The sequence below is a fragment of the Streptomyces radicis genome (assembly GCF_003626575.1).
Classification (GTDB): Bacteria; Actinomycetota; Actinomycetes; order Streptomycetales; family Streptomycetaceae; genus Streptomyces; species Streptomyces radicis.
In genome coordinates, this window is record NZ_RBDY01000003.1 from 282601 (window position 1) to 338581 (window position 55981).

The 55981-nt window shown below is 73.6% G+C and carries 52 protein-coding genes and 1 pseudogene (2 of these 53 running past the window's edge); 25 read left to right on the plus strand and 28 right to left on the minus strand.

The features are described from left to right. Positions 1-358: the 5' portion of a TetR/AcrR family transcriptional regulator gene (locus D7318_RS06870; protein ID WP_120695957.1), read on the minus strand. It extends 341 nt beyond the left edge of the window; 358 of the gene's 699 nt are visible here — the first part of the coding sequence; the start codon lies at positions 356-358; its stop codon lies beyond the left edge, outside the window. A gap of 214 nt (positions 359-572) precedes the next feature. Between D7318_RS06870 and D7318_RS32695 the strand changes: the two genes are divergently transcribed. Next, positions 573-1346 (plus strand): hypothetical protein, encoded by a 774-nt coding sequence (locus D7318_RS32695; RefSeq protein ID WP_183091271.1) that lies wholly within the window; start codon positions 573-575, stop codon positions 1344-1346. Between the two features lie 105 nt (positions 1347-1451). Here D7318_RS32695 and D7318_RS06880 read toward each other — a convergent pair whose 3' ends face one another. Both D7318_RS06880 and D7318_RS06885 read right to left on the minus strand, forming a co-directional pair. Further along, on the minus strand, positions 1452-1937 hold the full coding sequence (locus tag D7318_RS06880; protein ID WP_120695959.1) for an SLATT domain-containing protein: 486 nt from the start codon (positions 1935-1937) through the stop codon (positions 1452-1454). After that, a complete protein-coding gene (locus tag D7318_RS06885; protein ID WP_120695960.1) occupies positions 1927-2460 on the minus strand; it encodes a GNAT family N-acetyltransferase in 534 nt (177 codons plus the stop codon). The genes D7318_RS06880 and D7318_RS06885 overlap by 11 nt, the downstream gene beginning before the upstream one ends. An 82-nt stretch (positions 2461-2542) precedes the next feature. Here D7318_RS06885 and D7318_RS06890 point away from each other — a divergent pair, with 82 nt between their 5' ends. Genes D7318_RS06890 through D7318_RS06900 form a run of 3 tightly spaced genes read left to right on the plus strand, consistent with a single transcriptional unit; the run spans position 2543 to position 4101 of the window. Continuing rightward, positions 2543-3079, plus strand: coding sequence for an NUDIX hydrolase (locus D7318_RS06890; protein ID WP_120696102.1), 537 nt, complete (start codon positions 2543-2545; stop codon positions 3077-3079). A 58-nt stretch (positions 3080-3137) separates the two neighbouring features. Further along, entirely contained in the window at positions 3138-3488 is a 351-nt protein-coding gene (locus D7318_RS06895; RefSeq protein WP_120695961.1) for an ArsR/SmtB family transcription factor, read from the plus strand. After that, on the plus strand, positions 3481-4101 hold the full coding sequence (locus D7318_RS06900; protein ID WP_120695962.1) for an SRPBCC family protein: 621 nt from the start codon (positions 3481-3483) through the stop codon (positions 4099-4101). Before D7318_RS06895 ends, D7318_RS06900 begins: the two co-directional genes overlap by 8 nt. Positions 4102-4213: 112 nt before the next feature. On the opposite strand, the gene D7318_RS06905 is transcribed toward D7318_RS06900, so the two are convergent. The 5 genes from D7318_RS06905 to D7318_RS06925 form a co-directional block, all read right to left on the minus strand. Continuing rightward, complete coding sequence (locus tag D7318_RS06905) at positions 4214-5476, minus strand: NAD(P)/FAD-dependent oxidoreductase (RefSeq protein WP_120695963.1); 1263 nt, start codon at positions 5474-5476, stop codon at positions 4214-4216. Positions 5477-5589: 113 nt separating this feature from the next. Beyond that, positions 5590-6834: a deoxyguanosinetriphosphate triphosphohydrolase gene (locus D7318_RS06910; RefSeq protein WP_120695964.1), complete on the minus strand. Its 1245-nt coding sequence runs from the start codon at positions 6832-6834 to the stop codon at positions 5590-5592. Between the two features lie 258 nt (positions 6835-7092). Continuing rightward, positions 7093-7746: a class I SAM-dependent methyltransferase gene (locus tag D7318_RS06915; protein ID WP_120695965.1), complete on the minus strand. Its 654-nt coding sequence runs from the start codon at positions 7744-7746 to the stop codon at positions 7093-7095. Between the two features lie 30 nt (positions 7747-7776). Further along, on the minus strand, positions 7777-8373 hold the full coding sequence (locus tag D7318_RS06920; RefSeq protein WP_147437635.1) for a hypothetical protein: 597 nt from the start codon (positions 8371-8373) through the stop codon (positions 7777-7779). A gap of 109 nt (positions 8374-8482) precedes the next feature. After that, entirely contained in the window at positions 8483-9220 is a 738-nt protein-coding gene (locus D7318_RS06925) for a sirohydrochlorin chelatase (protein ID WP_120695967.1), read from the minus strand. Positions 9221-9535: 315 nt separating this feature from the next. On the opposite strand from D7318_RS06925, the gene D7318_RS06930 reads away from it, so the two are divergent. From D7318_RS06930 to D7318_RS06940, 3 genes are all read left to right on the plus strand, one after another. Continuing rightward, positions 9536-11743, plus strand: a complete 2208-nt coding sequence (locus D7318_RS06930) for a molybdopterin oxidoreductase family protein (protein WP_230423491.1) — start codon at positions 9536-9538, stop codon at positions 11741-11743. Between the two features lie 39 nt (positions 11744-11782). Next, the gene (locus tag D7318_RS06935) at positions 11783-12190 is read left to right on the plus strand and encodes a cupin domain-containing protein (protein ID WP_230423453.1); all 408 of its coding nucleotides are present in this window, start codon (positions 11783-11785) and stop codon (positions 12188-12190) included. 271 nt (positions 12191-12461) lie between these two features. Continuing rightward, the gene (locus tag D7318_RS06940; RefSeq protein WP_120695969.1) at positions 12462-14000 is read left to right on the plus strand and encodes a bifunctional phosphatase PAP2/diacylglycerol kinase family protein; all 1539 of its coding nucleotides are present in this window, start codon (positions 12462-12464) and stop codon (positions 13998-14000) included. Here D7318_RS06940 and D7318_RS06945 read toward each other — a convergent pair. Further along, entirely contained in the window at positions 13940-14938 is a 999-nt protein-coding gene (locus tag D7318_RS06945; protein WP_120695970.1) for an AraC family transcriptional regulator, read from the minus strand. The genes D7318_RS06940 and D7318_RS06945 overlap by 61 nt on opposite strands. 152 nt (positions 14939-15090) lie before the next feature. Between D7318_RS06945 and D7318_RS06950 the strand changes: the two genes are divergently transcribed. Beyond that, the gene (locus D7318_RS06950; protein ID WP_230423455.1) at positions 15091-16164 is read left to right on the plus strand and encodes a Rossmann-fold NAD(P)-binding domain-containing protein; all 1074 of its coding nucleotides are present in this window, start codon (positions 15091-15093) and stop codon (positions 16162-16164) included. 18 nt (positions 16165-16182) lie between these two features. Here the strand turns inward: D7318_RS06950 and D7318_RS06955 are convergent, their stop codons facing one another. Both D7318_RS06955 and D7318_RS32700 read right to left on the minus strand, forming a co-directional pair. Continuing rightward, positions 16183-16725, minus strand: a complete 543-nt coding sequence (locus tag D7318_RS06955; RefSeq protein WP_408055453.1) for a GNAT family N-acetyltransferase — start codon at positions 16723-16725, stop codon at positions 16183-16185. Continuing rightward, positions 16722-17183 (minus strand): hypothetical protein, encoded by a 462-nt coding sequence (locus D7318_RS32700; protein WP_183091270.1) that lies wholly within the window; start codon positions 17181-17183, stop codon positions 16722-16724. The genes D7318_RS06955 and D7318_RS32700 overlap by 4 nt, the downstream gene beginning before the upstream one ends. A gap of 111 nt (positions 17184-17294) precedes the next feature. On the opposite strand from D7318_RS32700, the gene D7318_RS06970 reads away from it, so the two are divergent. From D7318_RS06970 to D7318_RS06980, 3 genes are read left to right on the plus strand one after another with little or no spacing between them, the layout of a single operon-like run. Further along, positions 17295-18587, plus strand: a complete 1293-nt coding sequence (locus tag D7318_RS06970) for an NAD(P)/FAD-dependent oxidoreductase (protein ID WP_120695974.1) — start codon at positions 17295-17297, stop codon at positions 18585-18587. Between the two features lie 3 nt (positions 18588-18590). Beyond that, on the plus strand, positions 18591-21206 hold the full coding sequence (gene nirB / locus D7318_RS06975; protein ID WP_120695975.1) for a nitrite reductase large subunit NirB: 2616 nt from the start codon (positions 18591-18593) through the stop codon (positions 21204-21206). Then, the gene (locus tag D7318_RS06980; RefSeq protein ID WP_120695976.1) at positions 21203-21649 is read left to right on the plus strand and encodes a nitrite reductase (NAD(P)H) small subunit; all 447 of its coding nucleotides are present in this window, start codon (positions 21203-21205) and stop codon (positions 21647-21649) included. The genes nirB and D7318_RS06980 overlap by 4 nt, the downstream gene beginning before the upstream one ends. 120 nt (positions 21650-21769) lie before the next feature. Here the strand turns inward: D7318_RS06980 and D7318_RS06985 are convergent, their stop codons facing one another. Next, complete coding sequence (locus D7318_RS06985) at positions 21770-21982, minus strand: hypothetical protein (RefSeq protein ID WP_120695977.1); 213 nt, start codon at positions 21980-21982, stop codon at positions 21770-21772. Between the two features lie 159 nt (positions 21983-22141). Beyond that, positions 22142-23128, minus strand: coding sequence for an NAD-dependent epimerase/dehydratase family protein (locus D7318_RS06990; RefSeq protein ID WP_120695978.1), 987 nt, complete (start codon positions 23126-23128; stop codon positions 22142-22144). Between the two features lie 82 nt (positions 23129-23210). On the opposite strand from D7318_RS06990, the gene D7318_RS06995 reads away from it, so the two are divergent. Further along, positions 23211-24116: a universal stress protein gene (locus D7318_RS06995; RefSeq protein WP_120695979.1), complete on the plus strand. Its 906-nt coding sequence runs from the start codon at positions 23211-23213 to the stop codon at positions 24114-24116. Between the two features lie 27 nt (positions 24117-24143). Here D7318_RS06995 and D7318_RS07000 read toward each other — a convergent pair whose 3' ends face one another. Genes D7318_RS07000 through D7318_RS07010 form a run of 3 tightly spaced genes read right to left on the minus strand, consistent with a single transcriptional unit; the run spans position 24144 to position 28165 of the window. Beyond that, complete coding sequence (locus D7318_RS07000) at positions 24144-26651, minus strand: glycoside hydrolase family 65 protein (protein ID WP_120696103.1); 2508 nt, start codon at positions 26649-26651, stop codon at positions 24144-24146. Between the two features lie 18 nt (positions 26652-26669). Beyond that, complete coding sequence (locus tag D7318_RS07005; protein ID WP_120695980.1) at positions 26670-27452, minus strand: HAD family hydrolase; 783 nt, start codon at positions 27450-27452, stop codon at positions 26670-26672. Positions 27453-27484: 32 nt separating this feature from the next. After that, positions 27485-28165 (minus strand): helix-turn-helix domain-containing protein, encoded by a 681-nt coding sequence (locus D7318_RS07010; RefSeq protein WP_120695981.1) that lies wholly within the window; start codon positions 28163-28165, stop codon positions 27485-27487. A gap of 402 nt (positions 28166-28567) precedes the next feature. Here D7318_RS07010 and D7318_RS07015 point away from each other — a divergent pair, with 402 nt between their 5' ends. The 4 genes from D7318_RS07015 (at position 28568) to D7318_RS07035 (ending at position 34706) form a co-directional block, all read left to right on the plus strand. Continuing rightward, positions 28568-29122 carry a GNAT family N-acetyltransferase gene (locus D7318_RS07015; protein WP_120695982.1) on the plus strand — a complete coding sequence of 185 codons (555 nt, stop codon included), beginning with the start codon at positions 28568-28570 and terminating at the stop codon, positions 29120-29122. Further along, the gene (locus D7318_RS07020; RefSeq protein WP_183091269.1) at positions 29122-29649 is read left to right on the plus strand and encodes a GNAT family N-acetyltransferase; all 528 of its coding nucleotides are present in this window, start codon (positions 29122-29124) and stop codon (positions 29647-29649) included. Before D7318_RS07015 ends, D7318_RS07020 begins: the two co-directional genes overlap by 1 nt. Before the next feature lie 297 nt (positions 29650-29946). Further along, complete coding sequence (locus D7318_RS07025; RefSeq protein WP_120695983.1) at positions 29947-31386, plus strand: family 43 glycosylhydrolase; 1440 nt, start codon at positions 29947-29949, stop codon at positions 31384-31386. A 323-nt stretch (positions 31387-31709) separates the two neighbouring features. Further along, positions 31710-34706, plus strand: coding sequence for a family 16 glycoside hydrolase (locus tag D7318_RS07035; protein WP_120695985.1), 2997 nt, complete (start codon positions 31710-31712; stop codon positions 34704-34706). A gap of 139 nt (positions 34707-34845) precedes the next feature. On the opposite strand, the gene D7318_RS07040 is transcribed toward D7318_RS07035, so the two are convergent. After that, positions 34846-35889, minus strand: coding sequence for a hypothetical protein (locus tag D7318_RS07040; protein WP_183091268.1), 1044 nt, complete (start codon positions 35887-35889; stop codon positions 34846-34848). A 150-nt stretch (positions 35890-36039) separates the two neighbouring features. Here D7318_RS07040 and D7318_RS07045 point away from each other — a divergent pair, with 150 nt between their 5' ends. Further along, on the plus strand, positions 36040-36834 hold the full coding sequence (locus D7318_RS07045) for a hypothetical protein (RefSeq protein ID WP_120695987.1): 795 nt from the start codon (positions 36040-36042) through the stop codon (positions 36832-36834). A gap of 163 nt (positions 36835-36997) precedes the next feature. Continuing rightward, entirely contained in the window at positions 36998-38248 is a 1251-nt protein-coding gene (locus D7318_RS07050) for a HEAT repeat domain-containing protein (RefSeq protein WP_120695988.1), read from the plus strand. Here the strand turns inward: D7318_RS07050 and D7318_RS07055 are convergent. The 8 genes from D7318_RS07055 to D7318_RS33340 form a co-directional block, all read right to left on the minus strand. Beyond that, complete coding sequence (locus D7318_RS07055; RefSeq protein WP_120695989.1) at positions 38226-38675, minus strand: SdpI family protein; 450 nt, start codon at positions 38673-38675, stop codon at positions 38226-38228. The two genes, D7318_RS07050 and D7318_RS07055, sit on opposite strands and share 23 nt — an antisense overlap. 73 nt (positions 38676-38748) lie before the next feature. Further along, positions 38749-39411, minus strand: coding sequence for a hypothetical protein (locus tag D7318_RS07060; RefSeq protein WP_120695990.1), 663 nt, complete (start codon positions 39409-39411; stop codon positions 38749-38751). A 93-nt stretch (positions 39412-39504) separates the two neighbouring features. Next, entirely contained in the window at positions 39505-40260 is a 756-nt protein-coding gene (locus D7318_RS07065; protein ID WP_120695991.1) for a hypothetical protein, read from the minus strand. 22 nt (positions 40261-40282) lie between these two features. Next, complete coding sequence (locus D7318_RS07070; RefSeq protein ID WP_120695992.1) at positions 40283-41503, minus strand: hypothetical protein; 1221 nt, start codon at positions 41501-41503, stop codon at positions 40283-40285. Between the two features lie 10 nt (positions 41504-41513). Continuing rightward, positions 41514-41816, minus strand: a complete 303-nt coding sequence (locus tag D7318_RS07075; RefSeq protein ID WP_230423457.1) for a hypothetical protein — start codon at positions 41814-41816, stop codon at positions 41514-41516. A 549-nt stretch (positions 41817-42365) separates the two neighbouring features. Beyond that, complete coding sequence (locus D7318_RS07080) at positions 42366-42758, minus strand: pentapeptide repeat-containing protein (protein WP_120695994.1); 393 nt, start codon at positions 42756-42758, stop codon at positions 42366-42368. Between the two features lie 271 nt (positions 42759-43029). Then, a complete protein-coding gene (locus D7318_RS07085) occupies positions 43030-43401 on the minus strand; it encodes a DUF4259 domain-containing protein (protein WP_120695995.1) in 372 nt (123 codons plus the stop codon). Between the two features lie 51 nt (positions 43402-43452). Further along, positions 43453-45246: a serine/threonine-protein kinase gene (locus tag D7318_RS33340; RefSeq protein WP_230423459.1), complete on the minus strand. Its 1794-nt coding sequence runs from the start codon at positions 45244-45246 to the stop codon at positions 43453-43455. A gap of 194 nt (positions 45247-45440) precedes the next feature. Here D7318_RS33340 and D7318_RS07095 point away from each other — a divergent pair, with 194 nt between their 5' ends. From D7318_RS07095 to D7318_RS07105, 4 genes and pseudogenes are all read left to right on the plus strand, one after another. Beyond that, positions 45441-48599: a DUF6531 domain-containing protein gene (locus D7318_RS07095; protein WP_120695996.1), complete on the plus strand. Its 3159-nt coding sequence runs from the start codon at positions 45441-45443 to the stop codon at positions 48597-48599. A gap of 165 nt (positions 48600-48764) precedes the next feature. Then, positions 48765-49415, plus strand: a pseudogene (locus tag D7318_RS33730) (serine/threonine-protein kinase); the annotation flags it as partial. Between the two features lie 331 nt (positions 49416-49746). After that, a complete protein-coding gene (locus tag D7318_RS33735) occupies positions 49747-50385 on the plus strand; it encodes a hypothetical protein (RefSeq protein WP_230423461.1) in 639 nt (212 codons plus the stop codon). Further along, the gene (locus D7318_RS07105; protein ID WP_120695997.1) at positions 50382-51575 is read left to right on the plus strand and encodes an FHA domain-containing protein; all 1194 of its coding nucleotides are present in this window, start codon (positions 50382-50384) and stop codon (positions 51573-51575) included. Before D7318_RS33735 ends, D7318_RS07105 begins: the two co-directional genes overlap by 4 nt. 35 nt (positions 51576-51610) lie before the next feature. Here D7318_RS07105 and D7318_RS07110 read toward each other — a convergent pair whose 3' ends face one another. Beyond that, on the minus strand, positions 51611-52087 hold the full coding sequence (locus D7318_RS07110) for a nitroreductase family deazaflavin-dependent oxidoreductase (protein WP_120695998.1): 477 nt from the start codon (positions 52085-52087) through the stop codon (positions 51611-51613). 139 nt (positions 52088-52226) lie between these two features. Here D7318_RS07110 and D7318_RS07115 point away from each other — a divergent pair, with 139 nt between their 5' ends. After that, complete coding sequence (locus D7318_RS07115) at positions 52227-52946, plus strand: TetR/AcrR family transcriptional regulator (RefSeq protein ID WP_120695999.1); 720 nt, start codon at positions 52227-52229, stop codon at positions 52944-52946. 52 nt (positions 52947-52998) lie between these two features. On the opposite strand, the gene D7318_RS07120 is transcribed toward D7318_RS07115, so the two are convergent. Continuing rightward, the gene (locus tag D7318_RS07120; RefSeq protein WP_120696000.1) at positions 52999-53508 is read right to left on the minus strand and encodes a MarR family winged helix-turn-helix transcriptional regulator; all 510 of its coding nucleotides are present in this window, start codon (positions 53506-53508) and stop codon (positions 52999-53001) included. A 126-nt stretch (positions 53509-53634) separates the two neighbouring features. Here D7318_RS07120 and D7318_RS07125 point away from each other — a divergent pair, with 126 nt between their 5' ends. After that, the gene (locus D7318_RS07125; protein ID WP_120696001.1) at positions 53635-54060 is read left to right on the plus strand and encodes a Rid family hydrolase; all 426 of its coding nucleotides are present in this window, start codon (positions 53635-53637) and stop codon (positions 54058-54060) included. A gap of 130 nt (positions 54061-54190) precedes the next feature. Here D7318_RS07125 and D7318_RS07130 read toward each other — a convergent pair whose 3' ends face one another. Further along, positions 54191-55600 carry an endo-1,4-beta-xylanase gene (locus tag D7318_RS07130; RefSeq protein ID WP_120696002.1) on the minus strand — a complete coding sequence of 470 codons (1410 nt, stop codon included), beginning with the start codon at positions 55598-55600 and terminating at the stop codon, positions 54191-54193. A gap of 134 nt (positions 55601-55734) precedes the next feature. Here D7318_RS07130 and D7318_RS07135 point away from each other — a divergent pair, with 134 nt between their 5' ends. Next, on the plus strand, positions 55735-55981 hold the 5' portion of the coding sequence (locus D7318_RS07135) for a LacI family DNA-binding transcriptional regulator (protein ID WP_120696003.1). Its footprint extends 773 nt past the window's final position; only the first 247 of its 1020 coding nucleotides appear in the window; its start codon is at positions 55735-55737; its stop codon lies beyond the right edge, outside the window.

The window sequence follows — 55981 nt, forward strand, 5'->3', positions numbered from 1 at the left end:
GGGTGCCGATCAGCGTGGTGATCCAGACGTGGCGGTGCATCACCTGGCGGCTCTGCTCGATCCGCCGGGTCAACGCGGCGCGCCAGTCGACGTCGTCCTCGTCCTCGAGCGCGATCTCGCCCATCACCGCGTCGAGCGCGAGGTCGAGCACGTCCTCGCGGGTCTCGACGTAGGAGTAGAGCGACATCGTGCCCGCGCGCAGCCGGGCGGCCAGACGGCGCATGGAGAAACCCTCCACGCCCTCGCTGTCGAGCAGCTCCACCGCGGCCTCGACGATCCGCTCGCGCGTCAGCCGTGGCCTGCGCCCGCCCCCGTCGTCCCGGAACCAGAGGCTCGGTTGTCCACGCCGCCTCGTCACCCACGCCCACCCTTCGTACGCCGTACGGAAACACCCTCACATGAGTCCCCGGAATCCGCGTCCTGGCTGCGTGATTACGCGATGCTCGCCCTGCGCGTCAACCGGGCGGTGACGGGGGAAGGCGGCGGAACGCTGTTGATCCACCGGGGCCCCGCGGCGTGGGCGGCGGAGGTGGCGGGCGAGGAGCCGCGCCCGGCGGGCCGGTTGGCCGACGATGCCGGACGAGGACGTGCGCTGCGCGGTGGTGCCCGAGGCGCGCTTCCTCGCGACCGGGCACCACGAGGGCGGGGGCCGGTCGACGCTGTTCGTCAACGGCGGGCTGCCGTTCGACCTCGCCGACCCGCTCTCCGTCGTCGCCCACGAGGGCCACCCCGGGCACATCGCCGAGTCGCTGCTCAAGGAGCACCACCCGGACTGCGGGAGGCGTTTCCCGCTCAGCCCGCCGTTCGTGCTCAGCGCGGGGATGGGGCCGCGCGCGCGGGAGGTGGTCCTCCCCGGGGACGAGGCGCGGGAGTGGCTGGAACGCCACGTGCTCGGCCCGTTCGGCATCGCACCCGACGGCGCGGACCTGCCCGCGATCCACGGCGCGCGCAACGCGCTCCCGGGCGCGTGGCTGGACGCGGGGGCGCCCGAGGAACGGAACGCGCGGGTGCGGCGGCTGCTCATCGAGCCGCCGCTGCCCGCCGACCTCGCGGTCGACGGGTTCGGCGGGTCAGGAGGTCGGGTCGGGTGCGGGATCGGGCGGGGGCGCGGGGCCGCGCCGGGGCGGGGGTCAGCCCGCGTAGCGCAGCATCCAGTCGGTCTCGGGGTTCCGGCCGAACGACGGGTCGGCGGGCGGGCTCACCGGGCTCTCCTCGACCAGGTCGCCGGGGTCGACGCGGGGCGGCAGCTGCCCGAACCTGGCCACCCGCGCGGCGGCCGCCTCGTCGGGGGTGTCCGGCGCGTCGGCGGTACGCGTCGTGTCCATGGTGTCACCTGCCGTTCCTGAAGTGGGGACTCGAACGGCCCCCTCGCCGCCAGGGTACTCCCGCGCGCGAACCCGGCCCTGCGCCCCGGAACCGGGGCCCTGGAGCCGGGGGTCAGGAGCCGGGGGTCAGGGCAGCGCGGGCGGCTCGCCAGGGGCCGCCTGCTGGCGCTGCCGCTCGGCCCACTGCCGGGTCTCCTCGGCGCGGATCGCCTCGACCGCCGCGAGCAGCTCGGCCCGCGCCGCCTCGTCGCGCTCGGCCTCGGGCAGCAGCTGGTAGCGGTCGAGCGCGCGGCGCAGCGCGTCCCACGCCTGCCCGGCCACCGCCCAGCGCGGGCCCGGGCCGAAGACCTGGCGGAAGCCCGTGCAGAACAGCGTCACCCCGGCGATCGTCGCGGTCAGCCAGGGCTCGGCCCTGAGCCCCGCGGCGATGACCGTGCCCGAGGCGGCCGCCAGAGCGCCCAGCTCGACGAGCCGGTGGAGGCGGCGGTTGTTGTCGCGGACCCGCTCGTAGAACGCGAGGTCGCGCCGGGCCAGGGCCAGCAGGGGGTCGGGGGCGCCGGTCCAGGAGTCGGGAGAGCGCTCACCGGCCGCGCCCCGCGCGTCACCCGCCATGGCCGGAGGCCTTCGCGACGGGCGGTTCGGCGAGGGAGCGTTCGGCGGGTGACCGTTCCGCGGGGGGCCGTTCGGTGAGAGTGAGAGGCCGCGCCATCACGTGGTGTGGGCCCACGCCCTCGATCATGAACTCCTCGCCCACGACGGCGAATCCGTGCCGCACATAGAAGCCGACGGCCTCGACGCGGCCGTTGCACCAAAGCAACTCCGCCCCGCGCAGGGCCGCTTCGGCCTCCGCCGCGCCCAGCAGCGCCGCGCCGAAGCCGCGTCCGCGCACGGCGGGCGCCGAGGCCATGCCCCTGATGCGGTGGGCGGCCCTCGGATCGCCGGGCAGCGGCTCGGGGAACAGGCTGACGTACGCCAGCACTTCGGCACCCTCGCCGTCGAACGCGGCCAGGTGGTAGGCGTCGTCCCGCGCGTCCTCGGCGAACTCGGCGGCGTCACGCGGGTGTCCGGGGCGGAGCACCCGCCAGCGCAGCTCGAGGACCGCCTCGCGCGGAACGACCTCGGTGCGGATGGTCATGCCCGCACCCTACGCGCGCTCGTCCGGGTGAAGGCCGCTGGGGATGGCGTGGGGGGCGTCCCTGTGGACTACGGTCATGATCATGCGCTGGAAGACGTACGGCGAACGGCAGGTGTACACCAACCCTTGGCTGAACTTGTGCTTGATCGATGTCGAGCTCCCCGACGGACAGCGGTTCGACCACCATGTGGTCCGCCTCAGACACCTCGCGGTGGCCGTCGTGCTGAACGAGCACCGTGAGGTGCTGATGATGTGGCGCCACCGGTTCATCACGGACGCGTGGGCGTGGGAGCTGCCCATGGGTCTGGTCGAGGAGGGCGAGACCCCGGCCGCGACGGCGGCGCGCGAGGTCGAGGAGGAGACCGGCTGGCGCCCCGGGCCGATGCGGCCACTGATCTACGCCGAGCCCGCCAACGGCATCACCGACGCCCAGCACCATGTCTTCCGCGCGGACACCGCGACACACATCGGCCCGCCGACCGAGCTGAACGAGTCCGACCGCATCGAGTGGATCCCCGTCGACCGGATCAGGGGCATGATCGACCGCCGCGAGATCATCAGCGGCGGCTCACTGGTCGGGCTGCTGTATCTGCTGGTCGAGGGGGTGGGCCGTGGGTGAATCGAGCCAATTCATATCCATCTTCGCTTATATAAGTCGATGCTGATAGCCTGCCGCCGTGCACGCGTTCGACGTACTCGGTGACCCCGTCAGGCGACGCATCCTCGAGGTGCTCGCCGAAGGGGAACGACCCGCCGGGGACGTCGTGGGCGTCGTCCGGGCGGAGTTCGGGATATCGCAGCCCGCCGTCTCGCAGCACCTCAAGGTGCTGCGCGAGTCCGGGTTCACCACGGTGCGGGCCGAGGGGACGCGGCGGCTGTATGCCGTCGCCCCCGAGCGCTTCGCGGAGGTGGACCGGTGGCTCGACCGCTTCGGTCGGTTCTGGGAGCAACGACTGGACGCGCTCGGCACGGAGTTGGCCCGCGGGAAGCGCCGGGCGAGAACGGGCGAGGAGGGCTCGGATGAGTGAGCTGTTGGACCGCATCAACGCCGTGCGGCGGAAGGTCACCACGACGGCGATCGACGGCCGCGAGGGCAAGGCGGTGATCCTGCGGCGGAGTTACGACTCCCCCGCCGCCGACGTGTGGAACGCCTGCACCACCCCCGAGCGCCTCGCCCGCTGGCTGGCGCCGGTCAGCGGCGAGCTACGGCTGGGCGGCGCCTACCGGTTGGAGGGGAACGCCCGCGGCGAGGTGCTGGCGTGCGAGGAGCCGACGCTGCTGCGGGTGAGCTGGATCTACGGCGAGGAGGTCCCCGACACCCCCGCGTCCGAGGTCACGCTGCGGCTGACCCCGGAGGGCGAAGGCGGCACGCTCCTGGAGCTCGAGCATGTCGCCGTCGTCGACCCGGAGTTCTGGGACCGTTACGGGCCCGGGGCCGTCGGGGTGGGCTGGGACCTGGCCCTGCTCGGGCTCGCCGCCCACCTCGACGGGACGGAGGCGAAGGAGGAGAGGGAGTTCGTCCTCGGCAGCGCCGAGCGCTGGCGCGGGGCGCACGAGGCGTCGGGCGCGGACGCCGCCGAGGCGAAGCGCTCGGCGGACAACACCGCGGCCTTCTACGCCCCCGATCCAGAGGAGAGTTGACCGGCGCGGGGCCCGAGTCGGCCGGGCCCCGGGCCGGTTGGGGCCTCGGCCGATTGGGACCCCGGGCCGGTTGAGGTCTGGTCGGCCGGGCCCCGGCTCGCTCGGTCCCGGATCAGTCGCCGGAGACCAGGGAGTCGAGCGGGGTCCCCGGGTCGGCCAGCGCCTCGGGGTCCACGGGCCGCCCCGCGCGGACGAGCCGCTGGATCGGCTCGACCACGTCCCACACGTTCATGTTGAGCCCGGCCAGCACGCGGCCCTCACGCAGCCAGAACGCGATGAACGCGCGCTTGGCCAGGTCCCCGCGGAACACCACCCGGTCATACGTCCCCGGCGGCGCCCAGCCCGAGTACTCCAGGCCCGCGTCGTACTGGTCGGAGAAGAAGTACGGCACCCGGTCGTAGACGACCTCGTGGCCCAGCATCGAACGGGCCGCCGCGGGACCGGAGTTGAGGGCGTTGGCCCAGTGCTCCACGCGCAGCCTGCCGCCCTCGCCGCCGGGCTGCGCCACGGCAGCCACGTCCCCGGCGGCGAAGATCGCCGGGTCGCTGGTGCGCAGCGCGGCGTCCACGGCGATGCCGCCGCCCTCGGAGAGCGCGATCCCGGCGCCCTCGGCCAGCGCGGTGCGCGGCCCGGCGCCGATCGCGGCGAGCACGGCCCGCGCGGGCAGCCGACGGCCGTCCTCGGTGGTGACACCCGCGACCACCCCGTCGCGCCCGGTGATCTCCGCAAGCCGGGTCCCGAAGTGGAACGTCACCCCGTGGAATCGGTGCAACTCACTGAACACCGCCCCCACTTCAGGCCCCAGCACGCCGTGCAGCGGGGTGGGCCCAGGCTCGACCACGATCACCTCGGCGCCCAACGTCCGTGCGGCGGCGGCCACTTCGAGGCCGATCCAGCCCGCCCCCGCGATCACGAGCGGCTCCCCCGCCCCCGCCGTGCCGGTGAGCACGCCCCGCAGGTGGTCGGAGTGGGCGAGGCGGCGCAGATGGTGGACGTTCGCCAGCTGCGTTCCTGGGATGCCGAGTCGGTGCGGCTCGGCGCCCGTGGCCAACAGCAGCGCGTCGTACGGCAGCCGCGTTCCGTCGCCGAGTCTGACCTCCTGCGCCGCCCGGTCGATCGCGACGGCGGGCTGGCCCAGGTGCAGCTCGATGCGGTGGTGGGCGTACCAGGCCGGAGGGTGCACGAAAACGCTCTCCCTGACGGCCCGGCCTGTCAGATAGTCCTTGGAGAGCGGGGGACGCTCGTAGGGCTGTTCGTGCTCGTCGCCGATGAGGATCACCCGGCCAGGGAAGCCCTCCTCCCGCAACGTCTGGGCCGCCTTGGCCCCGGCCAGTCCACCGCCGATGATGACGAACGTCCGGTGTGTGCCGTCCACGCAGTGCCTCCCGATCTGGTGCGCCAATCCCAAGGAGCCTGCCCCACCAGCGGCTTGGCCGGAAGGGGGCACGTCGTCGCGGTACGCGCCGCGCCATCGCGCGACGCGCCAGGTCACGGCCGAGTGAGCCGGGCGTGCAGGGAGCGCGCGGACGCGTCGGTGAGCGCCGCGAGTTGGTCGACGACGACGCGCAGCCGCTCGGCGTCGTCCGCCGCGGCGGCGAACAGCGTGCGGTACTGCGCGTCGAGCCCCTCGGGCGCGCGGAGGGTGAGGGCCTCGGCCAGCTCCCCGAGCACGGCGCGTTGCCGCGTCCGGATCGCCTCCTGGTCGGGGCGTTGCATCACATGGACGTCGGCGACCGCCTTGAGCACGTCGCACTCCAGCCGGGTCGCCTCGGGAACGGCCAGGTCGGCGGCGTAACGGCGCAGCGGGCCCGGGCCGTACCTGGCGCGCGTGGCGCGTTCGGCGGCCAGGCAGAACCGCCCGATGAGCTGACTCGTCGCGTCCTTGAGCCGGGCCTGCGCGAGCGCGCCGCCGTCATAGCTCGTCGGCCACCACTCCTGGGCCATCAGCCGGTCGAGGGCCGCCGCGAGCGCGGCGTGCTCGGTGCCGGGGGGCGCGTACCGCTTGGCGGCGACGGTGAACACCTCGTCGCGCTCGGCGGTCGCGCGCAGCAGCCCGGGGGTGAGGTGCCCGGCGCGCAGCCCGTCCTCCAAGTCGTGCACGGAGTAGGCGACGTCGTCGGCCCAGTCCATGATCTGTGCCTCGAAGCAACGGCGTTCGGCGGGGGCACCGGCGCGCAGCCAGGCGAAGACGGGCAGGTCGTCCTCGTACACGCCGTACTTGCGGCGGCTCGTGCCGCGCGGCCAGGGGTACTTGGTGGCGGCGTCGAGGGTGGCGCGGGTGAGGTTGAGGCCGACCGAACGCGCCTCCGCGCCCGCGAAGCGCTTGGGCTCGAGCCGGGTGAGCAGGCGCAGCGACTGCGCGTTGGCCTCGAACCCGCCGCAGCCGTCGGCGACCCGGTCGAGAACGCGCTCTCCGTTGTGCCCGAACGGCGGATGCCCGAGGTCGTGCGCGAGGCACGCGGCCTCGACGATGTCGGGGTCGGACCCGAACGCGGCCCCGAGGTCGCGCCCGACCTGGGCGCACTCGAGGGAGTGGGTGAGCCGGGTGCGCGGCGCGGCGTCGGGGTCGGGGTCGTCGGGCGTGACGACCTGGGTCTTCCCCGCGAGGCGGCGCAGCGCGGCCGAGTGCTGGACCCGCGCCCGGTCCCGCTGGAACGCGGTGCGCCCAGGCCGCTTGTCGGCCTCCGGATCCCACCGCTCGGCGGCGGCCTCGTCATACCCTGCGACGTGCATACGAACGAAGGTAGCCGCCCCCGGCCCGACCCGCCGCCCGCGGGGGCGGGCCGGGGCGGTTGGAGAGCGCTCCACGAGAGGGAGAGCGCTCTCCAGAGCTATCCGGCGGGAGAACGTTGCCCAGCGGAGCGTTGCCCGGGGAGAGGGCTGCCCCGGGGAGAGCGCTCTCCAACGGGAGTCCACCGGGAGAGTGCTCTCCAGCGGGAGAGCGTCCAGGGGAGAGCGCTCTCCCACTTGCTCGGCCCGCAGGGCAGTGGCTCAGCCCGCCCTGCGGGCGACGAGCTGGAGGCGTTCGACGGTGTGGCCGTCGAGGGTGCCGACCGTGTCCCGGCGTTCGGCCTCGATCGCGAAGCCGTGGTCGGTCACCAGGGCGCGCAGGTGGTCGGGGTCGTGGTGGCGGAAGACGCCGCCGTCGGGGATCTCGAACACCCCCCATGCGCCGTGCCGCTCCGCCTGTTCCCGGTAACGGTCCAGGTTGCGCGGGTCGTTCTGGAGCGGGACGTCGCTGAGGTACAGGACCCCGCCGGGGCGGACGAGGCGGGCCAGCTCGGCGACGACGGCCCGTTGCGCGGCGTCGTCGGGGACGCAGGTCAGCACCGCGAACAGCAGCGCCGCCCCGAACGCGCCGTCCGCGTGCGGCAGCGGCAGCGCCGGGCAGTGCTCAAGGCTCAGCCCGGGGTGCTCGGCCCGCCCGCGCCGCACGAGCGCGGCCGAGGTGTCCACGCCGTGCGCGTCCGGGTGGCCGAGCGCGACCAGCTCGGCGGTCAGCCGCCCGTAGCCGCACCCGAAGTCGAGCACGCGCGCGCCGCGCGGCACATGGGCCGCGAGCAGGTCGCGGTCGAGGGGGTGGGTGAACGTCTTGGCGGCCCCGGTGGTCTCCCAGTAGCCGGGCGCGTCGAGCGACTTGGTCATGCGGGGACCGTACCCGCGCCGCCCCGGCGTTCAGTCGTGCTGCGCCAGCCAGGCCGCGGCCTCGGCCCGCACCTCCGGGTCCTCGATCGCGTCCACCACCCAGCGGAGGTCCCCGACGGCCCGCTCCGTCTCCTGGAGCGGCGTGAGCGTTCCGGGGGCGCCCCGGCCTGGCGTGATGGGCTCCCCCGGCACGTGGTAGCGGTCCTCGCCGCTGTCCAGCCTGTGGCGTCTCAGCCGCGCGGCGGCGCGGGCCTGGGGGCGGGAGAGCGGCAGGGCGTCCAGGAGGCGGCGGGCCGAGCCGTCGGGGGTCAGCTCGGGGGGCAGCCCTTCGAGCGGTGGCCGGTAGCGGCACGCGATGGCGGCGAGCCTGACCCGCCGGGCCGCCGCCTCGCATCGGCTGATCCCCCCGAGGGCGGGCGCCTGCGCGAGGAGGACGGCGGCGAAGGCGAGTTGTTCGGCGCTCTCCGCGCGGGGCAGCCCCCGCAGCGGGCCGACCTCCGTCTCGACCAGCCCGAGAACGGCGTTCCACCACTGGGGTGGGATCCCGTCGGGAAAGCGCTCACCGAGCCAGCGCGCCCGCGCCTCGGCGTCCACGGCCCGCCGTAGCCGGTCGTGGTCCGATCTCACCCCTGGAGAGCGCTCTCCCCCCTCGTTGATCACCACACCCCCCGATGCACCGAAGATTGCACCAACCACCGTACGGGCAACGGCAGTCGGGGTAAGGGTTCGCCGCGGATCAGGCCGTCTTCGCCAGGGCGGGGTGGGTGAACGCGGTGTCGCGCGCCTGGTCGTAACGATGCAGGAGCAGCCGCGCCAGGGCCGGGTGCGGCGCGAGGGGCGCGGCGACCGGCCCCGGGGCCGCCTCCGCGCAGCGGGTGCTGAACAGCCCCGGAGCCACGAAGCAGGACGCCATCGCGATGCTCCGGTGGCCCTCGGCGTGCAGGCGTTCCACCGCCTCGGCGACCGTGGGGCTGGCCGCCGACGCGTAGGCCGGGAGGACCCGGGCGCCGCCGAGGCGGGCGGAGAGCATCTGGGCGGTGTAGCCGGTGCCCGCCGCCGACTCGGGGTCGAGGGAGCCCGCCGCGGCCAGGATCACCGCGTCGCCGCGCCGGTGGCCCGCCTCGAGCAGGCGGCTGTGCAGGGCCTCGGCCAGCAGCGGGTGGGGGCCGAGGCATGCGGCGGTGGTCACGTTCAGGCGGGAGTTGGCGCCCGCGACGATCGCGGGTATGTCGTGTTTGACGTGGTACCCCCTGCTGAACAGCAGCGGCACGAGCACCGCCTCGCCGCGCAGGCGGGCCAGCGTGTCGGCAAGGAGCGGCTTGTCGATCTCCAGGTGGCCGAGCTCGACGCGCAGCCCCGGGCGCAGCGCGCGGACCAGCCGGACCAACGCCTCGACGGCCCGGTGGGCCCGGGGGTCGGGTGAGCCGTGGGCCACGGCGACCAGGGTGGGCGGGATGCTACGGGCGTTGCGCATAACCGCCAGCCTGAGCCCCGGGCGTTGCGGCGGTGTTGCGCGAGTGTCACCACTGGCCGCCCCCGTCCTCACCGCGCGCGCCGCACCGGGTTGAGGTCGCCGCCCCTGCCGGGTAACGCGGGAGGCGCCGCCGCGTAACACGCCCGTCGCACGATGAACCCCATGACGGGCATCACGGCGGACACGGAGGCGAGCGCGGCGGCGGGGGCGAACACGACGGGGACGGCGAACGCGGCGGCGGGGGCAGGGGCGACGGCCACGGGGGCGGATCGCACCACAGAGACCCACTGCCCGTACTGCGCGCTCCAGTGCGGGATGGGCCTGCGGCCCGCGCCTGGGGCGGCGGGCGGGCTCGAGGTGGTGGAGCGGACCGCGTTCCCGGTGAACCGCGGCGCGCTGTGCGGCAAGGGCCGCACCGCCCCCGCCGTGCTGGCCACCGGGGCACGGCTGACCGGGCCCCTGGTGCGGCGCGGGGGCGAGCTGGTCCCCGCGGAGTGGGACGAGGCCCTGGACCGGGTCGCGGAGGGGCTGGCCGCGGTCCGCGAACGACACGGGCCCGACGCGGTGGGGGTCTTCGGCGGCGGAGGGCTGACGAACGAGAAGGCGTACGCGCTCGGCAAGTTCACGCGGCTGGTGCTCGGCAGCTCGCAGATCGACTACAACGGCCGGTTCTGCATGTCGTCGGCGGCCGCGGCCGGGACGCGGGCGTTCGGGATCGACCGGGGGCTGCCGTTCCCGCTGGCCGACATCCCGCGCACCGGCTGCGTCCTGCTGGTCGGGTCCAACCTCGCCGAGACGATGCCGCCCGCGCTGCGCTACCTCACCGAGCTGCGGGAGAACGGCGGCACGCTGATCGTCGTCGATCCGCGGCGGACCCGCACGGCCGAGCAGGCGGATCTGCACCTCGCGCCGCGGCCTGGGACGGATCTGGCGCTGGCGCTCGGGCTGCTGCACCTGGTGGTGGCGGAGGGGCGCACGGACGAGGCGTTCATCGGGGAGCGGACGACGGGGTGGGAGGAGGCGCGCGCGGCGGCGATGGCGCACTGGCCCGAACTGGTGGAGCGGATCACGGGGGTGCCCGTTCCGCTGCTGCGCGCGGCGGCGCGGATGTTCTGCGCGCCCGAGGCCGCGATGGTGCTGACGGCGCGCGGGCCCGAGCAGCAGTCCAAGGGAACGGACACGGTCGGCGCGTGGATCAACCTCTGCCTCGCGACCGGCAGGGCTGGGAGAGCGCTTTCCGGGTATGGCTGTCTCACCGGGCAGGGCAACGGGCAGGGCGGGCGCGAGCACGGGCAGAAGGCCGACCAGCTGCCGGGCTACCGGATGCTGGCCGACCCGGACGCGCGCGCCCATGTGGCCGGGGTGTGGGGCGTCGACCCCGACACGCTGCCGGGCCCCGGGCGCAGCGCCTACGAACTCCTCGACGCGCTCGGCCGGGACACCCCCGACGGGGTGCGGGCGCTGCTGCTGATGGCATCCAATCCGGTCGTCTCGGCGCCGCGCGCCGCGCATGTGGAGGAACGGATGCGGGCGCTCGACTTCCTGGCCGTGTGCGACGTGGTGCTGTCGGAGTCGGCGCGGCTCGCGGACGTGGTACTCCCGGTGACGCAGTGGGCGGAGGAGACGGGGACGCTGACGAATCTGGAGGGCCGGGTGCTGCTGCGCCGCAAGGCCGTCGACCCGCCGCCCGGGTGCCGGAGCGATCTGGAGGTGCTGCGGGGGCTGGCGGCGCGACTGGGGTGGGAGAGCGGTTTCCCGGCCGAGCCCGAGAAGGTCTTCGACGAGCTGCGGCGGGCCTCGGCCGGGGGCAAGGCGGACTATTCGGGCATCACCTATGCCCGGATCGCGCGGGAGGACGGGGTGTTCTGGCCGTGCCCGGCGACGGAGGGCGTGGTGGGAGACGGGTCGGGCGCGGGAGACGGGTCGGGCTTGGAGAGCGCTCACCACCGGGAGAGCGCTCACCCGCAGGAAGACGCTCACCGTTTGGAGAGCGCTCTCCCAGCAGAGAACGTTCACCCGAGGGAGAACGTTCACCCGGGGACGCCGCGCCTCTTCCTCGACCGGTTCGCGACGCCGGACGGGCGGGCGCGGTTCGCGCCGGTGAGCCACCGGGCCTCGGCGGAGGAGCCGAGCGAGGAGTACCCCCTGCTGCTCACCACGGGGCGGGTGCTCGCGCAGTACCAGTCGGGGGCGCAGACGCGGCGGGTGGGCGAGCTGAACGCCGCCGCGCCCGGCCCGTTCGTCCAGCTGCACCCCCGGCTCGCGGAACGGCTCGGCGCGGGCGAGGGCGACCGGCTCGCGGTGATCTCGCGGCGTGGCCGGGCGGTGGCACCGGCGCGGATCAGTGGGGACATCAGGCCGGACACCGTTTTCATGCCGTTCCACTGGCCGGGTGAGGGGCGCGTCAACACGGTCACCAACCCGGCGCTCGATCCGGTGTCGCGCATGCCGGAGTTCAAGGTGTGCGCGGTCCGGGTGGAGCGGGCCGAACCGGGGCCCGAGACCGACGGCGGGGCCGCGTAGCCGAGTTGCGGGGCGCCCGCCACCCGGCAGCATGGGGACATGACTGATCTGAACCAGGGCGTGATCGGGCTGCCCGAGCTGGCCGACGCGCATCTCGCGCTCGCGCGGGACAACGAGCACGGCCGTAGCGCCCATCTGTTCCTGCACGACGGCCCGTTGCGGCAGAGCGTGATCGCGCTCGTCGGCGGCGCCGAGCTCGAGGAGCACAACGCGCCTCCGGCGGCCAGCCTCCACGTGTTGAGCGGGCGGGTGCGGCTGCTCTCCGAGCCGGGCGACGCGGAGCTGGTGAGCGGCCAGGTGATGCGGATCCCACAGCTGCGCCACGGGCTGATGGCGCTCGACGACTCGGTGATCGTGCTGACCTCGGTGACGGCGACGCCCGAGCCGGTCGTCGTGAACGACACGCGGCGCGGCCCGGGCAAGGGGAACGACGACACCCCCCTCTGACGGCGACGCCCCCTCTCGGGAAGCGCTCTCCCAACGCCCCGCCCGCCCGGAACCGCCCCGCCCGGGACCGCCGAGCACCGAACACCCAGCGCCGAGCACCGAACACCGGGCACCCGGCACCCAGCACCCAGCACCCAGCGCCGGGTCCCCGGGCCGAGGAGCACTCGGCCTCAGGAGTGCCGCCGATGGCCCGGGGTAGGCGCGCCAGGGCAGGAGGACGCACGAGTGGCGGGCGCGCGACACCCGCGCGGCGCGAAAAGGGGCGAGGGCCATGGGTTGGCGAGGGGACGACGAGCTGGGGCTGTTGAGCCGCCTCGACCGGCGGGTCTTCGACCGGGTCGCCTCCGCCCACCCACCGGGTGTGCAGACGGTGCTGCCCGCGCTGAGCCACGCGGCGGACCACGGGCGGCTGTGGTTCGCGACGGGCTCGGCCATGGCCGTGTTCGGCGGGCGGGCCGGGCGGCGGGCGGCGTTGCGCGGGGTGGCGGCGTTGACGCTGGCGTCGTTCGCGACCAACACGATCATGAAGTACGCGCTGCGCAGGCAGCGCCCGTTGATCGACGCGGTGCCGCTCGCGCGCAGGCTGGCGCGGCAGCCGTTGACCAGCTCGTTCCCCTCGGGCCACGCGGCCTCGGCCGCCGCGTTCGCCACGGGGGTCGCCCTGGAGTCGCAGCGGTACGGGGCCGCTGTGGCGCCGGTGGCCGCGGCGGTCGCGGCCTCGCGGGTGTATGTCGGCGTGCACTACCCGTCGGACGTGATGGCGGGCGCGGTGCTCGGCGTGGGCGCGGCGATGGCGACCGGGCACTGGTGGCCGCGCCGCCCGGCGCCCGCGCAGCGGGTGCACCACCGCGCCGAGGCGCCCGCGCTCCAGGACGGGGCGGGCCTGGTCGTGGTGGTCAACGACGGTGCGGGGCCCGGCGCTGCGGCCGCGGACGAGGACCGGCTGCGGATGGTGCTGCCACGCGCGGAGATTGTTCAACGATCCAACGATGAGGATCTGGTGGCTCTGCTGGACGACGCGGCGCGGCGGGCGGCGCGCGCCGGGGGCGCGTTGGGCGTCTGCGGGGGCGACGGCAGCGTGAACGCGGCGGCGGCGAGCGCGGTGGAACACCGGGTGCCGCTCGCGGTCTTCCCCGGCGGCACGCTCAACCACTTCGCGCTCGACACCGGCATACAGACCTTCGAGGACACGGCCGCCGCGCTCCGCAAGGGCGACGCGATCTCCGTCGACCTGAGCCGGGTGCGCCCGGTCGGCGGCGCGGAGGGTCCGACGCGGCACTTCCTCAACACGTTCAGCCTTGGCCTCTACCCCGAAGTCGTCCGCGCCCGCGCGTCGTTGGAGCGGCGCATCGGCAAGTGGCCTTCGGCAGCGGTCTCGTTGGCCCGGGTGCTGCGCAACGGGCGCCCCGTGGACGTTGAATTGAACGGGTACCCCCACCGGCTGTGGCTGCTGTTCGCGGGGAACGGCCTCTACTCCCCCGAGGGCTTCGCCCCCTCGCACCGCACCCACCTGGACGACGGGCTGCTCGACGTCCGCCTGGTGTCCGCGGACCGGCCGCTGGCCAGGACGCGCGTGGTGTGCTCGGCGCTGACCGGGACGCTGGCCCGCTCGCGCGTGTACGCGGCGACCCGGGTGCCGCATCTGCACCTGGGGGGCCTGGGCGAGGGCGGCTCCCTGGCGTTCGACGGCGAGACGGGCCCGGCCCCGGCGTCGTTGCTGCTCGAGAAGGTGCAGGGCCGCCTGACGGTCTACCGCCCGGTGCGCTCGGGCGACGAGGAGCTGCGCCCGCTGCCCGCGCCGTTGACCTGAGCGGCGCCGCCCCGCGCGCGGTGCTCGCTCGGGCTGATGCCGCGCTCCCGCTTGAACGCCGTGCTCAACGCGAACGCGCTGCCGTACCCCACGCGGCGGGCGACGGCCTCGAGTGTCATGTCCGGGTCGCGCAGCAGCTCGGCGGCCATCCGGAGCCGCCAGCCGGTGAGATACGCCATCGGCGGCTCGCCGACCAGCTCGGTGAAACGGCGGGCCAGCGCCGCGCGCGAGACCCCGGCCCCCGCGGCGAGGCCCCCGACGGTCCACGGGTGCGCGGGGTGGTCGTGGATCTGCCGCAGCGCGTGGCCGACCACGGGGTCGCCGTGCGCGCGGTACCACGCGGGCGCCTCCGCCTCCGGCTGCGCGAACCACGCGCGCAGCGCCGAGATCAGCAGCAGGTCGAGCAGCCGGTCGAGGAGCACCTCCTGCCCGGGCTCGTCCTTGACGATCTCGCTGGACAGCAGCCCGAGCAGCGGCCCGTCCCAGGCGCCGCGGCGCGGCACGAGCACCCGGGGCAGGGCGCGCAACAGCCGTGCGCCGACCTCGAGATGGAGCTGGTACGTGCCGATCAGCAGCTCGGTCCCGCCCTCCGGGTCCGTGCCCCAGGTGCGCACGCCCAGGTCGAGCGCCTCACACAGGTCGGTGCCGTCGGGGCCGACGCTGCACCCGCCGGGCAGCACCCGCGCCGACGGCGGGGTGTCGGGGTCGTCGGCGACGGTGTAGGGCTCGGGGCCGCGCACCACCGCGATGTCCCCGGCGGCGAGGCGCACCGGGCAACCGCTCTCCGGAACGATCCACGCATGGCCGCGCGTCACGCACGCCACGGTCAACGGCGCCTCGTCGCACACCCGGATCCCCCAGGGCGCGCTGAGCACGGCGCGCAACAGGAAGGCGCCCCGCGCGCGGGGGCCGTCGAGGAGGCTGGTCAGCGCGTCCATGCCACGAGCGTAGACGCACGCGCATGCGCGTGAGCCTGACGGCGATGGCCGGGCGGGCGCCGCTCCGGTGGACTCGGGGGCACGGACGCGGGGCATGAACGCGGCACCCGCCGCGCACCCTCGACGGAATCAGCGGGAGAGCGGCTTCCACGATGCATGAGACGCCTGACACGACGAACGACACCAGCGCCGACGGCAGCCCCAACGCCAGCGGCAACGGCGACGGCGACGGCAGCCCCAACGCCAGCGGCAACGACAGCGCCAACGGCAACCGCGCCATCGCGGCCGAGCGGGTCCTGGTCCTGGGCGGCACCGGCAAGAGCGGCAGGCGCGTCGCGCGGCGGCTGCCCGGCGCGCGGATCGGCTCGCGCGCCGGAACCCCGCCGTTCCGGTGGGAGGACCCCACCACCTGGGGGCCGGTGCTCGAGGGGATGGAGGCCGTGTTCCTGTGCTACGTGCCCGACGCCGCGGCCCCTGGGGCGCCCGAGACGATCGGCGCGTTCTCCGAGCTGGCCGTGGCCAGGGGCGTGCGCCGACTGGTGCTGCTCTCGGGCCGGGGCGAGGAGCGCACGGTCGAGTCGGAGCGGGCGATGCGGCGGGCGGGCGCGGAGTGGACGGTGCTGCGCGGCAGTTGGTTCGCCCAGAACTTCAGCGAGGACTTCCTCCTGGACGCGGTCCTCGGCGGCGAGGTGGTGCTGCCCGCCGCGCCGGGGGTGGCGGAGGCGTTCCTCGACGCGGAGGACATCGCGGACTGCGCGGTCGCGGCGCTCACCGGCCCCGGGCACGCGGGGCGGGTGTACGAGCTGACCGGGCCCCGGCTGCTGACGTTCGACGAGGCGGTGGGCGAGATCGGCGCGGCGATCGGGCGCGACGTGCGGTTCCGGGCGGTGCCGCGGGGGCGTTACGCCGAGATCCTGGCCGGGGCCGGGATGCCGCCCGAGGTGGTGGCGCTGCTGACCGAGGTGTTCGGCGCGGTGCTCGACGGGCGCAACGCCCACCTCACCGGCGACGTGGCCGCGATCCTGGGCCGGGCGCCGCGCGACTTCTCCGCCTATGTGGCCGAGGCCGCGGCCACCGGCGCCTGGGGAGAGCGCTCTCCCACCCCGTCGGCACCCAGAGCGCCACGCGGAGAGCGCTCTCCCATCCCGCCGACGCTCAACGGGCCGCGTGGAGAGCGCTCTCCCCGCCCTTCGGCGCTCAACGGGTCGCCCATGGACGGGCGTTGAGACGGCGATCGCGGCCGTTCACCAGACGTCACCGTCGCGCCAGTCGCACACCAGCTCCCCCGCGATGTCCAGGCGCGCCGTCACCGGCAGGACGTACACCCCGTCGTCCTCCTCCTCGGTGCGCACTATGCCCAGCGGGGTCAGCGCGAACGTCGGCCCCTGCCACGAGAGCCAGCCGCGCGACGCGTACAGGGGGCGGGCCGACTCGGTCGCGGAGAGCGCTCCCAGGTCGTATGCGCCACGGATAACCCGCTCCAACGCCGCCATCAACGCCGCGCCATGGCCCCGGCCCCGCTGATCGTGGCGCACCCCGACGCCCTCGACATAGCCCGTGCGCAGCGAGCGGCCCCCGTGCAGGACCCGGCGCTGGACGACCGACGCATGGCCGACCAACTCCCCGTCCACATAGGCCAGGGCGTGCATCCCGCCCAGGGCGTGCTCCCAGTCGAGGTCGCCCAGGTCGCCGTCGAACGCCCGATGCAGGAGAGCGCGTACCGCGGCGAGGGTGGTGGGGGCGAGATCGGCGGTGTGGGCGGTGCGCACCTCGGTCATGGGGATCATTCCTTGCGGCGGAGCGGGGTGGGTCGGCCGACGGCTGCCGACGCGGGACGGCCGGGAGCGCGGGCGGCTTCGAGCGGTGCCAGCTCCTCGGGGGGCAGGTGCTCGGGGGGCAGGTGCTCGGAGGCGCCGGAGTGGGACGGGGCGTGGAGGGCACGGACTTCGACGAGCCATGTGCCAGGGGCGGTGCTCCCGGCGAACGCGGCGAGGCGGGTGGGTGAGGCGTCGGGGTCGGCGTGGGCGTCGGGGGTGTGGGGGGCGTCGGGGTGGGCGATGAGGGCTTCGCGGGAGAGGGGCGTGGCGCGATCGGCGGGGATCCCCTTGGCGTCCGTGAACCCCTCGACGATCGACTCCGACCCTATCCGGCCGAAGTTGATCGGAGGCAGCTCGAACGGCGCGGCCCGCGGCCGGGCGGTGCCGACGATGAAGGTGAGGGGTGTGGAGCCCGAGGAAGTCCGCACGGGCGCAGCGTATCCGGCTCACAGCCCGAGAGAGGCGGTGCTGAGCGCAGCGTTGCCCAGGAGAAACGGCAGTGATGCCGACGGGTAACAGCGCCGCCGCACGCTCGGGGCATGGCTGGTGGGTCGGTGGACACGCGCGTGGTGGTCGTGGGCGGCGGAATGGCCGGTGCGCGGCTCGCGCGGCAGCTCGGCGCCGCGCCGGGCACCGCGGTGACGGTGCTCGCCGAGGAGCCGCACCCCGCGTACAACCGGGTGCTGCTCGCCGAGGTGCTGGCCGGGCGCTACCCGGCCGAGGTCATCGCCCTCCCCCGGCCCGGCGCGCACGTCGTATGGCGGGCCGGAACGCGGGTGGCGCGAATCGACCGCGCCGCGCGGGCAGTTGAGTGTGCCGACGGGACGCGGCTCGACTATGACGCCCTGGTGCTTGCCACGGGGTCGCACCCCGTACTGCCGCCGTTGCGGGGGCTGTTGCCGCCGGGCGGCGGCGAACTCCCGGACGGCGTACACCCGTTCCGCACGCTGGACGACTGCCTGGCGCTGCGCAGCGCGGTGTCGGCCGCGGGCCCCGCGCCCCGGGCGGTGGTGATCGGCGGCGGGCTGCTCGGCGTCTCGGCCGCCCGCGCGCTGGCCGAGCTCGGCGCCCATGTCGTGCTCGCCCACCAGGGGGAGCACCTGCTCGAGCGCCATGTCGACCCGGACGCGGGCGCGTTGCTGCGCGACCACCTGGCCGCCAGGGGCGTCGAGGTGCACACGGAGTGCCGGGCGCGGGGCGTGGTGACGGCGCGGGGAACGCACCGGGTGACGGGTGTGCGGCTGGCCGACGGCTATGCGCTCGACGCCGAACTCGTCGTGCTCGCCTGCGGGGTGCGGCCCCGCGTCGGCCTGGCGCGCGCGGCCGGGCTTGCCCTCGGGGCTCGGGGCGGGATCGTCGTCGACGACCGGCTGCGCTGCCCGGACGACCCGCGCGTGTACGCCGTGGGCGACTGCGCCGAGCACCGCGGGGTGTTGCACGGCCTGGCGGGGGCGGCGCAGGACCAGGCCGATGTGCTGGCCAGAGGGCTCGGCGGCGACCCGGACGCCCGCTACGGGGGAACGCGCGCGCTGGTGCGCCTCACGCTCCCCGAACGCGAGGAACGGGCCGGGCGGGACGAACTCGGCTTCGGCCCCCTGGACTTGGCGGCGTTCGGGGAGACCTCGCCCGCCCCGGGCGACGACGTGGTGCGCCTCGCGGACGCCACGCGCGGCGCCTACCGCAGGATCGTCGTCCGCGGCGACCGGCTGCGCGGCGGTGTGCTGCTCGGCGACCTGGGCGGGGTCGCCGCGCTCGCCGGCGCGTGGGAGAGCGACGAGGCCCTCCCCGCAAGCCCGTTGCTCCATCTGCTGACCCACGACGGAGGGTACTGAGCCATGGACCCCACCACACGCACTCCCACGATCGTGCTGATCGGCCATGGGATGGTCGGCCAGCGGTTCCTCGAGGAGCTGGCCGAGCGGGGGGTGAGCGGGCGGGCGCGCGTGGTCGTGCTGTGCGAGGAGCCGAGGCCCGCCTACGACCGGGTGCACCTCACCTCGTACTTCTCCGGCACGTCGCCGGACGAACTGTCCCTGTTGCCCGAGGGGTTCGCGGAGAAGCACGGCATCGAGCTGCGGGTGGGCGACCCGGCCGTCGCCGTGGACCGGGCGGCGCGGGTGGTGACGGCGCGCTCGGGGGCGTCGTTCGCCTACGACACGCTCGTGCTGGCGACGGGCAGCGTGCCGTTCGTGCCGCCCGTGCCGGGCCGGGACGCCGAGGGCTGCTTCGTCTACCGCACGATCGAGGACGTGTGCGCCATCGAGTCCTATGCGGCGGGCCGCCGCGCGGGCGTGGTGGTGGGCGGCGGGCTGCTCGGCCTCGAGGCCGCGGGAGCGCTCTCCGGGCTGGGGCTCGAGACGCATGTGGTGGAGTTCAACGAGCGGTTGATGGCGATCCAGGTGGACGAGGGCGGCGGCGCGGCGCTGCGGCGGACCGTCGAGAACCTCGGTCTGGTCGTGCACACGGGCGTCGGCGGCCAGGAGATCACCCGGGGCGCGGCGGGCGAGGTCACCGGGATAGCGCTCTCCAATGGCTCGACGGTGGCCGCCGACCTGGTGGTCTTCTCCGCCGGGGTGCGGCCCCGCGACCAGCTCGCCAGGGAGGCGGGCCTCGCGGTCGGCGAGCGCGGCGGCGTGGTCGTGGACGAGCGGTGCCGCACCGCCGACCCCGCGGTCTACGCGATCGGCGAGTGCGCCCGCGCGGCGGACGGCATGGTCTACGGCCTGGTCGCCCCTGGCTACGAGATGGCCGCGACCGCCGCCGACGCGATCGCCCGCGACCTGTCCCCCGAGCGGCTCCAACAGGCGGACGGCGCAACGGCGTTCACGGGCGCCGACACCTCGACCAAGCTCAAGCTGCTCGGCGTGGACGTGGCCTCGTTCGGCGACGCGCACGGCACCGCCGACGGCTGCCTCGACGTCGTCTACGCCGACTCGCGCTCGGGGGTCTACAAGAAGCTGGTGATCGGCCGCGACGGCACGCTGCTCGGCGGGGTGCTGGTCGGCGACGCGGAGTCGTACGGGCTGCTGCGGCCGCTGACCGGGAGCGTTCCGCCCGCCGCGCCCGAGCGCCTGGTGCTGCCCGCCGGTCTCGGCCCGCCCACCGCGCTCGGCCCCTCGGCGTTGCCCGACGAGGCGGTGGTGTGCAACTGCCACAGCGTCACCAAGGGCACCATCCGCGCGGCGGTCGCCGACGAGGGCCTCGCCACCGTTCCCGAGGTGAAGCGCTGCACCAAGGCCGGTACGGGCTGCGGCAGTTGTCTCAAGGTGCTGGGCCAGCTGGTGAACGACGAGCTGGCGGCGAGCGGGGTCGCGGTGGACACGGGTCTGTGCGGCTGCTTCGCGCACACCCGGCAGGAGTTGTACGAGATCGTGCGCGTCCGCCGGATCACCTCCTATCGGACGCTGTTGGACGAGCACGGCCGCGAGGGGGCGCGCGGCGGCGACGGCTGCGAGGTGTGCAAGCCCGCGGTGGCCTCCGTCATCGCCTCGCTTGCCCCGTCCATCGGCGCCGAAGGGCATGTGCTCGACGGCGAACAGGCCGCGCTCCAGGACACCAACGACCACTTCCTCGCCAACCTCCAGCGGAACGGCTCCTATTCGGTGGTCCCCCGCGTGCCGGGCGGCGAGATCACCCCGGAGAAGCTGATCGTGATCGGCGAGGTGGCAAGGGACTTCGGCCTCTACACCAAGATCACGGGTGGCCAGCGGATCGACATGTTCGGTGCCCGGGTGGATCAACTGCCGCGGATCTGGGCCCGGTTGGTCGATGCGGGTTTTGAGTCCGGGCACGCCTACGGCAAGGCGTTGCGCACGGTGAAGTCCTGTGTGGGCTCGACCTGGTGCCGCTACGGGGTGCAGGACAGCGTGCGGATGGCGATCGACCTTGAGCTGCGCTACCGGGGTCTGCGCTCGCCGCACAAGCTCAAGTCGGCGGTCTCCGGTTGCGCCCGCGAGTGCGCCGAGGCGATGGGCAAGGACTTCGGGGTGATCGCCACGGCCAACGGCTGGAACCTCTACGTCGGCGGCAACGGCGGCGCCACCCCGCGGCACGCCGACCTGCTGGCCCAGGACCTCTCGGACGCCGAACTGGTGCGGCTGATCGACCGGTTCCTGATGTTCTACATCCGCACCGCCGACCGCCTGGAGCGCACCTCGGTGTGGCTCGAGCGGATCGAGGGCGGCCTGGAGCATGTGCGGGACGTGGTGGTGCACGACTCCCTCGGCATCTGCGAGGAGTTGGAGGCGCTGATGGCGGCGCATGTCGCCGGCTACCGCGACGAGTGGGCCGAGGCGCTGGGCGATCCGGAGAAGCTGCGGCGTTTCGTGTCGTTCGTCAACGCCCCTGACGTGCCCGACCCGACCGTGCGGTTCGTGCCCGAACGCGACCAGCTCAAGCCCGACTTGACGCTCCTCACCCTCGACCCCCCGAAGCGGAGCGCGGCCCGATGACCACGGAGATCGAGACGAACGCGGAGATCGAGACGAACGCGGACACCCCGGCGAACGCGGACACCGCGCCGGACACCGAGTCCGTGGCGGGCGTGGGGGCCGGGGCGACCGTGCAGATCGAGGTGGCCGCGGGTGAGTGGCTGACGGTGTGCGGGCTGGCGGAGCTGACGCCGGGACGGGGCGTGGCCGCGCTGCTGCCCGACGGCAGCCAGGCGGCGGTCTTCCGGGATCGCCGAGGGCGCGTGCACGCGATCGGTAACCGCGATCCGTTCACCGGCGCCCAGGTCCTCTCCCGTGGCCTGATGGGCGGGGCGGGCAACGGGGGCCCGCCGTTCGTCGCCTCCCCGCTGCTCAAGCAGCGCTTCGACCTGACCACCGGCGCCTGCCTCGACGACCCGGACCCGGCCCGCGCGGTCCCGGTCTACCCGACCCGGCGCCGCTGAGCCCACGTCACCGACCCGATACCGCCCACCGATACCGAATCCCGATACCGACCCCGCGCATGCGAGAGGGCCGGGACCGCGTTCGCGGTCCCGGCCCTCGATGGGGATTACGTGGGTCGATTACTTCCAGGCGAGGCGGCCGCCCGCGCAGCCCGAGCCGAAGACGGGGTTGTCCTCGATGACTCCGGCGTAGATGCCGCAGGTGCCGAACTCGGCCGCGCCCGCGCTCGGGTCGGCGGTGTCGTCGCCCTTGTAGGCCAGGGCGCCACCGGCGCCGCCGACGATGATCGCGGCGGCCATGGCGCTGGCCGTGAGCACGGAACGGATACGCATGTCTGCTCCTCTTGGGGGGTGACGTGGGTCCACGAGCCGACGTGGATGCGCTGGCCCGTGCGCCATCGTGTGCATGGACGGGCGGCGTTCCCCCGGCAGCGCGCCGGGAACGACGTCGAACAGCGGACATGCGCTGTCGCCCACAGGTGTGGCTTCGGCTCAGCCCAGCGCGGCGAGGAGTTCGCGTTCCTTCGCGGCGCTCAGACCCGCCCTGCGCGGGTGGTGCAGACCCTGGGTGCGCGCCCACTCCAGCGTGTCGGCCAGCAGCTCGGCGCGCGGCCTGTGCGACAGGCCCGCCGCCCTGGCCGCCGCGCCCGTGCGGGCCGACCAGCCCTCCCAGCCGGGTTCGACCAGCCACATCGGCAGCGACTCAGGGCCCATGTAGGCGGCCACGCCCCGCTCCGCCAGCCAGGCCGCGTCGGCCGTCACCACCGGGCCCGTGTGCCCGCCGACGGCCCGGGAGAGCGCTATCCAATCCCCGAACGGCAGCATCGGGCCGACCGCGTCGAACGTCCCTGTGGTCCCGGCCTCGGCCGCGTCGAGCAGCCACGCGGCCAGGTCGCGCACGTCCACGACCTGCGTGGGCAGGCGTGGGGTGTCGGGCACCAGCATCGGCGCGCGCGGGTCACGGGCGGCGCGCGCGACCCAGTACCCCGACCTGCCGCTCGCGTCGCCAGGGCCGCCGATCAGGCCCGCGCGTGCGATGAGCAGCCGGTCGGCGGCGACCGCCTCGCAGGCGCGTTCGCAGGCGACCTTCGCGACCCCGTACTCCTCGCGCCCCGCCTCGCGCTCCCCCGTGGGCGCCAGCAGCGGCGTCGACTCGTCCACGTCGAGCAGGCCGTGTGACGCGTACGCGCTCACGGAGGACACATACGCCCAGTGCCCGGCCCGTTCGGCCAGGGCGGCGAGGGCGTCGGTGACGAAGCCCGGCTGCCACGACACCTCCACCACGGCGTCCCACTCCCGCGTGAGCACCGGCGCGTACGCCGAGCGCTCGCGCCGGTCCGCGGTCACCAGGCGCGCGCCGGGCGCGACCGGGCCGCTCTCGCCCCTGGCCAGACACGTCACCCCGTGGCCCCGCGCCAGCGCCTGCCGCGTCACCTCGCGGCCCAGCCACGCCGTTCCGCCGAGTATCAGAATCTCCATCCCCCCACCCAAGCACCCGGGGCCGGCCCACGCCGTGCCCGATCCCGCGAAAGGGGCCACAGTGGACGGGAGAGGAGAACGCATGGAACGCCCCATCACCGTCGGCGTCGACGGCTCGCCCGGGAGCCTGGCCGCCGCGGACTGGGCCGCCGTCGAGGCCACGCGCCGCGGGCTGCCGCTGCGCCTGGTCCACGCGTGGATCACCGAGCCCCTGTATGTGCCGCCCACGCCGGACGAGACGGCGGCCAGGGCGCTGCTCGACCGGGTGGCGCGTGACCTGGTCGAGCGGCACCCCGCCCCGCCCGACATCGCCACCGAGGTGATCACCGACGTGGCGACCAACGGCCTGATCCACGCCGCCGCGGGGGCCGAGATGCTGGTGCTGGGCACGCGGGGGCACGGGGCGTTGGTGGGGTTCCTGCTCGGCTCGGTCGGGCTGCCGGTGATCGCGCACGCCCGGCGCCCTGTGGTGCTGGTCCGCGCGAGCGCCACCGAACGCGCCCCCGGGGAGGAGAGCGAGGAGCCCGACGAGATCGTGGTGGGCGTCAAGGACGCGGGCCCGGCGGCGCAGGCGCTCCTCGACTTCGCCTTCACGGCGGCGATGGCGCGCGGCGCGACCGTACGCGCCGTGCGGGCGTGGGGCACGCCGTCGCTGTTCAGCGCGGAGGTGCCCGGCAGCCTTGAGGAGAACGCGGGCGCGGCCCGGGATCTGGAGACGGTGGAGGGCCGGGTGCTGACGGAGGTGCTCGCGCCCTGGAGAGAGCGCTTTCCCGGGGCGCGGGTGATCGAGCACCCCGGCTATGGCAACGCGGCCGAGACGCTGCTGTCGGCCGCCGCGCCCCGGGGCGCGCTGGTCGTGGTGGGCCGGCGCGTGCACCGGCGCACGCTCGGGATGCGCATCGGTCCTGTCACCCATGCGGCGCTGCACCACGCGCGTTCCCCGGTGGCGGTCGTTCCGTACCACGGCGAGAACGACGATGACGGCTGAGCGGTGACCCGGCGGTGACGGCGGGGGTCAGCTGGCTTCGCGGGTCTCCTCGGGGCTCTCCTCGGGGTTCTCCGCGGAGCCGTCCTCGGCGCTCTCCGCGGGGAGCGGCAGCAGCCGGTCGTCGCCCGGGGCGATGTCCACGGTGCCGCCCGCGAGGACGACCCGGGCGGGCGACTGCTCCCAGGCGGGGACGCCGATCCACAACTGCCCTGGCTTCATGCGGATATGGACGGCGGTCCCCCGGTGCCGCACCGAGAAGCCGAACTCCGACAGCTCGGGCACCGGCGCCGGATCGAGCCACAGCGCGCCCTGCCGCGTCTGGATCCCGGCGAGCCCGCGCTGCACGAGGTCGAGCGTGCCCGCCATGGCGCCCAGGTGGATGCCCTCCTCCGTGGTGCCGCCCTGGAGGTCGGCGACGTCGCTCGCCAGCGCCTCCTTGAGGAACGTCCACGCCTCCTCGTGCCGGACGCGGGCCAGGACGGACGCGTGCACGACGCCGCTGAGCGTGGAGCCGTGGCTGGTCCTCGCGAGGTAGTACCGGACGGTCCTGCGCCAGCTCGCCTCGTCCAGTTCGTAGCCCAACTGGCGGAACAGCTGCGTCAGTTCGTCCGGCGAGAACAGATAGCCCAGCATGAGGACGTCGGCCTGCTTGGACGCCTGGTAGCGGTTGACGGTGTCGCCCTCGGACTCCAGGATCCGGTCGAGGCGCCTGATGTTGCCGTAACGGTCGCGGTAGCCTTCCCAGTCCAGCTCCGCCAGGTCGCCATAGCCGTCGAACTGGCTGATCACGCCCTGGTGGAACGGGATGCGCAGCCGCCGTGAGACGTCCTCCCAGCGGTCGAGCTCCTCGGGGAACAGGGCGAGCCGCTCCAGGAGTTCGCGGCGGCGCGAGATGGGCAGCGTCCGCGTGAGGTCGATCGCGCGGGCCAGCACCCACGCGGCGGTCGCGTTGGTGTAGGCGTTGTCGTCGAGGCCCGGCTTCGCGGCGCCCGGGTAGCCCTCGTGGTACTCGTCGGGGCCGACGACGCCCCGGATGCGGTAACGCTCCAGGTCACCGTCCCACTGGGCGAACGCCGCCCAGAACCTCGCCACTTGGAGGAGCATCTCGGCGCCCTTGGTGTGGACGAACTCCGCGTCGTCCGTGGCCTCGCCGTAGCGCCACACGTTGTAGGCGACGGCCGAGCCGACATGGTGCTGGAGGCGGGAGTTGTCGGGGAGCCAACGCCCCGAGCGGGGGTTGAGGTGGACCTCGGGGGTCTCCTCGCGGCCGTCGCTGCCGCTCTGCCACGGGTACATCGCCCCCGGGTACCCCGCGGCGGTCGCCGCGCGGCACGCCTCGGGCAGCCGCCGGTAGCGGTAGGCCATCAGCGCCTTGGACAACTCGGGGAAGTGCAGGTTGAGATAGGGCAGCACGAACAGCTCGTCCCAGAACACATGCCCTCGGTACGCCTCCCCGTGCAGCCCGCGCGCCGGGACGCCCACGTCCAACTCCGGTGTGTGGCGCGGCGAGAGCGTCTGGAGCACATGGAAGAGGTGCAGCCGCAGGATCCGCCCCGTCTCCCCCGGCACCTCCAACTGCGCCTGACCCCACAACACTTCCCACGCGGCGGTGTGCGCGTCGAGCAGCCCGGTGAAGTCCGGTGCGCGGTGGGCCCGTTGCACCGCCGCCTCCAGCGGGCCGCTGATCGCGGGGTCGCGTGAGGTGTGCACCGCGACCACCTTCTCCACCGTGACGGCGCGGTCGGGGGCCAGCGGCAGGGTCAGCAGGTGGGCGGCGCGGCACTCGACCAGGCGGGTGAGGACCGTTCCCTCGGCGCCCTGCGCGCCCCGGATCGCGCCGGTCTCGGCCTCCGTCTCGTACCGGTAGCGGGTGCGGGCGGCCATCACGACCCGCACGTCGGAGACGCGGGTGCGGCAGCGCAGCCACACGACGTCCGGCTCGTCGCTCCCGGTGTCCAGATCGGTGAGGTGGTCGCTCGCGAGGTCTCGGTAACGCGCGACGCCCTCGTTGGTGATCTCGCCGTCGAGCGCCGACTCGACCTCGAGGGTGCCGGTCCAGTCCTCGGCGGTGAACGTCGTGCGCAGCGCGGCGAGATGGGGGTCCTGCATGTGGACGAGGCGGGCCTGCTCGATGCGGAGATGGCGCCCGTGGGCGTCGCGGAACCTGATCTCGCGGATGAGCACGCCGCGCCCCAGATCGATCGCCTGGCGGTAACCCATCAGCTCCTCGGGGTCGGTGTCGGGGCTGAACCAGTCGCCGGGCGGGCCCTGTTCGGGGTGGATGCGGAAGCGGAGCGGAAGCCAGTTGGGGAGGTTGACCAGGTCCTCGTGGTCGAGGTCGCGGCCCGACACGGTGGTGGTGAGGCGGTTGAACAGGCCCGCCACATAGGTGCCCGGGTAGTGCGAGGGTCCCGCGGTGGTCTCGGGGGCGGCGCCGCGCGTGGCGAGGTAGCCGTTGCCGAGGGTGCACAGCGCCTCGCGCAGTCGTTCCGTGTGCGGGTCGTAGCCCTCGTACTCCCAGACGCCGTCCGCCATGTGTCCCTCGCCCATGGCTCACGCACCCCCCGTGGCCAGGTCGCCGGACGGGCCGCCCTCGTCGTTGTCGGTGAGGAACTGCGCCAGGTCGCGCACCACCACGTCGGCGCCGTGGTCGAGCAGGTCGTCCTCGCTGGTCGGCCCGCCGACGCGGTCCACGCCGATCACCATCCTGAACCCCCCGGCGCGCCCGGCCTCGACGCCCGCGAGCGCGTCCTCGACCACGGCGGCCTCCCCGGCCTGGACGGACAGGCGCCTGGCCCCCTCGAGGAACAGCGCGGGGTCGGGCTTGCCCGGCAGGCCGAGCCGCGCCATGTCGTTGCCGTCGACCACGGTCTGGAGCAGTGAACGCACGCCGGCGCGCGCCAGCAGGTCGCGCGCGTGGCGCGAGGAGGAGACGGCCGCGCACCGCACGCCCACGTCGTGCAGCGCGAGCAGCAGGCGGACGGTGCCGGGCCAGACGTCAACGCCGCCCTCGCCCAGCCTCCGGACGAAGAAGTCCTCCTTGCGGGCGGCGACGGCGCACACGCTGTCGGTGCCGGGCAGGTCCTCGGGGTTGCCCACGGGCAGGTCGATGCCGCGCGCGGCGAGGAAGGCGGCGGCGCCGTCGAGGCGCGACTTGCCGTCCACATGGCGCCGGTAGTCCTCGCCCGCGTCGAACGGCGGGTCCACGCCGGGAACGGTGTCGAACGCCTCCTTCCACGCGGCCGCGTGCACGCCCGCCGAGTCGGTGATCACGCCGTCGGTGTCGAACACGACGGCGCGGCAGTTCCACAGCTCGGGCTCCGGCACAGTCACCATCTCTCCATGGGAACCCGGGGGCGCGCGCTCCGCTACCCGAGCCGGGCGCGCCAGCCGGTGACGCGCGCCGGGCGCAGGCGTACCCATACGGCGTCGCGCTCCGGCGCCCAGGGGCCGCCCGCCGCGCCGCGCTCCCTCAGCCGCTCGGCCACCCGCTCCGCCAGCCGCTCGCCCTCCCCCGGGTCGGTGATCCTGCGGGCCCGGCCGACCAGCAGCACGCTCCAGCCCGCGGTGGCGTCCTCGTCCAGGTGGTCGACCTCGAACGCGGTCTCGTCGGCGTCGCCCGCGGCGGAGGCGCCCGTGCCCGGCGTGGCCCTGAAGACGATCGCCCCGCCCACCACGGCGTAGACCACGGGGACGATCGCGGGCCCCTGGGGCGTGGCGGCCGCGACCCGGCCGATGTGGTGGGCGGCGACGAGCCGGTGGCACTCGGCGGGGCCGAGCTCGGTCACGCGCGGGCGCGCGGGCTTCGCGCCCGGCGCGTGGTGTGCCTCCCCGCCCCTCAGCTCGGCGACCGTGGTGTCGAGCGCGCGGGCGAGCCGGGAGAGCGCGTTCCCGCCGGGTGAGGAGAGCCGTTCCTCCAGATACCGGAGGTACTGCGGCGCCATCCCGGCGCGCCCTGCGACGTCCTCGCGGCTGAGCCCCAGCTGCTCGCGCCGCAGCGCGATGCGCCGCCCGACGTCGCTGCCGCGCCCGCGCGCCCGTTCCGCCACCGCGTCACCTCCGAGGGATCACCCCTCCCAAGGATGGCGGCAGCGCCGGGGGTCCGCTCGCCAGACAGCTGGGCACGCAGGCCCACAGCCGGAACGGATACCCGAAACGCGGATGTCGCAGCGTCCCCAACTCCCGTGCGCGCGCCCCCAGGTAGTCGCCGCACAGGGCGCAGCTGAAGCCCATCAACTGATAGGGCCCGAGCCGCTCCAACGAGGGGGGCCACTCCCCGGTCAGCATGGCCCGCCCCGTAACGATCTTCGAAACGATCCCCTCACAAAAGCGGTCATGTCCAGCACAACGTAGGTCTACCCACCGACCGGTTTCCGCCACCGCGCTGCTCCACTCCGCGACCACTCTGTTACCGAGCGCCCCGGTCGAGTCTGGGCGTTACGCTCCCCCGCATGTCGTTGCACCTCCGCCCCACCACGGCCGCCGACCTTCCCCGGCTCACCGAGTGGGAGAGCGCTCTCCACACCGCCGTGTTCCTCGGCGAGATCGGTGCCGCGTGGCACGAACGGGCCCTGGCCGACCCGCGTCAGGGGCACCTTGTGGCCGAACGGGACGGCGAGCCCTTCGCGTTCGCGGTCCTCGCCGGGCTGGGGCGCGCGCCGGATCAGGCGGATCAGGTCGATCGGGGCGATCCTGCGGACCGGGCGGGTCGGGTCGATCCGGTGGATCGGGCGGGTCGGGGCGATCCGATGGATCGGGTGGATCGGGTTCTGGAGATACGCCGTCTCGTGGTGGCGCCCGAGCGCCGGGGCGCGGGCGTGGGGCGCGCGCTGCTGCGCGCCGTGCGCGACCGCGCGTATCTCGACCATCGCGCCGACCGGGTCTGGCTCGATGTGCGGTCGGGGAACGCGCGGGCGCGCCGCCTCTATGAGTCGGAGGGGTTCATGGTCACGTCGCGGGATGTGGGGGAGGATCTGTTGATCATGTTCCACCGGGGGTGCGGCTGATGCCGCTGAGCGAGGCGTCGCTCGGGCGGCCGCTCGACGCGGCGGTCGAGGGCGCGGATCCGCTCGAGGCGATGTCGCCGGTGGTGGGCGCGCCGGGCTGGACCCGTCAACGGCGGGCCAGGTTCGTGGAGTTCCGCCGGTCGATAGGGCTGGCCGCCGAGCCGGTGGAGTCCACCTTCGCGGTCATCGTCGGCGACGGCGAGGTGGTGGGCGCGGCGCGGCTCGAGCCGGTGGCGGGCCAACCCGGCACGCCGGAGGCCGGGTTCGGGATGTGCCCGCGTGCCCGCGCGCGACGGGGCGCGGGGGTCGGCGACGCGGTGGTGCGGGCGTTGGCCGCCCCGGCCCGCGAGGACGGCGACGCGGCGTCGGGCGCCGGGACGACCCGCGACAACATGGCGATGCGTCGGGCTCTCGCGGCGGGGCTCGGGGCGGCGTTGACCGAGTGGGGCCGGGGGTGGACGCGCTTCCGTTCGCCGAACGGGCGCTGCGGCGAGGGTGGTTGGCGGCCCTTCGGGCGTGCACGTTGAGCTCTGCCAGCCGCCGCACCGGGCCGCACCGCGCGCCACCCCACCACGAACCGCCTTACGAGCCACCGCACTTCGTCTCGCCACGAACCGCCGCGCCGCCAGCCCCACCAACCGCCGCGCCCAAAGCCGCACCACAAGACCCCACCGCGAGCCCGCGCCCTCCGCGACGCGCGGCACGGCGTGTGCCCCATGGGCCATGCCCCGGAAGCGAGTTGTGTCGCGTGTATTTACATCGTTGTAAGTGACGTGGTGCCATGGGCACGACAACCGACGTCGTCATGACCGAGGGAGCCGCTGATGCGCGTCCGATCCCGATTCCCCCTGTTCACGGCGCTGTTCGCGCTGCTCATCGGCCTGCTCCTGGCACCGCAGGCCACCGCGGGTGACACGATGTCCCCCACCGCCGCCGGAACGTTCCGCAATCCGCTCAACCCAGGGCCCGACCCGTTCGCGACCTATGCGAACGGCGAGTACCACCTCACCACCACCCAGGGTGACAGCATCAAGATGTGGAGCTCGCCCTCGCTGAGCACCCTGCTGGCCGCCGATCCCGTCACTGTGTGGACCGACTCCGACCCCTCGCGGAACCAGCACATCTGGGCCGCCGAGTTCTACCGCTTCGACGGCCGCTGGTACATGTACTACACGGCCGACGACGGCGTGGACGAGCACCACCGGCTCTACGTCCTGGAGTCGGAGGGCGACGACCCCACCGGGCCCTACCACTTCAAGGCCAAGCTCGCCCCGCCCAACCACCTGGACGACTTCGCCATCGACCCCGGGATCCTCCAGCACGGCGGGCGGCTCTACTTGGCGTACAGCGGCATCAACGAGTACCACCACAACGGCCTCAACATCGCGCCGATGTCCAACCCTTGGACCGTCTCGGGCAACGCCGTCGCGATCGACGGGGACGGCGGCTGCCCCGAGGTGCGCGAGGGCCCGGAGTTCCTGTACCGCAACGGCCGTACGTGGATGACGTATTCGACCTGCGACACCGGCAAGCCCGACTACCAGGTGTGGCTGATGTCCCTGCCCGAAGGCGCCGACCCGCTGGTGCCGGGCAACTGGATCCAGCACGACGGGCCGGTGTTCGCGCGCAACGACGCGGTGGGCGTCTACGGCCCAGGACACCACGCGTTCTTCCAGTCCCCCGACGGGACGGAGGACTGGATCATCTACCACGCCAAGACCACCACGGACTTCACCTACACCAACCGCACGACGCGCGCCCAGAAGATCGGCTGGAACGCGGACGGCAGCCCGGATCTCGGCACGCCGCTCGCGTTGGGCGCGACCCAGGACCTGCCGTCGGGCGACCCCGGCTCCGGCACCTACTGGATCAACGACGACGGCCGGTCGAGCGGCGACGGCACGGTCACGTACGAGGGCACCTGGAACTCGGGATCGGGCTGCGCGACCCAGTGCTTCTGGGGCGACGACCACTGGAGCGAACAGGCGGGGAACGCCGCGACGTTCACCTTCACGGGCACCAGGATCGCGCTGCTCTCCGTGGAGGACACCGGCAACGGCATCGCCGCGATCAGCGTCGACGGCGGCCCCGAGCAACGCGTCGACTTCCACGGGCCCATCAGGACGGGCGAGACGCTCCAGTACCTCAGCCCACGCCTGCCGCACGGCGAGCACACGCTGCGGATCCGGGTCACGGGAGAGCGCAATCCCGACTCGGGGGCCGCGTTCGTGAGTGTGGACCGCGCCGAGGTCTACACCGACTGAGAGCCGCCACAGGACCGGGCGGCGACACGACGCGACGAGGTGGGCCCGGTCCTGTGGCCCTTCCAGGCCACCTCGGATAGCGCTTTCCCGCACTTTCCCACCCTCGGGAAGCGCTCTCCCACCCTCGGGAAGCGCTCTCCCACCTTCGGGAAGCGCTCTCCCAGCTCCGGGATACCGCTCTCCCATCCCCCGGGATAGCGCTTTCCCGGCCCACCCACTTCACCCCACCCACCCCCACCCCACCCACGCTTCACGGCGTCCCAGGACGACAGCCGTGAAGTCGACGAACCGTATCTCCCGAGCCGTGTGAAGGAGTTCGTTCCATGCAACTGAGACAACGTCGCCGTCGGACGGTGTCCCTGGGCATCGCCCTGGCCGCCGCCGTGCTGGTGCCGATAGGCGCGGCCCAGGCCGCCGCTCCCACCCAAGAACTGCCACCCCAGGAGCCAGGCGTCACCCTGCGCACCTTCGACGTCGGGTTCGAGCCCGAGGAGATCTGCACCCTGACCGAGGGCCAGACCCCGAACGTCGACGTCCTGCGGCCCACCGTGGACTGGGAGACCACCGAGGAGTTCGGCGGGATCGCCAACAACTTCATGGCGCATGTGATCGGGAACATCCACGTTCCCGAGGACGGCGCCTACGACTTCCGGCTCATCAGCGACGACGGCTCCCGGCTGTATCTCGACGGGCAGCAGATCATCGAGAACGACCAGCGGCAGCCCCCGACGGCGGTCGACGGGCTGGCCGACCTGACCGCGGGCGTCCACGCCCTGCGGATCGACTACTTCCAGGGCGCGCACGGCAAGGCGCTGCGCCTGGAGTGGAGGCCGCCGGGGCAGAGCGAGTTCACGCTCGTTCCCGAGTCGGTGCTGACCACCGACGCCGGTGTCACCCGTGTCACCTCGCCCGGGGTCAAGTCGTGCGTCGACGCCGACGCCAGCCCGGGTGACGGGGCGCCGCTGGCCGAGGTGCACCCGAACTACACGCTGACCGACCTGCGGCCCGAGGGCTATGAGCCGATGGTCACGGGCATGGACTGGTTCGACGACGGCCGCATGGTCATCACCACCTGGGCGGGCCGGGAGAGCTTCGACGGCGCCGTTGAGGTCGTGAACGGCACGCTCGGGGAGGACGCCGACCCCTCCGAGATCACCACCGAGGTCATCGCGACCGACATGAACGAGCCGCAGGGCGTGCTGGTGGAGGACGGTGAGGTCATCGTCGCGGAGAAGCACCAGCTCAGCCGACTGGTCGACGCCGACGGCGACGGCTTCTACGAGGGCTCGGAGGCCATCGCGACCTGGCCGAGCGGCGGCACGTACCACGAGTTCGGGTTCGGTCTCCTGGCGGACGACGACCACTACTACCTGAACCTGTCGGTCGCCATCACCCCGGGCGGCAGGACCACGGTGCCGCAGCATGTCGAGAACCGGGGCACCTCGGTGCGGATCGACAAGGAGACCGGCGAGCTCGAGTATGTCGCCGGGGGCCTGCGCACCCCGAACGGCATCGGCTGGGGCCCCGACGACGAGGTCTTCGTGACGGACAACCAGGGTGACTGGCTGCCGTCGTCGAAGCTGGTCGAGATCCAGGAGGGGGCGTTCTACAACCACTACACGACGCCGCAGGGGCCGTTCGACGACCAGCCGGTGACCGAGCCGGTGCTGTGGCTGCCGCACGGCGAGATCTCGAACTCGCCGACGAACCCCGTGACGGTTGAAAAGGGTTTGTTCAAGGACCAGTTGCTGTTCGGCGACGTCACCTATGGCGGCATCCAGCGGGCGTTCCTCGAGGAGGTCGACGGCCAGAAGCAGGGCGCGGTCTTCCGGATGACGCAGGGTCTCGAGTCCGGTGTCTCGCGGCTGGCGCTCGGCCCCGACGGGTCGTTCTACGTGGGCGGCATCGGCGGCGGTGGCAACTGGCAGCAGCCGGGCAAGTTCACATATGGCCTCCAGAAGTTGACGCCCACATCCAGGGACGCGATGGACATCGTGTCGATGGAGGTGACCGAGACCGGGTTCGACCTCACTTACACCAAGCCGGTGTCGGACGATGTGGTGGAGAACGCCGCCGAGCGGTACGAGGTCGAGCAGTGGTCCTACACCCCGACGTCGCAGTACGGCGGGGAGAAGCGGAACGAGGAGATCCTGTCCGTCGCCGGTGCCTCGGTGTCGGGGAACGGGCGCACGGTGAGCCTGGACATTCCCGGGCTGCGTGAGGACCGGGTCGTGCACGTCCGCTCGCCGCGGCCGTTCGAGGCCGCCGACGGGACCGCGCTGTGGAGCACCGAGGCGTGGTACACCGTCCACAACATCCCTGACTATGTCGAGCCGCCCAACGAGGTCGGCCAGTACGAGGCCGAGGACGGGGTGCTGCGCGGTGGGGCTGACATCGACGACGAGCACGGCAACTTCACCGGGGGAGGCTTCGTCGACGGCTTCGACAACATCGGCGCCGAGCTGACCTGGAACGTGAACGTGGCGGAGGCCGGGACCTATCCGGTGACCTTCCGCTACTCCAACGGCCCCAACCCCTTCGTCGGCACCAAGACGATCTCGCTCGACGTCAACGGCGAGGATCAAGGCCAGATCGCGGTCGAGACGACCGGGACGTGGCAGACGTGGGCCGACCACGTCGAGCAGCTCGATCTCCAGGCGGGGGCCAACACCATCACGGTCTCCGCGGGAGAGGACGACGACCGGCATGTGAACTGGGACCATCTGCGCATCCAGCAGGAGGCCTGTGTCCCGGCCCAGCCCGACGACGGCTACCGCATGCTGTTCGACGGCACCGAACAGAGCCTGGCCACCTGGGAGATGGCCACTCCCGGGGGCTTCATCTCCCAGGCCGACTGCACCATGCGCTCCGTCGGCGGGCTCGGACTCCTGTCGCACCCCGAGGAGTTCACCGACTACCGCCTGAAGCTGGACTGGAAGATGGCGGGGGACGACAACTCTGGGGTCCACATCGGACTTCCCGATCCCCAGGGTGATCCCGCGGCGCGCAACCAGGCGTTCGAGGTGCAGATCGACGCCACGGACGTGCCCGAGCGCACCACGGGCGCGATCTACAACTTCCAGGGCGCCGACATCGAGGCCCGCGACCAGGCCCTCAACCCGCCGGGCCAGTGGAACACCTACGAGATCGTGGTCCAGGACCTGCGTGTCCAGGTGTATCTCAACGGTGTGCTGATCAACGACTACGACACCGAGAACGCCAGCCCCGACCGCGACTTGAGCTCGGGCCGCATCGGGTTGCAGAACCACCACACCGGCTCGAACGTGTGGTTCCGCGACATACAGATCATGGATCTCTGACGGGAGGGTGAGCGACGGGAGGGCGGACACGGCGTGCGCGTGTCCGCCCTCCCGGCGTCGGCGGCGCCCAACTCCGCCACGCCTCATGGGTGACGGCCCACAGCGCGCCCTCTCCGGCCGTTGCGGCGATCGGCGTCGACTACGCCGCGACGGCGACCGGTCGGGCCGCGGCGGTGCGTTCGTGCCAGGCGTCGAGCAGGCGGTCGGCCGAGCCGCCGATGGGGCCGACCGCGTCCGACAGCGTGGCGGGGTCGGGGAGTTCGGCGGAGTCCACCGCGGCCAGCGCCTCGGCCGGGTCGTCGACCGTGTCGGAGCACACGGACAACAGGTAGTCGGGGACGGACAGTTCGGGGTCGACGCAGCCGACGAGCGGGGTGCCGACGGCGGCGACCAGGGGGAAGACCGTGCCGGGGATGCCGATCGCGGCCTCGGCGCGCGCCGACGCGGTGACGGAGGGGACGGCGCTGATCTCCCAGCGCTCCCACAGCGAACGGTCCTCGCGCGGGTGCAGGCCGACCAGGATCCGTTTGCCCGCCGCGGCGAGTTGCTCGGTCGAGCGGAGCAGCAGCTCGGTGCCGGGGGCGGCGTCCCCGGTCTCGTCGGGGTGGGTGACGCTGGTCAGCACGAGCACCAGGTCGCGCTCGGGGCGGCGGACGGGGAGGTCGTCGGTCTGCGGCGAGCCCACCGTGCGCACGGGGCGCCTGGTGCCGAAGCAGGCGGCGAACGCGCGCCCCTCCGCCGCCGATGAGGCGGTGAACAGGCGGACGCGGCGCCGTAGTTCGCGGGCGCGTGGGGCCTCGACCGGCTGCTGGTACGCCAGCGCCGAGGCGTTGAGCGGCAGGCGGCGGAACCGGGCGGCGCAGTCCGCGGGCCAGTCGCCCGCGCCGGTGACCACGAGCACGTCGGCCTCGGGCGCGTCGGCGGGGGTGGCGACCTGGACGGGGTCGCCCGGCGCGATGCCCGCGTAGTCGGGGACGAGTTGGGTGAGGTCCCAGCGGCGGCGGGCGGCCTCGTCGAGGATCGGGGCGACGTGGTAGGTGCCCCAGGGCTCGTTGGTGGCGATCAGTACACGGAGCGGCCGGGGGCGGCGCGCCCAGGCGGCCGATCCGGTGAGCCCGGCCCCGGCGGTTCCGCCCAGGAGCCCGCCCAGCACGGAACGGCGCGACACGTGCGTATCGATCATGTCCGCAACCGTAGTGTCCGAGTTCTACCGTTGTGTAAACGGATCGTTCCGCACAGAAGGCCACCTCGGGGCCACCTCGGCCGCGTACCCTGGGGGTGCGCGTCGTCACGGCCTGTCGGCGCGGCGAGGATGGCGCGGGGGTGGGATCCGGTGGGACAGGAGTTGGTGCCGTGGGGGCCCTGGGGCCCCGACGACCGGGACGAGCCGACCGAGGCGGGCGCGGCGACCGAGGCGGGCGCGCCGGGCGACCGGCCCACCGCGGTCGACGCGGGCGCGGGCCCCGAGCCGCCCTGGGGGTATCTCGACCAGTACCTCTGGTACACGTGCGACATCCTCAGCGACCATCTCGCGGGCACGCTCGACGCGCGGCCGATGGTCGCGACCACGGCCCGACTCAGGCCGGGTGAGCGGCCGTTGGCGGTGGGTCCGGCGTTCTATCTCACATGGCGCGCGGTGGGCGACGGGAGCTGGACGCACAGCGGCGTCGTGGCGTTCGGCCATCCGGCGCTGGTGGCGGGCACGTTGATCGGCTCGGCCATGGGGAACGCCGCGCGGCGCCGGGCCGCGCAGGCGGCCGTGCGGCCCCGCTGGGTGCCCGAGGCGTCGGGCGAGGTGGTGGTCAGCGATCTGGGGTTCCACTTCCTCAACCCCGTCGCGGCGGCCTACACATGGGACTGGGGCACGCCGACGTCGATGGAGATGGTGGGCCCCGAGCGGCTCCAGTGCGGCTTCGTCGGCGGGAACGGCGGCCATGTCGCCGCCCAACTGCACACGCCCTGGGCGTCGTTGATCTTTGTGCTGACCGCGTTGCACGCGTTCCCCGCGCATCCGCGGCTGCTGTCCTGTGCGTGGCTGCCGCCGGGCTTCGAGGCGCGGTGCGCGCGGCTGGGTTATCCCCTACGCTTCCCCGACCGTCTCAGGCCCGCCGGACCGACGCCCGCCTGAGTGGGGACAGTTAACGATACGTAGAGATCCGTTCACAGCCGTGGCGGGGACCGGGGGACGGTGGTGATCCCGGTCGGAGCCGGTCGCCCGAATGACTACGGTTGTCAACCGACGGGCGCCGTAAGGCGCTTGACGCGTGAGCAGTAGAGGAGTCTTGGACCGGATGACCGAGCGCGTGGAAGACCTGATCGAGCAGCTGGGCTCCTGGCGGACGGGTGACGTCGTCGACCAGAGCCCGCGCGAGAGAGTCCTCGCCGAGCTCAGCACGCAGGGGCCGCATGTGGTCCCGGTGTTGATCAAGCGGCTCAGGACGCTGGTCACCGCCTCAGCCCAGCATCGCGACCAGGTCAGCAGGGTCCCGGCGGCGGCGGACGATGCGGCGGACGACGGGGCGGGCCTGAAGCAGGGGATCATCGAGGCGCTGCACCGGATCGGCGACCAGCAGGCGGGCCCGGTGCTCACGGCGTCGCTGGTCGACCCGGCGTGCCGGTGGGCGGCGGCGCGGGCGTTGAAGGACGTGCGGGACGACGACGCGGTGGGTCCGCTGCTCGACGCCCTCGCCAGGGCGCAGCCCAACGGCTCGCTGATCTGGGACATCGCGGACACGCTGCGCAGCTACCCGGTGCCGAGGGCGGTGATCGAGCGGCGGCTCCAGGCGGAGAAGTCGCAGCAGGGGCAGCAGAATTTGAACGGGCTGCTGGCCGTGTTGTCCCACGAGGGCGACGGCGCGGTGGCCGAAGGGCTGCACGCCGCGCTGTCGCCGCACACGGATGTGCGGCTGAAGTCCGTGGAGGAGCTGGCGGGTTCGGGCAAGGGCGAGGGGGAGGGCGAGACGCGGGAGGCGTTGACGCTGCTGGCCCTTGACAAGGCGCCACCGGTGAGCCTGCGGGCGGTGCAGGCGCTCGGGGACCCGCCGCCGCAGGATCTCGTGCTCTCGGCGATCGGCCTGGCCGCGCGGGCGGAGCGGCCCGCGCGTGACCTCCAACTGATCAGCAGGACCCGGCACTTCGTCCGCAACCACCCGGCGGGCATCCCGGCGGTGCTGGCGGCGCTGGAGGGCGCGCCCGAGCTGCCGACGGCCGAGGTGCACATCGTTCTCGAGATCCTGTCGCCGCTCAACGTGGACCTGACGCCGGAGCACCCGATACGGCTGCTGCGGGCGTTGCACGGTCTCGCGGCGCGCCCCGACTACGAGATCAGGCACCGTTCGCTTGCCGTACTGCGCGGTGGGGACCTGCTGTTCACGCTCATGGCCGAGGACGCGCCGGTCAGCGTGGAGGCGCGCACGATCTTCGACTCCTTCGCGGAGCCGAGCGACATCGCCCGCTTCGAGCGGTTCACGCACACGCGGCCCAAGCAGCCGGGCATGGGCCCCACGTGGCAGCAGCGCCTCAACCTCTTCCGGCGCCGCTGACCCCGCCACCCGGCCGAGGACCCACGCCCGCACCCGGTCCTCGGCCGCCCCCGGTGGCGGCCTCGACGGGCCGGGGCCGCAGGGCGCGGCTGCCGCGCCAGGCCCCGGTGAACAGCAGCGCCACGCAGGCGCCCGTCGCCGTCAACACCGTGACGGTGAAGGCCGGTTCGCTGTCCAGGTAGAAGCCGGAGAACGCCACGAGCAGCAGCAGCACGCCGCCCGCCGTGACCCAGGGGCCCGCGACGCGGTGCATGGTGCGCCATGTCTCGTCGCTCTCCAGGGCGCGCACGGTCCGTATGCCGAGGAACGCGTTCCTGCTCAACTTGCCACGCTGCGGCAGGAGTCCCAGGGCCAGGAGGAGCACTCCGGCCACGGTGAGGGCGAGTGCCGTGGTGATGGCCGTGCCGGTGGTCACCGCGTCGGTCATGCGGTCAGCGTACTTCCCTGACCTGCCGTTCCCCGGGCCGCTCCACAGTCGCCACACAACCGGCCCAGCTCGCCTACCTGATCCCCTTGGCGGTGCGCAGCACGGGAACGCCGGAGCGCTCCAGCGCGTCGAGCAGCTCCCGGTTGTCCATGGTCCGGATCTCGGTCCATTCCCCGGCCCTGTTCATGATGTCGACGCCGGGGAATCCCCACAGGCCCTTGCCGAGCAGCTCCTCGGCGACCTGGATCTCGCCGAACGGCAGCGCGGCGAGCTGCCCGTGCGGCGCGATCACCCGGATCCACCCGTCGGCGAACGCCACCACGCCGGGCTCCTTGCCGAGCTGCCCCGGCACGGTGCCAGGGGCGCCCCGGTGGGTGGGCAGCGCCTCCGCCGCCCGCTCCACCCTGGCCCGCCGCCGCTCGCGCAGGAGGTACTGGGGCAGGAGGAAGGGCAGCGCGATGATGGCAAGCCAGGCGCCGAGGCCGCACAGCGGCAGGATCCAGAACGGCTGGCCGTTCGCCGCCATGGCGATCCCGCCGATCAGGCCGAGCCCGATGAAGACGGCGGCGGGCACGATGAAGGGGAGCTTGGGGTTCCCCCTGGTGTGCGGCAGGGGGTGGCGTGCGAGGTCGGCGAAGCCGACCTCGGCGACGTGCTCGAGCGTGTGCCGCCGCCGCAGCGCGGGCGGGAACTCGTGCCGGGGGGTGTAGGGGGAGATCAACCACGTGCGCGCCATGTGTGTTTCCGTTCGCCCTTCCGTTGCCGAGCCCTGTCGTCGTCGCTCCCCGGGGTGCCGCTCCCCAGGGGGCCGCTCCCAGGATGCCGCTCCCTAGGGTGCCGGTACCGCGGCCTTCTCGTCCGCCGCTTTCCCTTCCGTCCCGGCGAGCCGTGACTTCCCGGCTATCAGCGCGATCAGCATGGCCAGCATCACATCCTGCTCGGGGTCGAGGCACGTGCCCAGGACGAGCAGGCCGTACTCGGCCCCTGGCGCGCACGAGATCGCGGCGGCCATGCCGCCCTGCGGCGCCTCGGTGACCCCCTCGGGCAGGCTCCCCGGCGGGAGCAGCGGTATGCGGCCCATGACGCCGATCCCGAGGCCCATGTCGGTCTCGTACTGCTCCACATGGGAGACGAACCCCAGCTCCGACTGCGGGATCATCCGCCGCAGCAGGGCGGTGGGGTCGATGTCGGGGTTCATCGCGGGCATGCGCAGGGTGGTCACGAGGATCTGCCAGAGCGCGGCCTTGCGGTCGTCGGCCTCGGGGACGGCGATGACGCCGTGCGTGAGGAAGCCGTTGTTCCACAGGTGCCCGCGCCACCGCAGCAGGCCCGCGGTGATCTCGGCGTGTCCCTCGGCGGGCATGTCGGGGAAGGCGCGCGCCACGACGTCCCCGTAACGGGCCTTCGCCGCCTCGGCGTCGGGGCCGTCCGCCAGGATGTCGAACCAGTCCTGCGGCAGGTAGAGCTGCGCGGGCGGTCCCCCGCCGAACAACGCCTCCTCCGACGCCTCCCCCGGCCGCTCCCCCGGCTCCTCCCCCGGTCCCTTGTCGGGCCCCTTGTCCGGCGCTGCCTCGGTGGGCTCCATGGTGTGCTCCTCTCCTCCGCGTTCAGTCCCTGGCGACCGGCGACGGGTTCGTCCGCCAGCCCGATGTCCAGAACGGGCCGCTGATCATGTCCACCACCGTGCCGGTGTTGCCGAAGCCGTCCATGAAACGCAGGCCCGCGGTATTGGCGTTGGTGAGCCAGGTGATGCCCATGACGCCGGGCAGCGCGCTGGCGCTCGTGCCGTTGCGCATGGCCCACCCGAACACCCCCGGCACGCCCCCGAGCGTCTGGGTCGCCCGCATGCCGTGGAGCACGGACATGCCGATGAACGACCCGGCCCCGAACGCGAAGCTGGCGGCGGACAACAGGAAGGCCGGGTCGGCGAGCGCGGCGGTGAAGCTGCCCGTCTCGCCCACGGCGGCAAGGTAGTTGGCGCCCATGGAGAGCCCGGCGAGGACCAGCGAGACCGGGCCGAGGAACTGGAGGAACGGCACGAACGCCAGCAGCCCGGTGATCGAGCTGAGCAGGCCCGCGATGGCGCCGATCTTCGACAGGATCGGGGCCCACTCGGCCATCAGGTCGATGAACGCGGCGCCCAACTCGTCGAGCAGATCGGTCAGTCCCTCGACGAGGTCGCCGAACGCGTCGCCGATGCGGTCCCACAGGCCGGGCTCGTTGGGCGCGATGTCGATGGCGTTCTGGAGGCGGCCCGCGATGGTGCGGCCCTCGGCGTCGTAGTCCTGCTGCAAGCGCTGGGCGCGGTCCCTGAATTCGGAGAGCGCGGCCTCGGCGACGCGGTAGGCGGTCTCCTGCCGCTCGCGCTCCTCGGCGTTCTGTTCCTGCTCGTTGCGCTCCTCCTCGGTCTCCGGCTCGGGCTCGAACGGGCCGGGCTCGGCGGGGAGTCCGTCGATGTTCGCGCTGGCGGCGTCCAGGTCGGCCATGGCCGCGGCGGCGTCCACCTCGAGCAGATCGGCCCGCCGCTGGAAGTCGCCCATCGTCACCAGCCAGTCGCCGATGGCCCGGTGGGCCTCGCCGAACGACTGGAGCGCGTCCTGGACCTTCGGCTGGAAGTCGTCGCGCAGCATCCTGCGGAACTCCCGTGCCGTGCGCCCGCGCCACTCGCCCGCGTCGGCGCCGCTGAGCACGGAGTTGACCTCCTCGAGCACCTCGGCGGTGGTGCCGAACGCCGTGCCGACCGTGTCGATCGACTCCTGGTCGCCCGGGCACGGGACGAAGCCGAGCGCGGGGAAGTCGTTGATGTGCGGCTTGCGTGGAAAAGACATCGGTCCCCCCTCAGGAGCCCTCGTTGGCGGCCTGGAGCTCCTCGGCGAGACTCAGGTCGAGCTCGTCGAACTGCCGCTCCACCTGGGTGAGGATCTCCGCGGCGCTCCGCGCGAACTCCCCGATCTGGCCGATGCCGTAGCTCCACTCGTCGCCGAACTCCCCCAGCCGGTCGGAGAGCGCCGCGACGCCCGCCTCCCCGGTGCCGACGTCGCGGATCGCCTCGGCGGGATCGTTCAGGATGTCGGTGATGCGCGTGAGGTTCCCGCGCACCTCGGCGAGCATCTCGCCGTCTATGTACAGATCGCTGCTCACTCGTCCCCCGTGGTCGGCCACTTGGTGACTTCTTTACTCAGCACCCAAGGACGCACGGCGGGGCCCGACGGTTCTCGCGAGTTCGGCGCGGCCGTCCGAGCCGGAAGGCGGCGACGGAGGGCTGGTCGACGCCTGCGGTGGAGCCGTCGTGGGGCAGGAACTCCGTCGGAGCGATGTATCCCTCTCCTGGCTCGAGGCGGAGCGGCCTGCCACGTCGTCGGGGTCAAGCTCCGGAAGCGATCGGCGTACCAGCTCGATCCGGACACTGTCCGGCGTCGATGCTCGGGCCGGTAGGACTCGGCGGCTGCGGCGGTGAGAGGTGCCCAGCCGCCGCCGGGCACGACGGCGCGGTCGTCATGGCTGGGCTCGCCGCGGGTCAGCCGGGCCGATGCTGTGTCGCACCGTTCGCGTATGTCGTCGAATCTGGCGCATACGAGCTGTGGACCGACGTCCATGCCTCCCTGTGCGGGTGCGGGGCTACGCCGTAGGTGACGTCGAGCTCCGCGGCGAGCGCTTGCGCCATCTGCAACGTTTGTGCCCGATCGATGGTCACCTGCTTGAGCGAGGCGAGGCCGCGGAGCTGGGAGAAGTCGTTGCCACGCAGGTCCAAGCCGCGGTACGTGCCGCCGTCGAACTCATGGGCCCGGCGGCGCGGACGCGGGTGAGGGTGCTGTAGTCGAGCTTGCAGCTCTCGAACACGACGTTGTCGAGGGTGACGTCCTCGATCGTGGCGCCCATCAGCTTGCAGTCGCGGAAGACGGCGCCGGTGACCTTGCTGTCGGACCAGCGCAGGGCGGACAGCTCGCAGCCGGTGAACTCCACGGAGTCGACGCGGAACGTGGCCAGTTGGACCTGCTGTGTCTTGAGCCCGGTGATGCGCCCGTCCATGTCGCCGTAGTGGAATTCCGCGACCCGGCCGCGACGGCCTTCCAGCGAGGTCATGTGGGACAGCTACAGGCGGGGCTCGTCCAGCGAGGGCAGCGTGACGCTCGTGCGGCGGATCGTGCGCGTTCTCTTCATTCGCTCCATCCGTCCCGCATCAGTGGATCAGGCGCGCGTAAGCCCCACCGGCCCGCTACCTGAGCTCAACGTGCGCTGATGACGACGACAGCGGCGGCCAGGGCAGGCCCGAAGGGCGCGCGCCACCTCAGCCGACCACCGGCACGACGGCCGCCGAGAACCACCGGACCCTCGCCAGCCGCTCGCCGCTCCCCTAGCCACCGCTGTCGGCCAGCGCGGCGAGCTGGTCGAACGTGCGGACAAGGCTCTCGCGGCGGCGGGCGCGGAACTCGGCCGTGGGGGCGAGGCCGTCGATCGCCTCGTCCCAGACGGCCAGATACGTCTTCTTCCACTCCCTGACCGTGTCACCCGACGGCAGGGTGACACCGACGTAGCCGCGCGTGCCGATCAGGTGGAGCAGCTCCAGGTTGCACGGGACGGCCACGCCCCAGTACTCGTCGGGTTCGAGCTCGACCGGGTCACCGGCCATCGCCTCGGCCGTCTCGTCGACCAACTTACCGGTGATCAGCGACAGATGGTCGGCCGCCGTGTCCTCGTCGAAGTTCCCCGCACCCCATCTGCCCACCGTCGCTCCGCCCGTCGCTCCGCCCGTCGCCCGCCCCGTACCCCAACGTCCCTAGAACGCCCGCGTATAGGTGAGGGGCCCCTCGTCCGTGGTGTTCTCGCGGACGAGCCTATCCCCGTCGCGGACCAGGAACGTCGGGTCGCCGGGGGCGCACGCCCCGTCCCGCATCGTCAGCCGTGTGGCCTCGAGTTGGACCTCGCCGTTCACCACGCCGATCAACTCGGCCTCGAACTCGCAGTGGTAAGGGCGCCCGTCCTCGCTGGTGCCCACGGCGGTGAGCCAGATCGCGGTCTCGCCGGGCGACGCCTGCCGCACCTCGAGGGTGCGGGTGTGCGCGTAGCCGAACCAGTCGGCGGTGGCCGTCCAGTCGCCCAGGAAGAAGTCCGGGATCGGCCCGCCGTCCACGGCGTCGTCACCGCCGTCGTCCAAGGTGTCGTCCCACTCCGGGTCGTCCCACTCGGGCTCGTCCGGGTCGCCGCCGTCGGGCCCCGACCCGTCCGGCTCGGCGTCCCCGGCCGGACTCTGCTCCGGCTCGCCCGAGGCGCCATCGCCGGAGGCGCCCTCCTGGCTCGACCCCTTGTCGTCGGCGAGCGACTCCTGTGCGCCGTCGTTCCCGCCGTCGTCCCCCGTGGTGCTGGCGTAGACGAACCCGCCGCCGAGCGCGGCGACCAGCAGCCCGGCCAGGCCGACGAGCAACCACGGCCTGCGGTCGCGGTGTTCGCCGGTCGAAGGCCCTGGGACGCTCCAGGCAGGGGCGGATGTGAGCGGGGCGGGGACCGGCGCGGACAGGTAACGCGGGTGCCCCGACACGGGCATCGACGGCGCCGATGGGGGCAGCGGCGTGGTGGCGGTCGCCGTCGGGGAGGCGTCCGGGCCCGAGGGCGGGGTGGGCCTGGGGACCTCGAACGGCAGCCACCCGGTGCTGGGCAACGCGTCGTCCAGGCCGAGCCCGCCCGCCAACTCGTCGCAGAGCGCCAGGACTTCGGCGGCCGTGGGGCGTTCGTCCGGCTCCCGGCGCAGACAGGGCTCGATGAGCGGGCGCAACTCCGGCGGGCACATGGAGAGATCGGGCTCGGCGTGCGCGATGCGGTAGAGGAGGACATCCGCGGGCCCTTCGCCGAAGGGGTGCGTCGCGGTGGCGGCCACATGGGCCGTGAGGCCCAGCGTGAACAGGTCGGTGGCGGCCGTGATCCCGCCGCCCGTCGCCTGCTCGGGGGCCATGAACCCGGGCGTGCCCACCCGGATCCCGGTGCCCGTCAACGACGTGGCGTCGGCGGCCTGCGCGATGCCGAAGTCGATGACCACGGGCCCCTCGGCGGCCAGCATGACGTTGCCCGGCTTGAGATCGCGGTGGACCACCCGCGCCGCGTGGATGTCGCCGAGCGCCGAGGCGATCCCGGCGACCAGGCGCAGCACCGTCGGCGGGTCGAGAGGGCCGCCGTCCGCGTTCAACACCCAGGAGAGCGAGGGGCCTTGGACATACTCGGTGGCCAACCACGGCATCGGGCCCTCGGTGTTGCTGTCCACCACGGCCGCGACATAGCGGCCCCGCACCTGCCGCGCGGCGTTCACCTCCTGCTGGAAGCGCCTGCGGAAGCGCGGCTCCCCCGCCAGGTCGGGGTGGACCACCTTCAACGCGACGGGCCTGCCGCCCCGCGTCGTCGACAGATACACCGTGCCCATGCCGCCCGCGCCAAGACGCCCCATGAGCTGGTAGCCCGAGATCTCCCGTGGGTCCCACGCCTGGAGCGGCGCGGCGGACGGTGGCGTCCCCCAGCCCGACGTGTCCCGCCGCTCCCCCCGCCGCCCGTTCTCCGCCTGCTTCCCTGCGCCTGTGCCGTCCACGGCCGCAGCCCCCTTCCCCCGCGTGGTCGCCCTTCGTGTCCACCTACCCCACCGCGTATCGTAGGGACCGCGCGTACGCGCTCCGTAACAGCTCGGTCGCGGATCCGTATCCCGTGCGTGGGGCGCCAGTTGAACCACACCCGTCACACAACTACGGTCGGTGGGCACAGGAACGAGCGACGACCGGGAGATTCATGACCGACGTGCGCGACGCGGTGATCGCGCTGGTCACCCCCCGGGTCGCCGGTGACGAGGTGGGCGGCGAACGGGCGCCCTGGCACGCCGTGTCGCGCGCGTGGGCGCGGGCGAGTGCCGCTCCCGAGCCGCTGCCGGGGTTCGACCCGGCCACCGGCGGGGTCGACCTGTCCGCCGAGGACGTGCGGCTGCCCGGCGTGCTGCCGCTGGTGATCGGCCGCCGCCACAGGACCGGCGGGCCGAGGGGCAGGCACTTCGGGACCGCCTGGACCTCCACGCTCGACCAGCGCCTCGAGCTTCGCGCGGACGGCGTGCGGCTGATCAGCGAGGACGGCACGGTGGTGGACTACCCGGTGCCCACCGGGGGCGTCGCCGTGCTTCCGGTCAACGGGCCGCACTGGCCGCTGCGTTGGGACGGCACGGCGGGCGGGCCCATGAAGGTCACCAGGCCGGGGAGCGGGATGACGTGGCACTACCGGCCCGTGCCCGGGGTGGCAGGGTCCGAGCTGCCGCTCGTCGAGGTGACCGACCGGCACGGCAACGGTGTGGCGCTCGCGCATGACAAGGGCACGGTCATGGAGTTGTCGCACAGCGGTGGGCAGCGGGTCGGGGTGGTCTCCGAGGCGGGGCGCGTCACCGAGCTTCGGCTGCGCGGCGACGACGACGTGGTGCTGGCCCGTTACACCTACGACGAGGCGGGTGACCTCGTCCGCGCCCCCGGCGGGCGCCTGGAGCACGACGGCGAGCACCGGCTCACCGGGTGGGAGGACCCCACGGGGACGACCCGCTACCGCTATGGGTGGGAGGGCGACCGCGTGGTCACCACCGAGGGCACCGACGGGCTGCTCTCGGCGACGATCGCCTACGACGCCGAGGCGGCCCGCACGACGGCGGTCACGGACGGGCTCGGCGCCACGACCGTGCTGGCCTTCGATGAACGAGGCCTGCTCATCTCCGAGACGGACCCGCTCGGCGCCGTGACGCGCAAGGAGTGGACCGCCGAGGGCCGACTGGCCGCCGTGACCGACCCGTTGGGCCGTGTGACGCGGTACGGGTACGACGAGCGCGGCGCGGTGGTGTCCGTGACCTACGCCGACGGCACCCGGGTGGCGGCCGTTCATGACGAGCACGGGTTCATCACGTCGTTCACGGCCGAGGACGGGGCCGTGTGCGAGATCGCCCGCGACGACCGGGGCAACCCCCTGCGCGAGACGGGCCCCGGGGGCGCGGTGACCGTGCGCACGCACGACGGGCGGGGCGCGTTGGCCTCCGTGACCGACGCGCTCGGCGGTCTGTGGCGGGTGACGGGCGACGCCGCAGGCCTCCCGGTCGAGGTCACCGACCCGACGGGCCGCACGACGCGGTATGAACGCGACGCGCGCGGCCGGGTCGTCCGCGTGACGGGCCCTGGTGGCACGAGCGTGGCGGTGGGGTGGCACGACAGCGGCGCGCCGAGCGAGGTGACGTGGGCGGACGGGACGGGCGAGCGGTTCCACCACGACGCGGCGGGGCACCTGGTCGAGCACGTGGACGCGGCGGGGCACGTGACGCGCCGGGCGATCGGCCCGTTCGGCGTGGTCACCCGGGTCGGCCGCCCCGACGGATCGAGCCTCACCCGGTCCTTCGACGCCGCGCTGCGGGTGACCGAGGTCAGGGACGGCAGGGGCACGGTGTGGACGTACCGGTACGACGCGGCCGGGCGGCTGAGCGAGGAGACGGGCCCCGGCGGCGCCTCGGTGCGGTACCGCTTCGACGCGGCCGGGCAGTTGGCGCGCCGGACGAACGGCGCGGGGCAGCGGGTGTCCCAGACGCACGACGGGCGCGGGCGGCTGGTCGAGCAGCGCTCGGACACCGACATCGCGCGCTACCGCTACGACCCGGTCGGGCGCCTGGTGGGGGCGGTGGGCGGCGAGGCGTCGGTGACGCGCGCCCTCGACGCCACGGGCGCGGTGGTGAGCGAGTCGTGCGGGGAGCGCACCGTGCGGTTCGCGTACGACGCGCTCGGGCGGCCCGTCGAGCGGCGCACGCCGTCGGGCGCGGTGACGTCGTGGACCTATGACGCGGGCTCGTTCATGACCGGACTGCGGGCCGGGGACCGGGAGTTCGGCTTCGACCACGACGCGCACGGGCGGGAGACGTCCCGGCACCTGGGCCGCCCCGGGGTCACGCTGCGGCAGCGCTGGGACGCGGCGGGGCGGCTGGTCGAGCAGGTGCTCCCCGGCGGCGCGCGGCGCAGGACGTTCCGCTACCGCGAGGACGGCTTCCTCACCCGCGTGGTGGACTCGGGGGCGGGGATCACCGAGCTGACGCCCGACCCCCTGGGGCGGCCGCTGAAGGTCAACGGGCCGGGCGGCGACGAGGAGTTCGGCTACGACGCCGACGGCGGCCCGACGGGCGCGGCGTCCGGGTACCGCTACGACACACAGGGCCGTGTCGTCCAACTCGGCGGCGGGGAGCTGAGCTTGAGCTGGGACGCCCATGACAGGCTGACCGACGTGGTCAGCCGCGACGGGCGGCATGTGCACCTGGTGTACGACGCGCTCGGCCGCCGCATCGCGCGCCAACTCCTCGACGAGTACGGGTCGGTGGTCGAGGAGACCGCGCTCGTGTGGGCGGGCGCGCGGCCCGTCGAGGAGATCGCGCCCGACGGCACGGCCACCACGTGGCACTGGACGCCCGACGGCAGCCGCCCGGTGGCCCAGTCGACGGCCGCCCCCGGCGCGGTCCCGCGCTGCCACGCGATCGTGACCGACCCCACCGGCACGCCGCTCGAACTGGTCAACGGGCACGGGGGCGTTGCCTGGCAGCGCAGGGCGTCGGCGCTCGGCGCGCGGCGGACGGCGGACGGCAAGGCGGCGGGCGGGGAGGCGGCGGGCGGGCGCCCAGGTCCGTCGTGCGCGCTGGACGGGCCGCACGCGCTGTTCGACGCGGAGACGGGCCTGTCGTTCCACCATCGTCCGGCCGAGGATCCGGGCCAGGACACCGGCCAGGACACGGCCCAGGACACGGCCCAGGTCCCGGCCCAGGTCCCGGCTCGGGGACCGGCGACCCGGCCCTATGACCCGGTGGGCGGGCGCTTCCTCTCCCCCGCGCGCGAGCCGGGGCCCTCCCCTTACGGCGTGGCGCCCCCGGCCGTTCCGCACATTCTGTTGCACTGACCGCCTCGCGTGCAGCGGAAGGTGCAAGTACCCTGTTCCCGCGTCGACTTGGGGGAGGTTGCTGCGGTGGGTGCCCAACGGGGTCCGGTGTTCGAGCCGTTGTCGCCCGAGGATCCTCGGGAGGTGGCGGGCCACCCGCTGCTCGCCCGTCTTGGCGAGGGCGGCATGGGCGCCGTCTACCTCTCCAGGACGCGGGGCGGTCGGCCCGTGGCCATCAAGGTCGTGCGGCGGGAGTACGCGCGGGACGCGTCGTTCCGGCGGCGTTTCGCGCAGGAGGTGCGGGCGGCGAGCCGGGTGCGGGGATACCACCTGGTGGCGGTCGTCGACCACGACAGCGAGGCGGCGGCGCCGTGGCTGGCCTCGGAGTATGTGGCGGGCGTCGGCCTCGACCAGGCCCTCGATGAGCACGGCCCGCTGCCGCCCGACGCCGTGCTGAAGGTGACGGCGTGCGTGGCACGGGCGTTGGCGACGATCCACGCGGCGGGCATCGTCCACCGCGACCTCAAGCCGAGCAACATCATGCTCGCCGCCTCGGGCCCCTTCGTCATCGACTTCGGCATCGCCCGCGCGGCCGACGCCACCCAACTCACCACCACGGGCGGGCTGATCGGCACCCCGCACTACATGTCGCCCGAGCAGGCGCTCGGCGATCCGGTGGGGGCGGCGGGCGACATGTTCGCGCTGGGGCTCGTCGCGGCGGTCGCGGCGACGGGCCGCCACCCCTACGGGGACGGCGGGGCGATCACCGTGGCCACCCAGATCGCCAACACGGCCGTGCGCCCGCCCGATCTGTCGGGCTACCCGGACGCGCTGCGGCCGCTGTTGGAGCGGTGCCTGACCGCCTCGCCCGAGGAGCGGATCACGCCGAGCGAGGTGGAGGCGCTGTGCGCGGGGGCCGCCGCCCGGCCGCTCGACGACTTCGGCGGGTGGCTGCCGGGGGAGTTGGCCCGTTCCCTCGCCCAACGGGCCGTCGAGGTCGACCGGTTGGTGCGGGCGCCGCGGCCCTCTTCGCCCGCGCCGCTGCCCCCGTTGCCTCCCCCGCCGGTGTCGGCGCTTGCGGCGACGGGCCGGTCGACACGGCCCGCTCCACCGGAGCCGCCGGAGCCGAAGGAGCCGCCGGGGCGGGCGCGTTGGGTGTGGGGGGGGCGTGGTGGCCGCGGCGGCGGCCGTCGGCCTGGTGCTGCTCGCGCCCGTGGTGGCCGACCTGTGGTCCGACGACTCGGGGTCGGGCACGGAGGGGAACGAGGCGGGCGAGTCGCCGGCGGATCCCCCGCCGGACGACGGGGACGGGGAGCCCTCCGACGCCCCCGAACCCGAGCCCGAGCCCGAGCCCGAGCCCGAGCCCTCGACATCGGAGCCCGAGCCCGAGCCGCGCTTCGAACCCCTCATGGAGGGCCAGCCGTTCGAGATCAGGGCGGTGCACTACGACCTCATCTACGTCGACCTCGACGAGGCGCGGGTGAGCTCCGACTCGAACGACGGCGACGACGCCGAGCTGTCCATCTCGGGCTTCTCCGACGCCTGGTACCTGGAGACCACGGCCGGGATCTCGGCGGGCACCTCCCCCGAGGAGTGCCAGGACGCGACGCAGTTCAACGTCATGAGCCCCGAGATCAACTTCGACGACTTCGAGGACACCCTGCCGGTCGGCACCCGGCTGTGCTTCATCACCACCGCGGGCAACCTGGCCCAGCTGGAGATCACGGGGCTGACCGTCTCGGGTGACTACGACAACCTCTACGACGCCTCCACCGTGCTGACCGTGTGGGCGGTCAACCAGCCATGAGCGGCCAGGCGTTGGAGGCACTCGAGCCGCACCTGGCCGCGGGGCGCCAGGAGGCCGACGCGCTCGTCGACCTCTCCAACGTGGTGCGCGACACCCGGATCGGCGAGCGGGGCGCGGCGCGCCCACCCCGCTCGCTCCACCGGCTGCGCCTCGTGGTCGAGGCCCTGGCCCGGCACACCAGCGACAGCGCCGTGACGGTGTACGCGATCGCCGACCGCAGCCTGCCGCGCGCCCCGCACGAGTACGCCGACCCGGCCGAGCCGCGCCTGCTGCGGCGCTGGATCGAGCGGGGCCTGGTGGAGGAGGCACCGGACGCGGACGACCCCCTGCTCGAACTGGCCGATGTCACGGGCCTGCCCGTCATCTCCAACGACGACTTCGACGACTTCCGCACCGCCCACCCGTGGATCCAGGGGAACACGACGCAGTTCCTCGGCGTCGTGCCCATCCTCGGCGGCACCGCGGTCGCGCTGCGGCCCCGCGCCATGGGCGTGCGCACCCCGGCGCAGATCTCGCGGAAGCTCGAGGAGTCCGACCTCAAGGCGCACGGCCTGCTCCAGGGGCGCGCGCGCAAGCCGATCACCGCGGTCGTCAAGCGGTACTGGTCCTGTCCGCACCGCGGCTGCCAGCTGTACGACCGCGCGCGGGGCGGCGCGGTGCGGCTGCCGCTGCTGCGGGGCGGGACGCCGCTGTGCGAGCTGCACCGCGTGCCGCTCGTGGACGACGGGCCGCGCACGGGGATCGCGCAGCTCAAGCTGCATGTGCGGGGCGAGTGCGTGCGCCGTTTCACGCTCGACGTCGGGACGCGGGTGACGCTGGGGCGCGCGCCAGAGCCCGAGGGGATCGCGCTGCACGGCCTGGTGCCGGTGCCGCTGCTGCGGCGGATCAGCCGCGGCCACCTGGAGGTCACGGTCGAGGAGAACGGGCTCCTGCTGCGGGACCTGGGGCGGGGCGGCACGCGGCTGCTGCGGCATGGGACGGCGGAGTGGCGGCCGTTGAACGTCGAGGAGCCGACGCACTTCAACCTGGGCGATGTCGCCGAGCTGACGCCCGGGGTGACCGTGACGCGCAGCGGGCGGCGTTACCCGCCGGAGATCGCGGCGGCCTGGCGGCGCTCGGCGGCGGGTCGCGCGCCCTCGGCGGCGCTGAGCGCCGAAACGGAGCTGCCGCAGGGCGGGGCCGGGGAGTAACGCGGTGGACGGGCCGAGCCGCCGCCGTGCCGCGGTCACGCCCCGGGGACGTCGGCAGGTCCCGTCGGTGTGACGCGGAAGATCGGGTGGTCCGGGGCGACGCGGCGCAGCTCCTCGTCCGTCGAGTCGGGCCCGACGCCCCGGAAGAACGCGCCGACCTCCCACTTCCACCGCCTGAGGTAGGCGCGCAGCAGCTCGGGCTTGTCGGCGTCGGCGACCTCGTCCGCGGTGAACGCGTCCGCCCTTCTGCCCAGGATCAGCCGACCGCCGCCCGCGGCCCGCATGTTGTGCGTCCACTGCACATGGCCGCGCGGGGCGACGAGGTACTGGGCGTCGCCGACGGTCAGCAGGTTGACCGGGGTGGTGCGCCAGGCCCCCGACGTGCGCCCGCGCACGGCCAGGACGCGCGAGCCCCATACGCTGATCCCGCGCCGGGTGAGAAAGGCCACGGTGCGGTTGAGGACATGGACGGTGAGGCGGCCGGGCTTCTTGGTGTACGGGCGCTCGCTCATGGCATGGCTCCTCGGTCGCGCTGTTTGCGAGAGCGGTGCTCTCTCTTCTACCGGGAAGCCTGCCGGAAGCGGCGACCAAAAGCAAGAGCACTGCTCTCCTTTTTGAACGCCGCTCCCCTCGCTGGCTAGACTGCGCCCCATGACGGCGATCCAGGGGGCCAGGGAACGGGCCAGGCGCGAGGTGACCACGGCGATCATGGACGAGGCGCGGCGCAGACTCGCCGTGGACGGCGCGGCCAAGCTGTCGCTGCGCGCCGTCGCGCGCGAGCTCGGCATGGTCTCATCGGCGCTCTACCGCTACTTCCCCAGCCGCGACGACCTGTTGACCGCGCTGATCGTGGAGGCGTACGACGCGCTGGGCGAGGCGGCGGAGGGGGCGCTCGAGGCGGCGCCGCGCTCGGCGCCCGCCGAGCGCTGGGTGGCGGTGTGCGCGGGCGTGCGCGCCTGGGCGCTGGCGCATCCGCACGAGTTCGCGCTGATCCATGGGACGCCCGTGCCCGGGTACGCGGCGCCCCCCGACACCAACGCGCCCGGCGGGCGCGTCCCGTTCGCGCTGGCCCGGGTCGCGCGGGAGGCGGTGGAGGACGGGCTGCTCGGGCCTGTGCCAGGGGGGCCGCTGCCCGAGCCGCTGGCCCGGGAGGCGGCGGCGCTGGTCGCGGAGCACGCGCCCGGGGTGCCCGCGCCCGCGATGGCGGCGGTGGTGGCGAGTTGGGCGCAGCTGGTCGGGCTGGTGGGCTTCGAGGTGTTCGGCCAGTTCACGGGGGTGATCGAACGTTCCCGCGCCGAGCTGTTCACGCACCAGGCGCGGCGGCTCGCCGAGGGGGCGGGCCTCCCCCCGCGCCAGGTCCCCCCGCACTAGGCGCCGCCCGGCTCGGCGCCCGCTCGCCCCGGGGCGTCGCGTGGGACGGCTGTCAGCCGAAGTCGTCGGGGACGATGCGGAGTTTCCGCGCGATGCGGACGAGGGCCTTCTGATCGGCGCTGTTGAGCGAGTCGAGGACGACGCGGCGCACGGCGCGCAGGTGGGTGGGCGCCGCCAGACGCACGATGTCGAAGCCGGCGTCGGTGAGTTCGGCGAGGGTGTAACGGCCGTCGGCCGGGTCGGGTGTCCGTACGACCCAGCCGCGCTGTTCACAGCGTTTGACGACGTTGGACAGGCGGGAGAGCGACCCGCTGGCGAGGAAGGCGAGCTCTCCCATCCGCAGCGTGCGCCGCGGGGCCTCGGAGAGGTGGCTGAGCACGAGGTACTCGAACAGGGTGAGGCCGTGTTCCTGGCGCAGCGGCGACTCCAGCTTGCCTGGCAGCAGCAGGACAAGGGAGATCATCCCCGTCCACGCCGCCTTCTCCTGCTCGTCGAGCCATCGCAGCTCCTCGTCGTCCTCGTGCTCGCCCGCGCCGCTCATGGGCCCTCCCGTGCTGTTCATGGCTCTCCCGCCTCTCCGACGACATCCGCAATGACTTTACGCTTGAAGCCATCGCATGCTAGTCTCACTTTACGCGTGAACTCATCAGGAGGAAACGCACCCCTGTGGACAGGAAGTGGGAGCATCATGAGCACCGTCACCTTCGGCATCACTCCGGGCTACGGCGAGAAGCTGCACGCGGCCCTCGGCTACAGCGCGGCCGTCCGCGTCGGCGACCGGGTCGAGATCTCGGGTCAGGCCGGGGTGGATGACGACCTGGTCATCCCCGACTCGCTGGAGGACGAGATCATCCAGGCCTTCGACAACGTGGAGCGCACGCTCGCCACGGTCGGCGCGACATGGAAGGACGTCATCCACGTCAACTCCTACCACAAGGTCGCACCGGGAGAAGACGTCATCGGCGACGACCACAACGCGGTCATGGCCGAGCAGTTCCGCCGTCGCCTCGACGGCCGCGCGCCGATCTGGACCGAGACCGGCGTCACGGTCCTCGGCCTCGCCGCCATGCGCGTGGAGATCCGCGTCACCGCCATCGTCGGCTCCGGGAGCTGAGACCATCGCCTCCACCGACCGCACCGGAGTCGCCGAGGCCGTCGATCGGCATGATCCGCCGGACAGGCCTTGGCCCGGGGCGGCCACCGCTCCGCGGCGGTGGCCGCCCCGGGCAACGGGGTCGGTGCGGTCAGGCGGCGGTGCAGGCCGTTCCGTTGAGGGAGACCTGCGGAGTGGCGTACTGCGTGCCGCTGTTGGTCTGGAAGCCGAAGCTCAGCGACTGTCCGGCGCCGACGTTCGCGTTGTACGACAGGTTCCGTGCCGTGACGTTGGTGCCGCTCTGGGTGACATCGGCGTTCCACGAGCTGGTGACCGAGCCCGCTGGCAGGCCGAAGCCGACCGTCCAGCCGTTCACCGCGGCGCCGACGGTGACGCTGACGTTGACCACGGAGCCGTTGTTCCAGCGGCTTGTCACCTGGTAGGTGGCGCGGCAGTCGCCGGGCTCAGGGTCGGGGTCGGGGTCGGGGTCGGGGTCGCCGCCGCCCGGTGTGCCGCCGAGGGCGGTGAGGACGCCGTCGTAGGCGGGCTTGGGATTGAGGTTGTCGTCCCACAGGCACGCCGCGCCCTGGCCCGGGAACACGTCGGGGATCCACGAGTCGGCGTCGCTGATGCCCCACACGGTGACGCCCGAACAGCCGTCGACGGCCAGGCAGTAGCCGACGACCTGCCCGAACTGCGTTGCCTGGCGGGCCAGTCGCGTCGCGTCGGACGGCGTGTTCATGCGGATGTCGAGCTCGGTGATCACGACCTCGAGGCCCAGGTCGGCGAAGCGCTGCATGTTCTGCTGCATCGTGCCGGGGATCTGGTCCAGGATGAGATGGGACTGGATGCCGACGCAGTCGATCGGCACGCCCTGGCTCAGCAGGCTCTGCACCAGGGCGTACATGCCGTCGCTCTTGGCGTTGTCGCCCTCGATGTTGTAGTCGTTGATGCAGAGCTTGGCGTTCGGGTCGGCGGCGTCCGCGGCCCGGAAGGCGTTGGCGATGTACTGCTGCCCGATCGTCGTCTGGAAGACCGACTGGCGGAACGTCCCGTCCTCGTTGAACGCCTCGTTCACCACGTCCCAGTAGGCGATGTCGCCCGCCCAGCGGCCCGCGACATCGGTGATGTGGTCGACCATGATCTGGTTCAACTGGGTGGCGTTGAAGCCCCCGTTGGACACCCAGCTGGGCAGCTGGCTGTGCCAGACGAGGGTGTGGCCCCAGACCTGCTGGTCGTTCTGCTGGGCGAAGTCGACCAGCCGGTCGCCGCCCGCGTAGTTGAACTGGCCGCGGGACGGCTGGAGCGTCTCCCACTTCATGACGTTCTCCGCGGTGACGCTGTTGAACTCGTCACTCGCGATGCCGCTGTAACGGGAGTCGTTGAGGCGGCCGTCGTTGACGGCGGTCCCGACGAACACCCCCTGTCCCTCGGCCGCCTCACGCAGCGTGGCGGCCTGGGTGGTGGACGGATCCTGGGCCTGTGCACCGGCGTGCGTCGCGCCGGAGAGCAAGGCCCCGGCAGCGAAGACGACTGCGGCTCTGCGTACCAGGGATAGCATGAAGTACCCCTTTCACTGTCATGCCCCCGCAGGCTGACGAGCACCGTTGTATGGGCCGCTCGTGGACGCGTCAACCCTTCCGGAATAATGTTGAAAAACTTCCGGACAGCGGAAGCCCATCGGAAGAGGTGCCCATGACAGGGGAACGCAAGGTGACGATCACCGCCATCGCCAGGGAGGCGGGGGTCTCCGTGCCCACCGTGTCCCGGGTGGTCAACGGGCGCTCGGACGTGGCACCCGAGACCAGGGCGAAGGTCGAGGAGCTGCTGCGGCAGTACGGCTACCGGCGGCGCACGCACGCGCCTGGCGACCGGGCGGCGCTGCTCGACCTCGTCTTCAACGACCTGGACAGCCCGTGGGCCGTGGAGATCATCCGCGGCG

Bases quoted from the DNA above. Each gene is read 5' to 3' on its own strand.
- D7318_RS07020 (WP_183091269.1), top strand. From the start codon at position 29,122: ATGCCGCTGAGCGAGGCGTCGCTCGGGCGGCCGCTCGACGCGGCGGTC.
- D7318_RS06995 (WP_120695979.1), top strand. From the start codon at position 23,211: ATGGAACGCCCCATCACCGTCGGCGTCGACGGCTCGCCCGGGAGCCTG.
- D7318_RS06980 (WP_120695976.1), top strand. From the start codon at position 21,203: ATGACCACGGAGATCGAGACGAACGCGGAGATCGAGACGAACGCGGAC.
- D7318_RS07095 (WP_120695996.1), top strand. From the start codon at position 45,441: ATGACCGACGTGCGCGACGCGGTGATCGCGCTGGTCACCCCCCGGGTC.
- D7318_RS07055 (WP_120695989.1), bottom strand. From the start codon at position 38,675: ATGACCGACGCGGTGACCACCGGCACGGCCATCACCACGGCACTCGCC.
- D7318_RS06890 (WP_120696102.1), top strand. From the start codon at position 2,543: ATGCGCTGGAAGACGTACGGCGAACGGCAGGTGTACACCAACCCTTGG.
- D7318_RS07065 (WP_120695991.1), bottom strand. From the start codon at position 40,260: ATGGAGCCCACCGAGGCAGCGCCGGACAAGGGGCCCGACAAGGGACCG.
- D7318_RS06900 (WP_120695962.1), top strand. From the start codon at position 3,481: ATGAGTGAGCTGTTGGACCGCATCAACGCCGTGCGGCGGAAGGTCACC.
- D7318_RS07080 (WP_120695994.1), bottom strand. From the start codon at position 42,758: ATGACCTCGCTGGAAGGCCGTCGCGGCCGGGTCGCGGAATTCCACTAC.
- D7318_RS07110 (WP_120695998.1), bottom strand. From the start codon at position 52,087: ATGAGCGAGCGCCCGTACACCAAGAAGCCCGGCCGCCTCACCGTCCAT.
- D7318_RS06950 (WP_230423455.1), top strand. From the start codon at position 15,091: ATGCATGAGACGCCTGACACGACGAACGACACCAGCGCCGACGGCAGC.
- D7318_RS06945 (WP_120695970.1), bottom strand. From the start codon at position 14,938: ATGGACGCGCTGACCAGCCTCCTCGACGGCCCCCGCGCGCGGGGCGCC.
- D7318_RS06935 (WP_230423453.1), top strand. From the start codon at position 11,783: ATGACTGATCTGAACCAGGGCGTGATCGGGCTGCCCGAGCTGGCCGAC.
- D7318_RS07130 (WP_120696002.1), bottom strand. From the start codon at position 55,600: ATGCTATCCCTGGTACGCAGAGCCGCAGTCGTCTTCGCTGCCGGGGCC.
- D7318_RS06940 (WP_120695969.1), top strand. From the start codon at position 12,462: ATGGGTTGGCGAGGGGACGACGAGCTGGGGCTGTTGAGCCGCCTCGAC.
- D7318_RS06990 (WP_120695978.1), bottom strand. From the start codon at position 23,128: ATGGAGATTCTGATACTCGGCGGAACGGCGTGGCTGGGCCGCGAGGTG.
- D7318_RS07120 (WP_120696000.1), bottom strand. From the start codon at position 53,508: ATGAACAGCACGGGAGGGCCCATGAGCGGCGCGGGCGAGCACGAGGAC.
- D7318_RS06915 (WP_120695965.1), bottom strand. From the start codon at position 7,746: ATGACCAAGTCGCTCGACGCGCCCGGCTACTGGGAGACCACCGGGGCC.
- D7318_RS07060 (WP_120695990.1), bottom strand. From the start codon at position 39,411: ATGGCGCGCACGTGGTTGATCTCCCCCTACACCCCCCGGCACGAGTTC.
- D7318_RS06925 (WP_120695967.1), bottom strand. From the start codon at position 9,220: ATGCGCAACGCCCGTAGCATCCCGCCCACCCTGGTCGCCGTGGCCCAC.
- D7318_RS06880 (WP_120695959.1), bottom strand. From the start codon at position 1,937: ATGGCGGGTGACGCGCGGGGCGCGGCCGGTGAGCGCTCTCCCGACTCC.
- D7318_RS07005 (WP_120695980.1), bottom strand. From the start codon at position 27,452: ATGGTGACTGTGCCGGAGCCCGAGCTGTGGAACTGCCGCGCCGTCGTG.
- D7318_RS06930 (WP_230423491.1), top strand. From the start codon at position 9,536: ATGGGCCTGCGGCCCGCGCCTGGGGCGGCGGGCGGGCTCGAGGTGGTG.
- D7318_RS07015 (WP_120695982.1), top strand. From the start codon at position 28,568: ATGTCGTTGCACCTCCGCCCCACCACGGCCGCCGACCTTCCCCGGCTC.
- D7318_RS06955 (WP_408055453.1), bottom strand. From the start codon at position 16,725: ATGATCCCCATGACCGAGGTGCGCACCGCCCACACCGCCGATCTCGCC.
- D7318_RS07105 (WP_120695997.1), top strand. From the start codon at position 50,382: ATGAGCGGCCAGGCGTTGGAGGCACTCGAGCCGCACCTGGCCGCGGGG.
- D7318_RS07035 (WP_120695985.1), top strand. From the start codon at position 31,710: ATGCAACTGAGACAACGTCGCCGTCGGACGGTGTCCCTGGGCATCGCC.
- D7318_RS07050 (WP_120695988.1), top strand. From the start codon at position 36,998: ATGACCGAGCGCGTGGAAGACCTGATCGAGCAGCTGGGCTCCTGGCGG.
- D7318_RS06910 (WP_120695964.1), bottom strand. From the start codon at position 6,834: ATGCACGTCGCAGGGTATGACGAGGCCGCCGCCGAGCGGTGGGATCCG.
- D7318_RS06970 (WP_120695974.1), top strand. From the start codon at position 17,295: ATGGCTGGTGGGTCGGTGGACACGCGCGTGGTGGTCGTGGGCGGCGGA.
- D7318_RS07025 (WP_120695983.1), top strand. From the start codon at position 29,947: ATGCGCGTCCGATCCCGATTCCCCCTGTTCACGGCGCTGTTCGCGCTG.
- D7318_RS06885 (WP_120695960.1), bottom strand. From the start codon at position 2,460: ATGACCATCCGCACCGAGGTCGTTCCGCGCGAGGCGGTCCTCGAGCTG.
- D7318_RS07040 (WP_183091268.1), bottom strand. From the start codon at position 35,889: ATGATCGATACGCACGTGTCGCGCCGTTCCGTGCTGGGCGGGCTCCTG.
- D7318_RS32695 (WP_183091271.1), top strand. From the start codon at position 573: ATGCCGGACGAGGACGTGCGCTGCGCGGTGGTGCCCGAGGCGCGCTTC.
- D7318_RS07000 (WP_120696103.1), bottom strand. From the start codon at position 26,651: ATGGCGGACGGCGTCTGGGAGTACGAGGGCTACGACCCGCACACGGAA.
- nirB (WP_120695975.1), top strand. From the start codon at position 18,591: ATGGACCCCACCACACGCACTCCCACGATCGTGCTGATCGGCCATGGG.
- D7318_RS06985 (WP_120695977.1), bottom strand. From the start codon at position 21,982: ATGCGTATCCGTTCCGTGCTCACGGCCAGCGCCATGGCCGCCGCGATC.
- D7318_RS07115 (WP_120695999.1), top strand. From the start codon at position 52,227: ATGACGGCGATCCAGGGGGCCAGGGAACGGGCCAGGCGCGAGGTGACC.
- D7318_RS07070 (WP_120695992.1), bottom strand. From the start codon at position 41,503: ATGTCTTTTCCACGCAAGCCGCACATCAACGACTTCCCCGCGCTCGGC.
- D7318_RS07125 (WP_120696001.1), top strand. From the start codon at position 53,635: ATGAGCACCGTCACCTTCGGCATCACTCCGGGCTACGGCGAGAAGCTG.